The sequence below is a fragment of the Sphingomonas sp. genome (genome assembly GCF_019746015.1).
GTDB lineage: Bacteria > Pseudomonadota > Alphaproteobacteria > Sphingomonadales > Sphingomonadaceae > Sphingomonas.
The window spans coordinates 1-56,393 of the sequence record NZ_JAIESM010000039.1 but is presented as its reverse complement, the minus strand read 5'-3'; the positions used below and the strand labels follow the sequence as shown (position 1 = coordinate 56,393).

Below are 56,393 nucleotides of genomic sequence, written 5' to 3'. Positions count from 1 at the left end.
GTGATCCGGTTCTGGAATGCCGAGGTCGCGCAAAACCCTGAGGGCGTGGCTGAAGCCATTTTGGCGATGGTCGCGGACATCCTCGGGCCGACCCACCCCCGGCCCCTCCCTGCCAGGGAGGGGAGAATCCGCAACGCGCGAAGCCGGCCTCGGGGACCCTAAGGCAGCCGCGCCATCCGCTCCAGTGCGGCGTCAATCGTCGCGTCCACCTTCGCAAAGCACAGCCGCACCACGTTCGTCACCGCGTCCTGCGCGTAAAAGGCGCTGACCGGGATGGCGGCGACGCCGCGTTCCTCGACCAGCCATTCGCAGAACGCCACGTCGCCCATCGCGATGCCGCTGGCGGCCAGATCGATCGACAGGAAATAGGTGCCGGCACTCGGCAGCACATGATAGCCGCTGGCCGCCAGCCCCGCCGCCAGCCGGTCGCGCGAGCGGGCAAAGCCGGCGCGCATGTCCTGAAAATAGGCCATGTCCTTGCCCAGGCCATAAGCGGCGGCGGCCTGCAGATTGGGCGGGGTGGTGAAGGTGAGGAACTGGTGCGCCTTGGCCAGCACCGCCGCGAGCGCGGGCGCAGCGCACATCCAGCCCACCTTCCAGCCGGTGAGCGAGAAGATTTTGCCCGCCGAGCCGATCTTGACGGTGCGTTCGCGCATCCCCGGCTCGGCCATCAGCGAACGGTGGGCGTGGCCGTCAAACACGACATGCTCCCACACCTCGTCGCAGATCGCGATCAGGTCGCGCTCGACGCAGAACTGGGCGAGCAGCGCGCGCTCCTCCGCGCTGGCGACGGTCGCGGTGGGGTTGAGCGGGTCGTTGAAGATCACCAGCCGGGTGCGCGGCCCCGCCACTCTTTCCAGCGCCTCGCGCGTAATCCGCCACTCGGGCGGCTCCAGCCGGACGAAGCGCGCAACGCCCCCTGCCCGCTCGACCAGCGGCAGATAGGCGTCATACATCGGCTGGAACAGGATCACTTCGTCGCCGGGCGAGACGAGCGCGAGGATCGCCGCCGCCAGTGCCTCGGTCGCGCCGGACGTGACGATCACCTCGCCCGCGTCGAGATCGAGCCCCTGATGGGCGGCATAATGCGCGGCAATGGCGGCGCGCAGTTCGGGCAGGCCCGCCATCGGCGGATATTGGTTGGGGCCAGCGAGCAGCGCGCGCGCCGCCGCCTGCAGCACGTCGGGCGGGCCGTTACCGTCGGGGAAGCCCTGCCCCAGATTGACCGCGCCCGTCGCCCGCGCGCGCGCCGACATCGCCTCGAAAATGGTGGTGCCAAGCTTGGCGTAAACGGGGTTCATGGCCCCCGCGCTAGCAGGGCGGCGACGCGGATAAAAGAGCGCGCATCGGCGCTTGCGCACGCGCAGCGCCCGCCGCACCATGGGCCATGGCGGCGCGGAATCGATCAGGCCTTGGCCAATGGCTGCGCGCGCTCGGCCCGGGCCTCGTCACCGGGGCGGCCGATGACGACCCCAGCGGCATTGGCACGCACAGCCAGGTCGGCGCCGAATTCGGCTATGCCCTGTCCTGGACCTTCGTGCTCAGCTTTCCACTGATGGTGGCGATCCAGCTGGTCGCGGCCGAAATCGGGCGGGTGACGGGCGCCGGCATCGCGCGCAACCTGCGCCGGCATTACCCGCGCGCCGTGCTGGTGGCGATGGTCGCGCTGCTGCTGGTCGCCAACATCGTCAATCTGGGGGCGGATCTCGCCGCGATGGGCGCCGCGCTCGCGCTGATCGCGGGGGGCAATGCGGCGCTCTATACGCTGCTGTTCGGTATCGTCTGCGTCATCGCCGAAGTGGCGCTCAGCTATCGCCGCTATGCCGAACTGCTCAAATGGACGACGCTGTCACTGTTCACCTATGTCGCGGTGGTGATGGTGGCGGGCGTGCCCTGGGGGCAGGCGCTGGCCTCGCTGGTGGTGCCCGATATCCGCTGGAACGCGGCCTATGCGACCGCGCTCGTCGCCATCCTGGGTACCACGATCAGCCCCTATCTGTTTTTCTGGCAGGCAGCGCAGGAGATTGAGGAGCAGCACCGCCACCATGCCAAGCCCTTGTGCGTCACCCCCGCCGACGCGCCGGCGGAGATGCGCCGCATCCGCACGGACACGCTGGTCGGCATGGGGTTCAGCACCCTGGTGTCGCTGGCGATCGTGTTCGCCACCGCCGCGACACTCCATGCGCACGGCATCCGCGATATCGCGACCTCGGCCGATGCCGCGCAGGCGCTGCGGCCGATTGCGGGCGATCTGGCCTTCGCGTTGTTTGCGCTTGGCATCATCGGCACCGGGCTGCTGGCGGTGCCGGTGCTGGCGGGATCGGCGGCCTATGCGATGGTGGAGATGGTCGGGCTGTCGGGCAGCCTTGACGCGCGGCTGCGCGATGCGCGGCTCTTCTATGGCACCATCGCCGCGACGACGCTGGCCGGGGCCGCGCTGCAGACGGTGGGCGTGGACCCGGCGCGCGCGCTTTACTGGGCAGCGGTCGTCAACGGGGTGCTCGCCGCACCGCTGATGGCGATGATGATGCTGATCGCGCGCAACCCGCGGGCGATGGGCCGGCTGACGCTGGGGCCATGGCAGACCGCGCTCGGCTGGGCCGCGACGCTGGTGATGGCAGCGGCGTCCGCGCTGTTTTTGTATATGGTGATTTAGAAAATCGCCCGGCGGAGCGATGGTGGAAGGGGCTGGATTCGAACCAGCGTACGCTCACGCGGGCAGATTTACAGTCTGCTGCCTTTAACCACTCGGCCACCCTTCCACGGCGCCGCTTGCAAAAGCGAGGCGGCTCCATGCCGAGCGATCACGCGCCTGTCAACCACGCACCCCCTGCCAGGCACTCCATGCCAGTGCTTGCCAGCCGCGCCGCCGCCGCTTAACGCACAGGCAAAATAAGGGAGAGTTGCCATATGCGCCTGTTACTCACCGCCGCTGCGATCGTCATTGCCGCGCCTGCGCTCGCCCAGAGCGACCGGACCGCGACGGTGAAGATCATCGACGAAGGCATCAACCACAGCCAGGTGATGCCGATCGTCGAGCATCTGAGCGACGTGATCGGCCCGCGCATGACCAACTCGCCGGCAATGCGCAAGGCCGAGGACTGGACCCAGGCCAAGTTCCGCGAATGGGGCCTGAGCGCGGTGCACAAGGAAGGGTTCGAGTTTGGCCGCGGCTGGTGGATCGAGCGGTCGAGCGTGCGGATGGTCTCGCCGCGCCCGGTGCAGCTGACCGCGATTCCGGTGGCGTGGACGCCGGCCACCAACGGCCCGCTGAGCGCGCCCGTCATCGTCGCGCCGATCGCCAAACTGGCTGATTTCGACAAGTGGCGCGGCAAGCTGAAGGGCAAGATCGTGATGATCACGCGGCCCGGCACCGGCTCTGAACCTGGCCGCGCGCCCTTTCAGCGGCTGACCGGCGAAGACATCGCCAAGCTCGACCAGTTCCAGCAGCCGGTCTATGACCCCGAGGGCACCGACCGGCGGATGAAGCGGCTGGACTTTGCCAAGAAGCTCGACGCCTTTCTGAAGGCCGAGGGTGCGCTGGCCTGGGTCCAGCAAAGCTATCGCGACGGCAAGCTGGTGCATGGCGAGGGCTATCTGTTCGGCGTCGGCGAGACCCCCTCGCTGCCCGGCATCGATCTGGCGGCCGAGGATTATCGCCGCCTTGCCCGCCTGGCCAAGGCAGGGGCGGCGCCCACCATCGAGATCGACAGCGTCGTCCGTTTCGACGATTCGGATACCAAGGCCTATAACATCATTGCCGAAATTCCCGGCACCGACCCCAAGGCCGGCTATGTGATGGCCGGCGCGCATCTGGACAGCTGGGTGGCGGGTGACGGTGCGGCCGACAATGGCGCCGGCACCGCGATGGTGATGGAGGCGGCACGGATTCTGGCCGCGTCGGGCTTCAAGCCCAAGCGCACCATCCGCTTTGCGCTGTGGGCGGGTGAGGAGCAGGGCCTGCTCGGCAGCCTGGCCTATATCGAACAGCATATCGCCACGCGCGGCTCGGCGAGCGACCCGGTGCAGACGGGCCTGGCGCGCTTCTATGGCTGGGGCCAGCGCTGGCCGATCACGCCCAAGCCCGGCTGGGGCGAGCTGGCCGCCTATTTCAATCTCGACAATGGCTCGGGCAAGGTGCGCGGCATCTATGCGGAGAACAACCCGGCAGTGGTGCCGATCTTCCGCGAATGGCTCGCGCCATTTGGCCCGATGGGGGCAAGCGCGGTCGTCATCCAGAAGACCGGCGGCACCGACCATTATTTCCTGCAGGCGGTCGGCGTGCCGGGCTTCCAGTTCATTCAGGACCCGCTCGACTATAACAGCCGCGTCCACCACAGCAGCGCCGACACGTTCGACCATCTGAAGGGCGACGACATGCGCCAGGGCGCGACCATTCTCGCCTCGTTCCTGCTGAACGCCGCCAATGCCGAAAAAGCGCTGCCGCGCCCGCCGCTGCCCACCAAGCCGGCCGTCACCGATCCCTATGCCTATGGCGATGATGAGGACTGAGGCGGGCACCCCGCACGCCGGGGGCGGGCATGGCGCGTAAGGGCCACCGCCCCTCTGCCGGATCGCCGCAGCGGCCGCGCTTCTGGGGGCGCCACGCAGTCTATGCCGCGCTCGACAATCCCGAGCGGCGGGTGAGGAAGCTGTGGATCACGCGCGAGGCCGCCGCGCTGATCGTGATGCCGGACGATGTGCCCACGGTCTATGCCGATGTCGCCGATCTGGCCCGGCTGGTGCCCGCCGACGCGCCGCATCAGGGGCTGGTGGCGGAGGTTGATCCGCTGGAGGATATCTGGCTGGGCGATCTGCTGCGTCACGGCACCGATGACGCGCGCCCGCTGCTGGTGCTCGATCAGGTGACCGACCCGCACAATGTCGGCGCGATCCTGCGCTCGGCCGCCGCGTTCGACGCGCTGGGCATCGTGACGCAGGACCGGCACAGCCCACCCGAATCGGGCACGGTCGCCCGCGCGGCTTCGGGCGCGCTGGAGGTGGTGCCCTGGGTCCGCGTGGTCAATCTCGCCCGCGCGCTCGACGAGATTGCCGAGGCGCAGTTCTGGCGCATCGGCCTGGCCGGCGAGGGCAAGGTAACGCTGGCCGAGGCAGTGAAGGGCGGCGGCAAGACCTGCCTGGTGCTGGGCGCGGAAGGCGAAGGCATGCGCCAGAACACCGCCGCGCATTGCGACGTGGTGGCCCGCCTGCCGATTTCGGCGCAGATCGAAAGCCTGAACGTGTCGAACGCGGCCGCCATTGCGCTATATGCGGTGGCGACGCGCTGAAATTCAGCCCGAAGGGAGCATCGCCGATGATTGCCCGCCCCGCCCGATACATCGCCAGAGCCGTCGCGCTGCTGCTGTTGCCGCTGGTGCTTGCGTCATGCGCGCTCACGCCGGGCAAGTTCACCTCCACGCTCACCATCAACGCCGATCGCAGCTTCGCCTTCACTTATGTGGGCGAAGTGATCGCGCTTGACCTGGGCAAGCAGCTGAAGCCGGTTGACGACAAGGACGGCAAGCGCCCGGCCGACGACAGCCCCCGTGCCGAGCGCACCAGCGCGCAGGCCGACGATCCCGGCGCCGATGCCGATCAGGAACGCCAGAATGCCGCGATTGCCACCGCATTGTCGCGCGAGCCGGGCTATCGCAAGGTGCAGTATCTGGGCGCCGGCCGCTTCCTGATCGATTATGCGGTGCGCGGCCGGCTCGATCACGCCTTTGTCTGGCCTTACAACATCGACGCCGAGGTCATTTTTCCGTTCCTCGCCGTCGAATTGCGGCCCGGCGGCGCGGTGCGCGTGAAGGCGCCCGCCTTTGCCGCCGAGGGATCAAAGCAGGTAAGCCAGATGGGGCCGATGGCCGGCGCCGACGCCGCGAGCAAGCTGGACGGCGTCTTCACGCTCGATACCGATGCCGAGATCGTCAGCCAGAATGAGGAAGGCGGCGTGCAGACCGCAGCCGGACGCAAGCGCATGGTGTGGCGCGCCACCCCCGCGCTCAAAAGCGCGCCGAGCGCGGTGCTGCGCCTCAATCCGCTGCCAGCGTTCTAGCCGCTCAGTCTTCTTCGGCGATCCGCACGCGCAGGCCATCGAGCGCGTCGGTGAAGGGGATCTGGCACGACAGGCGGCTGGTGCCGTCGCGGCCGGCGGTGCTGTCGAGCAGGTCGTTCTCGTCCAGGCTGATCGCCGGCAATTTGGCCGCAAACGCCGGATCGACATGGACATGGCAGGTCGCGCAGCTGCAGCAGCCGCCGCACAGCGCCAGAATCTCGTCGATCCCGGCGTCGCGGATGACTTCCATCACCGAAAGGCCAGCTTCGCCCGTGACAGTCCGTTCTTCCCCGTTGCGCATCACGACGATAAGCTGCGGCATGAAAATCTCCCTAAATGGCGCGGCCGCCATAGCCCGGCGCCGCCCGCTTGATCAAGGAAGCTTGCAATGGGCCTGAGCGCGGAGAAGCTGCGCGCCGGGGTGGATGCGCTGGCCGCGTGCGAGCCGGCCTTTGCCCGTGCGCTCGACCGGGCGGGCTATCCCGAGCCGCGCCTGCGCGACCGCGGCTATGAAACGCTGCTGCGCACGATCGTCGGCCAGCAGGTGAGCGTGGCCGCCGCCGCCTCGATCTGGCGCAAGCTGGAGGCGGTGGGCGACCTGACCGATCCGGCCACCATTGCCGCCGCGAGCGACGACGCGCTGCGCGCCGCCGGGCTGTCGCGACAGAAAGCGGGCTATGCCAAAAGCCTGGCCGATGAAGTGGTGAGCGGCGCGCTGAACCTGGCCGCGCTGCCCGCCGATGACGAGGACGCCATTGCCGCGCTCACCCGGGTGAAGGGCATCGGGCGCTGGTCGGCCGAAATCTATCTGCTGTTCGCCGAAGGGCGCGCGGACATCTGGCCGGCGGGCGACCTGGCGGTGCAGATCGAGGTGGGCCGCATCCTGGGGCTCGACGCGCGCCCGACGGAGAAAGCCACCCGCCTGCTCGCCGAACCGTGGCGCCCGCACCGCGGCGCCGCCGCCATCTTCGCCTGGCACCATTACAAGATCGCGGTGATCTGAACGGCGTTTCGCAGCACCTTTTCCGCCACGCCTGGGCATGGTGATCTCACTCCTCCTCCCCTTCAGGGGAGGAGGTTGGGAGGTGGGGCCTATATCGAGGGCGCAACACCGGCAGAGACGCCCCACCCCAACCCCTCCCCTGAAGGGGAGGGGCTTTGGTTGGGGACCACACGCTATCCCCCCGCCCTGAGCGCGAGCGCGGTGCAAACCACGGCCGCCAGCACCGCGAGCACCTGCACCAGGCCCCAGTCGATCGGGCCGACCGCGTCGGGATCGTGCCGGCGCACGCGGCGCCAGTCGCGCCAGCCGGCGATCAGCCCGACCGCAAGGCTCCCCGCCGCCGCTGCCCACAGCCCCGCTTGCATCGCCTGCCACCTCCCGCCACAACGTGCGCCGGTTACTGCCGTGCCGCAAAGGAGTCGTCATGCGTTATCTGTCTGCCCTTCGGGTCGCCGCGCCGGTGGCGCTCGCCGCTGCTGCCGCTTCGGGGCTGGTGATTGCCGCCACCACGCCCGCGCCCAAGCCCGGCGCGGCGCTGATCGCCGCCGTCAAGGCGCCCAGCCGCACCCCTGCCAACCTGGCCCGCGACGCCTATCGCCACCCGGCCGAAACGCTTGCCTTTTTCGGGGTGAAGCCGACCGACACGGTGGTGGAAATCTGGCCGGCCGGCGGCTGGTACACCGAAATTCTGGCGCCCTATCTGCACGCCAAGGGCACCTATTATGCCGCCGCCCCCAGCGAGCGGGCGCGCGCCGGCGTCAACAAGCTGGTCGCCGCCAAGCCCGATGTCTATGGCAAGGTCAAATGGGCCACCTTTCCCTCGGCCGATGCGCCCGACCGGGTGCCGGCCGGCACCGCCGATGTCGTGCTGACCTTCCGCAACGTGCACAACTGGAGCTTCGGCGCGACCGACCAGACCCAGGCCGCATTCGACCAGATGTTCGCCATGCTGAAGCCCGGCGGCACGCTGGGCGTGGTCGAACATCACCTGCCCGAGAACGCCACCGGCATCACCGAGGCGAAGAGCGGCTATATGAAGCGCTCCAGCGTCATCGCGCACGCGGAGAAGGCCGGGTTCAAGCTGGCCGGCGAAAGCAATGTAAACGCCAACCCCAAGGACACGCATGACTATCCCAAGGGGGTGTGGACGCTGCCGCCCAACTATGCCGAAGGCGACAAGGACCGCGCCAAATATGCCGCGATCGGCGAAAGCGACCGGATGACGCTGAAGTTCGTCAAGCCGAAGAAATAGGCGCGCACCGACCAGACGATAAGCCCCTCCCGCCTGCGGGAGGGGTTTGGGGTGGGCCTGTTCTCGGCCACCCGGCTCAGCCCACCCCCGGCCCCTCCCGCAAGCGGGAGGGGAGCGCAGCACGAGCCACACACCCGCACCGTCACCCCGGACTTGATCCGGGGTCCCGCTTTTTCCACGCTCGCAAAGGCAGCGGGACCCCGGGTCAAGCCCGGGGTGACGGACGGGTCTGATCGCGAACCAAGCTGGCGTCTTTTTCGGCTTTTTTGACGCGGCACCAGCCCGCTCCCCCACCCGGCCACCCAACGGCAGTATTCTATGGGTGGCCGGGTGGGGGAGTGGGCCGGCGCCGCCACCGTTTCCGTGAAACTGAAACCAACCCTAACGCAGCAGCACCAGCTCTTCCGCCATGGTCGGGTGGAGCGCCACGGTCTGGTCGAACGCTTCCTTGGTCAGCCCCGCCTTCACCGCGACCGCCGCTGCCTGAAGGATTTCGGCGGAGTCCGGCCCGATCATGTGGATGCCCAGAATCCGCCCGGTCGAGGCGTCGCATACCATCTTGTACAGCGCGCGCTCGTTGCGGCCGGCCAGCACATTCTTCATCGGGCGGAAGTCTGAGGTATAGACCTTCACCGTCCCGTAACGCTGCTTGGCCTGGCTTTCGGTCAAGCCGACGCCGGCCAGTGGCGGGTGGCTGAACACGGCGTTGGGGATGCAGCTATGGTCGACGCGCCACGGCTTGCCGCCGAACACGGTGTCGGCAAAGGCATGGCCTTCACGGATCGCGACCGGGGTCAGCTGCACCCGGTTGGTCACGTCGCCCACCGCATAGATGCTGGGGCAGCTGGTGCGGCTGTCGGCATCGACTGCGATCGCGCCATCGTCGTTGAGGGTGACGCCGGCTGCCTCCAGCCCCAGGGCGGCCGTGTTGGGCACGCGGCCGGTGGCGAACAGCACGCAATCCACCTCGATCGCGTCATGGTTGGTCATCTCCACCCGCAACGTCCCGCTCGCCAGCTTCTCGATGCCCAGCAGCCGCGCGTTGAAGCGGAAGTTGATGCCCTTGGTCATCGAAATCTGCAGCAGCCGGTCACGGATCTGCTCGTCATAGCCGCGCAAAATCTGGTCGGACCGGTTGATCAGCGTCACCTTGCTGCCGAATTCGTGGAAGATGCCGGCAAATTCATTGGCGATATAGCCCGCACCGGCAATCAGCACGCGGGCGGGCAGTTCGGGCAGGTGGAACACCTCGTTGGAGGTGATGCCATGCGCGTTGCCCGGAAAATCGGGCACCTGCGGGTGCGCGCCGGTCGCCACCAGCAGCACGCGCGCGCTGATGTCGCGGCCGCCGGCCAGCCGCACCGACTGGGGGCCGGTGATGGTCGCGCGCTCGTGGAAAATCTCCACATCATGGCTGTCGAGCGTGTTGGTATAGGCCTGGTTCAGCCGGTCGACCTCGGCCAGCACATTGTCGCGCAGCTTGGCCCAGTCGAACCGGGTTTCGGGCACGTCCCAGCCGAAACAGCGCGCGTCGGCCAGATCCTCGGCAAAATGCGCGCCATAGACGAGCAGCTTTTTGGGCACGCAGCCGCGGATGACGCAGGTGCCGCCGACGCGATATTCCTCGGCAATCGCCACGCGGGCGCCGTGCGCGGCGGCAATGCGCGCGGCACGCACCCCGCCCGAGCCCGCGCCGATGACGAACAGGTCATAATCAAAATCGCTCATCAGAAATCCTTGATCGCAAAGGCGCGTGCCATCAGGTCGGTGGTGGAGGGGTCGAAATCCAGCCCCCCCATGGCGGCGGCGCGTGCCATTTCCTTGCCCAGCTCGACGCCGAACTGGTCGAACGGGTTGATTCCCAGCAGCACCGCATTGGCAAAGGTGCGGTGCTCGTAAAAGGCGATCAGCGCACCCAGGCTGCGCGGCTCCAGCGCGTCGATCAGGATGGTCGCCGACGGCCGGTCGCCGGCATAGGCGCGCGCCGGATCGTCGGCCCTGCGCCCCTTCATCAGCGCAGCCCCTTGCGCGAAACAGTTGAGCAGCAGCTGGCGGTGATGTTCGGGGTTCAGCATGTCGCCGGGCTCGGCGACCGCGACGAACTCGACCGGCACCAGCTGCGTGCCCTGGTGGAGCAGCTGGAACACCGCGTGCTGCGCATCGGTGCCCACCCCGCCCCACGTCACCGGCGCGCTGGGGCGGGCAAGCGGCGTGCCATCGGCCGACACCGATTTGCCGTTCGATTCCATTTCCAGCTGCTGCAGATAGGCCGGCAGCAGCCGCAGCCGCTCGTCATAGGCGAACACCGCGCGGGTGGCGGCGCGCTTGACCTGCGCATAGGCAAGGTCGGCCACCGCCGCCAGCACCGGCGCGTTTTCGTGGAAGGCGGCCAGGCGGAAATGCCGGTCCATCTCGGCCGCACCGTCGAGCAGCGCCTCGAACGCTTCCCAGCCCAGCGCCAGCGCCGCCGGAAAGCCGATCGACGACCACAGCGAATAGCGCCCGCCCACCGACTCGGCAAAGGGCAGCACGCGGGTGTCGTCTACCCCCCAGCCGACCGCGCGTTCGGGCGCGGCGGTCAGCGCGACGACGCGGCCATGCGGATCGGCGACGCCCCCTTCCGCCAGCCAGGCCATCGCGCTGTCGGCGTTCAGCAGGGTCTCGGTTGTGGTGAAGGTTTTCGACGCCACCACCACCAGCGTCGCTGCCGGATCGAACCGGCGGAACGCCTCTTCCAGCGCGAGCGCGTCGATGTTGGAGACGACCGCCACTTCGTACCGGCTGTCGTCGCGGCCCAGCGCATCGACCAGCAGCGCCGGCCCCAGCGCCGATCCGCCAATGCCGATGTGCAGCACATGGCGAATGGGGCCGAGCGCGCCCGCCTCGATCGCGTCGATCAGCGCGCGCATCCGGGCGTGGAGCATTGCCGCGCGCGCCACCGCTTCGTCGCTGCCCTCGCCGCGTTCGGCGCCGTGTTCGGCGGCGCGACCCTCGCTGCGGTTGATCGGGTCGCCGGCAAACAGCGCGGCGCGCTTGCCCGCCAGATCCTGCGTGCGGGCCAGCCCCTCGAACGCAGCCACCATGTCCGCCGTCAGATGGGTTTTGGACCAGTCGAAATGGAGCCCGGCCACGTCGAGCGTAAAGCGCTTCAGCCGGTCCGGGTCACTGGCGAACAGCGCCTCCAGCCGGGGCCAGGCCAGCTGCTCGATCGATTCCCAGGCATGTTCCGGCGTCGCCATCGCGTTCCTCTTCGCAGGTCGGTGGAGCCGCGCTCTACCCGTTGGCGCGCGCCCTCGCCACCCCCGGCGTCGCGGGCGCCCGGCTTGACGGGCAGCGCGGCACTGGCGCAAAGGCGGCGCGATGGACGACCCCGCCACCGCCACCCCCACGCCCGCCGGCACGCCCGCACCGGCCGCCGCGCGCCCCGGCTTTTTTGCCGAAGTGCGCGACCTGCTCTGGTTCCTGGTCCGGCTGGTGGTGATTGTCGTGCTGTTCCGCAGCTTCTTGCTGTCGCCGTTCGTCATCCCGTCCGAATCGATGCTGCCCCGGCTGCTGGTGGGGGACTATCTGTTCGTGTCGAAATGGAATTACGGCTATTCGCGGCACAGCCTGCCGTTCAGCTGGCCGTTGATCCCCGGGCGCGTGCTGCCGGGCATGCCGACGCGCGGCGACATCGCCGTGTTCAAGGCGCCGCCCGGCAACCGCGACGATTATATCAAGCGCGTCATCGGCCTGCCCGGTGACAGCATCCAGATGGTCAGCGGCCAGATCATCCTGAACGGCCGCCCGGTGCCGCAGGTGCCGATGGCCGATTTCGTGCTGCCGCTGACGCCCAATTATTCGGAGAAGGACTGCCCCGCAGCGTTTCAGGAGCAGGTGAAGGGCAAGGCCTATTGCCGCTATCGCCAGTATCGCGAAACGCTGCCCAACGGCGTCAGCTATGCGGTGCTCGACCGGGGGCCGAGTCTGGCCGACAACACCCCCGTCTTCCATGTGCCGGGGGGCCATGTGTTCATGATGGGCGACAATCGTGACGACAGCGCCGACAGCCGCTTCCCCCCCGTCGCCGGGCAGGGCATCGGCTATGTCCCGCTGGAAAATCTGGAAGGGCGCGCGCTCTTCATGTTCTATTCGACCGATGGCAGCGCCAGCCTGTTGCTGCCCTGGACCTGGTTCAGCGCCACGCGCTGGCAGCGGCTGGGCAGGGGCTTTTGAGCACGCTTGCCGACTGGCTCGGCGATCTGCTGGGCACCGCCCCCGCCGCGCTGCCGGGCTATGAGCGCGCGCTGACGCATGGCAGCCATGCGCCCGACCATTATGAGCGGCTGGAATTTCTGGGCGACCGGGTGCTGGGGCTGGTGATGGCCGAGTGGCTGTATGAGCGCTGGCCGGCGGAAAGCGAGGGCGCGCTGTCCAAGCGGCTGAACGCGCTCGTCACCGGCAGCGTGTGCGCCGAGATTGCCCGCGCGCACGGCGTTGCCGCCTGGCTGAAGCTGGGCAAGCAGGCGCGCGACGATGGCGCCGCCGACAGCGACAATGTGCTGGGCGACGTGATGGAGGCGCTGATCGGCGCGCTTTATCTGGACCATGGCCTGCCGGCCGCGCGCGATGCGGTGCGGCGGCTGTGGGGCGACCGGGTCGAGGCGGCGGTGCGCGCGCCGCAGCACCCCAAGTCCGCGCTGCAGGAATGGGCCGCCGCGCACAACCGCCGCCTGCCCGATTATGCGGTGATCGAACGCGCCGGCCCACCCCACGCGCCGCGCTTCACGGTGCAGGTGACGATCGGCAAGCTGGCCGACGCGGTCGCCACCGGCAGCTCCAAGCAGGAGGCCGAAACCGCTGCCGCCGCCGCGCTGCTGGCCCGGCTGGAGGCCGGCGCATGAGCCAGCATTGCGGCCTGGTCGCGGTGGTCGGCGCGCCCAATGCCGGCAAGTCCACGCTCGTCAACGCGCTGGTCGGCCAGAAAGTGGCGATCGTCAGCCCCAAGGCGCAGACCACGCGCACCCGGCTGATGGGCGTCGCGCTGGAGGGGGAGACGCAGATCCTGCTGGTCGACACGCCCGGCATTTTCGATCCGCGCCGCCGGCTCGACCGGGCAATGGTGGCGGCGGCCTGGGGCGGCACCGAAGGGGCGGACGTGATCGCGCTGGTGGTGGATGCCAAGGGCGGCCTTGGCCCCAAGGTGATGCCGATTGCCGAGGGGCTGGCCGGGCGGCGCGAACGCAAGTTCCTGATCCTGAACAAGGTCGACCTGGCCGACAAGGCGCGCCTGCTCGTCCATGCCGAGCGGCTGAACGCGGCCACGCCCTTTGCCGAAACCTTCTTCGTCAGCGCCGGCACCGGCGACGGCGTGGCCGAGCTGAAGGCAGCGCTTGCCGCCGCAATGCCGGCGGGGCCATGGCATTTCCCCGCCGATCAGGCCTCCGACGCGCCCGAGCGGCTGATGGCGGCCGAGGTGACGCGCGAGCAGCTCTATCTCCAGCTCCATGCCGAGCTGCCCTATGCCAGCACGGTCGAGACCGAGAAATATAGCGAGCGCGAGGATGGCTCGGTGGAAATCCACCAGCAGATTCTGGTCGCCCGCGCCACCCAGCGCGCGATCATGCTGGGCAAGGGCGGCGCGCGGATCAGGGAAATCGGCGCCCGCGCGCGGGCAGAACTTGCCGCGCTGCTTGGCCACCCGGTGCACCTCTATCTTCACGTCAAGGTGAAGGAGGATTGGGACGAGGATCGCGGCGTCTATCGCGACATGGGACTGGATTGGGTGGAATGACACAGATCAACGCAGCGATTGTTCAGGCCGCCCCCGTGCCGCTGGCCATCAGCCATGGCATCACCCGCATGGCCGGGCAGCTGCGCGCGGCACTCGACACCGGCGCGCAGCTGGTGGCGTTCGGCGAGACGTTTCTGGGCGGCTATCCGCTGTGGCTGGACGAGGCCCCCGGCGCGGCGCTGTGGAACCAGCCCGGCACGCAGGCGCTGCACGCGATCCTGCTCGACCAGGCACTGCGCGGTGACGATCCCCGGCTGGAGGTGCTGCAGGCACTGGTCGATGCGAGCGGCGCGTGCGTGTCGTTCGGCGGCTATGAACGGGTGCGCGCCACGCTCAAGAACACGCAATATCTGCTGCGCCCGCACCAGCCGCCGATGAAGCACCGCAAGCTGGTGCCCACCCATGGCGAACGGCTGATCTGGGGGCGTGGCGACGGCGCGACGCTGACCGTCCACGATGCCGGCTGGGGCAGCATCGGCCAGGCGATCTGCTGGGAACATTGGATGCCGCTGTTGCGCGCAACGCTCCACCATGCCGGCGAGAGCGTGCATGTCGCCGCCTGGCCGACGGTGCGCGACATTCACCTGCTCGCCAGCCGGCATTATGCGTTTGAGGGGCGCTGCTTCGTGGTCGCCGCCGGCACCATTCAGGACCGGGCCGAGGTGCTGGAGGGGCTGGCGCTGGCCGGCGGCAATGCCGAGGCGGAGGCGCTGATCATGGGCATGCCCGAGGGGCAGCTGCAGACCGGCGGCAGCGCGATCATCGCGCCCGACGCCAGCATTCTGGCGCTGGCCGATGCCGAGGAAACAATCCTGACCGCGTCACTCGACCTGACCGCCATCGGCCGCGCGCTCGCCGCGTTCGACGGCGACGGCCATTATTCGCGCCCCGACATTTTTGAGCTGCGCGTCGACCGGCGCGTGCAGGACGGGGTTATCGACGCGGCCTGAGCCGGGCGCGGATCGCGTCACCCTGTTCGTCCAGCACCGGCGGCGGGCCGGGCGCGGCGGGCGGGACGGCGGCAAAGCGCACCGGCTGGCGCATTTCGACATAGTCGCCTTCGCTCGGGTGGGTGCGGCGCTGGAAAAAGCCGGTCGCGGCCAGATGCGCATCGTCCATGATCGTGGCGATGTCGCGCGCCTCCTGCGCCGGAATGCCCGCCGCCGCGCAGCGCGCCAGCAGATCGGCAGTGGTCAGCCCGGCCGCCAGCCGCGCCGCCGCCGCATAGAGCAGCGCCAGGTTGCGGAACCGGTCGGCCGGCGTCGCCAGGCGCGGGTCGTCCAGCACGCTGGCATCGCCCAGCGCCTGGAACAGCGCGGGCCAGTCGCGGTCGGTATAGGCGGCGATGCTGACATAGCCGTCGGTGGTCGCCACCGGCTGGCGGTTGGGGTCGATCTGGCGGGCATAGCAGGCCGGGCCATTGGGCGGATCGAAGGTCAGCCCGCCCAGATGCTCGACCAGCATGAAGCTGGTGAACGCCTCCAGCATCGGCACTTCCACCCGCTGCCCCTCGCCCGTGCGCAGCCGGTGGACGAGCGCGGCCATCGCCGCATAGGCGGCGTGCAGCCCCGATACCTTGTCGGCGATCAGCGACGGGATGTAGCGCGGGCGCGGATCGCCATCGACGCGGGGCAGCAGGCTGGTCGCCCCGCTCGCCGCCTGGATGACATCGTCATAGGCGGGCAGATCGGCATAGGGGCCATCCTGCCCGAAGCCGACACAGTGGAGATAGATGATGTCGGGGCGGATCGCGCGGACGCTGTCATAATCCAGCCCCAGCCGCGCCGCCGCCTTGCCGCGCACGTTAAGCACGAAGATGTCGGCCTCCGCCAGCAGCGCGCGCATCACCGCCTGATCATCCTCGGTCTTGAGGTCGAGCACTACCGATTGCTTGCCGCGGTTGATCGCGAAAAAGCCCGGCCCCATGCCGCGCGTGGCAGCCGACTTGCCGGCATAGCGAAAGCCGTCGCCCGCCGGTGGCGCCTCCACCTTCACCACCTCAGCGCCCAGATCGGCCAGAATCTGCGTGCAATAGGGGCCAAAGACGATGCTGGTCAGATCAACGACCTTGACCCCGCGCAGCATCGGCTGGCCGTCGCCCGCAATCACGCCGCGTCCCCCAGCCGGCGCACGATGTTGCGCCCCTCGACACGGGCGATGCTGACCGGCGCGCCCAGCGGATCGTGCGCCAGCAGCGCCTGCAGCATCACCGCATCATCGCGCGCGACCCGGGCGAGCGCGCGGCCGCCATCGCCGGTGCGCGCCAGCACATAGCCGCGCGCCGGCACGCCCCGGTCAAAGCCGACCGAATAGCTTTCCACCCGCCCGGTGCAATCGGCGCTCACCAGCGGCGGGCCGGGCTCGGCGTTGATCGCGGCCGCCAGCGCCGCGCTCGACTGCGGCACCCAGCCGGCGGGCGGGCTGGTCGAATAGACGCCGGCCGCCTGTTTCGACAGGAAGCCGCCATTGGCCAGTACCAGGCCAAAGCTGCCCGGCGCCGCGCGCAGCCGCGCCGCCATGGTGGCAATCGCATGCAGCGAATAGCTGTTCCCGGGGCCGCCGAAAAAGGGCAGCCCGCCAGTCACCGTGGTCGGCACGGCAAGCGGATCGATGCCCAGCGCCTCCGCCGCGATCAGCACCGCGCAAGGGAAGCAGCTGTACAGGTCGATCGCCGCCATCTCCTCCGCGCGCCTGCCCGAAGCCGCCAGCGCCTGTTCGAGCACCAGCGCCATCGCGCGGGAGCGGGACGGGTCGGGCCGCGCGGTGGGGGTTGCGTCCGCCACCTCGGCATGGCCGTGGAGATAGACGCGGGCCGCGTGCGCGATGCCCAGCCGGTCGGCCTCGGCCGTCGACACCAGCACCAGCGCGGCGGCCTGGTTCACCGCATCCTGCGCGACGTGCCATTTCAGATAGGGGTCGGCGACCGGGTAATTCTCCGCCGATGGCGTCATCAGGAAATCGGCGCCGCGCTCGGTGGGAAACTGGCTGTCGGGGTTGGCGGCGGCAATCCGCGAATAGCCCGCCCACAGCGCCGCCATCCGCGCGGCATGGCCCCCGCGCGACAGCCCCCAGCGCCCGCGCAGGGCCTGCTCGAACAGCGGATAGGTGAGCACCGGCGCGCCCAGCCCGTTTGCGCGCTCATAATCGGACAAGAGCGGCGCGCCCAGCCCGCGATCCTCCAGCGCGCCATCGGCACCGCGCGACCAGTCGAGCGCCTGCCCCCGCTTGAGCGCCGTCTTCAGTGCCGCCGTCGCCTCGCCGCCGGCGATCAGCACGCCGCGCGCGTCGCCGGCATGGATGGCGGCCGCCGCCTCGTTCACCAGCGCCTGGGGCTGATCGCCGCCGACCGCCGAATGGACCAGGTGCGCCGCGCCGAGCGACAGATCGGCGGCCAGCGTCGCCGGCGGGTTGGCGCAGCGGCCAAAGGGCTGCGGCGCGCCGGGCACCGAATCGGCCATGGTGCGCACCGTCACCACCCGGTCGATGATCGCGGCGACGCCCGGACCCGCATCGGCCAGCGCGGCCCGCGCCGCCTGTGCGCGCAGGCCCGCCGGATCGGGCGCGTCGCCTTCCCCGTTCCAGTGCACCGTCACCTGCCCGGCGCCGACCAGCACCGGCGTGCGCGGATCGATCACGCCCCCCTCCCCAGCATTTCCTCTACCCAGGCCGGCACCAGCTGGCTGGCCGGGCCCAGGCGGTTTTCATCAAAAGAGCGGCTGCCCTCCGACGGGTCAAGGTTCAGCTCCAGCGTGCGCGCGCCGTGCCACGCCGCCATCCGCACGAAACCGGCCGCCGGATAGACCGCGCCCGACGTGCCGATCGACACGAACAGGTCGCACCCGGCAATCGCCGCCTCGATCACGTCCATCTGATAGGGAATTTCGCCGAAGAACACGATGTCGGGGCGCAGCGCCGGCGCGTGGCAGGCGCCGCACACGCTCCCCGGCGGCAGCGCGGCGTGCCAGGCGTGGCGCGCGCCGCACGCCGCGCACAGCGCCGATTGCAGCGCGCCATGCATGTGGCACAGCCGCCGCGCGCCGGCGCGCTCGTGCAGATCATCGACATTCTGCGTCACGATCAGCAACTCGCCCGGCCATGCCGCGTCCAGCCGGGCGAGTGCTGCATGTGCCGCATTTGGCGCCACCCCGGTCAGCGCCGCGCGCCGCAGATCATAGAAACGGTGCACCAGCGCCGGGTCGCGCGCCAGCGCTTCGGGCGTGCAAACATCCTCCACCCTATGCCCCTCCCACAGCCCGCCGGGGCCACGGAACGTGGCAATGCCGCTCTCGGCGGAAATGCCGGCGCCGGTCAGGATGACGATCGATGGATGGTCGGCCATGGCCAGGGTGCTAGCCGATTGCCCGCGCGGCCGCCATCTGCCATGCGGCGCGGGGAGGAGAGGGTGATGACCGCGATCGGGATTCTGGGCTGTGCCGGGCGCATGGGGCAGGCAATTGCCGACGCGCTGATCGACCATGGCGCGCGGCTGGCCGGCGGCATCGATGCCGGCGGCGATCCGGGGCCGCTGGCCCGCGCGGCCGATGTGCTGGTTGATTTCACCGTGCCCGCCGCGCTCCCCGCCAATCTCGCCGCCGCGCGCGCCGCCGGCACGCCGATCCTGATCGGCACCACCGGGCTGTCCGCTGCCGACCATGCGATGATCGACGATGCCGCGCGCGAGATTGCCGTGCTGCAGACCGGCAATACGTCGCTCGGCGTCACCCTGCTCGCGCGGCTGGTGCGCGAGGCGGCGGCGCGGCTGGGGCCGGCCTGGGACATCGAGATTGTCGAGATGCACCACCGCGCCAAGGTGGACGCCCCCTCGGGCACCGCGCTGCTGCTGGGCGAGGCGGCCGCCGCCGGGCGGGGGATGACGCTGGCCGATGCCTCGGTCATCGGCCGGGCCGGGCTGTCGGGAGATCGGGCGGAGGGGACGATCGGCATCGCCTCGCTGCGCGGCGGCTCGGTCGCGGGCGATCATCAGGTGGTGTTTGCCGGCCCCGGCGAGCGGCTGGAGCTGGGCCACCGCGCCGAAAGCCGCGCGATCTTCGCCCACGGCGCCATCACCGCTGCGCTGTGGCTGGCGGGGAAACCGGCCGGGCGATACACCATGGGGGCGGTGCTCGACCTGTGAAAAAGGCTGAGATCGTCGAGTTTTACGCGCGCCTGGCCGCCGCCAATCCGCACCCCGAAACCGAGCTTGCCTATGGCAATGTCTATCAGCTGCTGGTCGCGGTGGTGCTGTCGGCACAGGCGACCGACATTGGCGTGAACAAGGCGACCCGGGCGCTGTTCCAGCAGGTGTGGACGCCCCAGGCGATGCTGGCGCTGGGCGAGGCGGGGCTGAAGGAGCATATCAAGACGATCGGCCTGTTCAACGCCAAGGCGAAGAACGTGATTGCGCTCAGCCAGGCGCTGATCGACGCGCATGGCGGCGACGTGCCGGCCGACCGCGACGCGCTGGAGCAGCTGCCCGGCGTCGGCCGCAAGACCGCCAATGTGGTGATGAACGTCGCGTTCGGCGCGGAAACCTTTGCCGTCGACACGCATTTGTTCCGCGTGTGCAACCGCACGGGGCTGGCACGCGGCAAGACGCCGCTGGCCGTGGAGCTGCGGCTCGACAAGGCCACGCCCCAGCCCTTCCGGCTGCACGCGCACCATTGGCTGATCCTGCACGGGCGCTATATCTGCAAGGCGCGCACGCCCGAATGCTGGCGCTGCCCGGTGGCCGATCTGTGCGGCTTCAAGGTGAAGACGCCTGCCCCGGCCGAGCGGCCCCGCGCCAAAAAGGAAACGCGCGCGAAGGAGGTTGAATGATCCGCCTGCCCATCCGCCCGCACCACGCTTTGCTCGCCGCCGCGCTGCTCGCCCCGGTTGTGGCCGCCGCCGACCGGCCGATCCCGGAGGCCACCCCGGTCGGCAAGCCGCAACTGTGCATCAGCCGCGTGGCCATCGCCAATTCGGTGGTGCGCAGCGACCAGGTGATCGATTTCGTGATGCGCGACCGGCGCGTGTTCCGCGCCACGCTGGCCCGGCCCTGCCCGGATCTTGGCTATCAGCGCGGCTTTTCCTATGCGACCTCGCTCGACCGGCTGTGCGCCAGCGACCTGATTACCGTGTTCTACAACAGCCCCGGCCCGCAAGGCGCGACCTGCGCGCTCGCCCCGTTCCAGCAGGTGACGCTGGCCGGCGGCTGGAAGGCGGCGCGCTAGGTTTGGCTAAAGCCGTGCGGTGCCAGCCCGCTCCCCCACCCGGGGCACCCCAAAAAGTATTACTTTGTGGGGACCCCGACGTCCTCCCAACGGCAGTATCTTGTGGGAGGCCGGGTGGGGGAGCGGGCCGGTGCCGCCTGAACGAACACCCCCGGCCCGCAAAAGGGGTGGCGCCCCGCCTCATGCTTTGCTAGGCGCGGTGGCCTGAAACGCACCGGCACCCGTAGCTCAGCTGGATAGAGCGCTGCCCTCCGAAGGCAGAGGTCACAGGTTCGAATCCTGTCGGGTGCGCCAGATTCTTCAAGTAAGATCAGGGAGTTGGCCGTTTGCGCCGACTCGGGAAAATCGGCTCGGTGCACAGTATGTGCACATAACGCGGATTTCCGACCCACCAGACCGATGGCGCAAACGAAAAACCGCCGGAAGGGCTGGCACCCTTCACAGCGGTCATATCGATAGCGGTTCGGCTATTTCTCACATTTACGCGACCAGCGAATCGGGCGCAAGGGCAAACCTTGCGGGAGGTGCTTCATGAGCATCTCCTTGGCACATAACGGGCTTCCGCCCGGCGTGACCCGCTTCAGCCTGGCTGACTTGATTGAGAAGATCGCGCTAGGGTCTCGCCGCGAGGAACGCCTGTCGGCGACCGCGGTACGCGTCCTGAAGCATTACCTGCTCGGCTGCCGGTCGTCCGACTTTGAGCCTGGCAAAATTTGCGGGGTGTGGGAGCAACCGCAAACCACGGCTCAGGCGCTGCGCATCTCGACAAAGGTTCTGCACAATGCCGAAGCCGAGCTGGAGCGCGGCGGGTTCATCGAGCGGACCCATATTCCGCATGCGCGCCGCACTGGTCAGCGCAGTGACGGCGTGATCGTCAGCCTTTCGGGGATAAGCCTCCGACCGCTCATCGATGGCTTTGGCCGGTGGAAAGCCCGGCTCGAGGCGATGGAGCTGCATGAGCGGGCGATGGCTTCACTGCGGCATGAGATTGTCATGCTCGGCCGGGAAATCCGCGCGACGCAGGCGGCTGCGTTGATCGAGGAAGCCGAACGGATTCTGCCTCGCGGGCGCGTGTCGCGCATCAGCTCTGCCGAGAAGCTGGAAGCTTTGAAGGCCATGCTCGAAGCGCTGTTGGTGCAGCCAGAACTTCCCTCTGGTGACACGAAATCTTCCCACCGGACGGAAGAAATCTTCGCACCCAATACACCTGTCAAAGACTCGTCCAAAAACCGTAAGCGCGCGACCGATGCTGATCGGTCGGACGAGGTCTCCCCGGGCTTGGCTGCAAGTCTTGCCAGCGAAGACTATCGAAGCCTTCTGCCGTCCAACAGGGCACCGGGCTGGCCAGACATTGTCGATGCATCGGCGATCGCCTGCCGCTGGCACAATGTGTCGCAGCCAGCCTGGGCAGAGGCCTGCGAAAGGCTGGGTCGCGAGCGCGCGGCACTCTGCCTCCTCGTCATCGACCGCAACGCCCGATTGCCAAGCGATCACCGCTACCGAGCGCGGTCAGGCAGGAAATGCCTGAGCGGGCTGCTGCGGAACGCCTCCAGCCTCTTGCCCATGATCAAGGCAGCCAAGGGCTATCCAGAAGGGATCTTGCCGGATCGCCAGTTCGAACCAGAGGTATCAGCCCCCAGAACTGGCCAAAGCTTTGCAGGAGCATGTCTGTCGGCCTTGGCGAAGCTCTCCGGGGAGGTGCAGCCATGACAGGAACGCGAACCACAAGCCTTTGGGCAGAGCTGGAGGCGGGCAACATCTGGTGGCCGTCCTACAAGCCCGGGCGAGACCCCGTTTTGAGCTGGCGTCATGCCGCCGCGATCCTGATGCGCGACATTGACCCGCAGCCGATCTTTGCTGCCCTGCCAGCGCTGTTCGAGGGGATGTACGATCTCACTGCCGATGTGGTCTGCGACCAACTTTCAGTTCCTGACGGCCAGGTCCTTTGGCCTGTGTGGCTGGAAAGCTGGGTTAGCCATTTCGACCATTGGCACGATCCGGTCAGGCAACTGGTCGGGCAGCATTGTACCACTCCAGACGCCCAGGTCATTGCTGGCATGCTGACGAGGCTGGACGGGGCCGCTTTCTGTGACTTCGTCCTTCACGCCTACGAGAGAACGGCCATTCTGCAGTCACTCCGTGGGGCACCCACCGGCGATGACCCGCTGCCAATAGCCCGGACGATCGCGAATGCGGCACCGTTCGAACGGCTCAGCTACGGCTTTTACCAGCGATTTTGCGCCGAACTGAACCGGGAGGCGGATCCTCCAGAGATCCCGATGTCGGGCCTGGATTTCGACCGGGCCGGGAACCCCAACATATTCGGCGGAGACATCACATGAACCCCGTACAGAACGCGATAATCGCTTTCCGGCTGTTCGGCCGGCGGCACCCGGCAGGAAAAGCCAAACCACGTCATGACTCCCCACCATCAGACCGTCAGTCACGAAGCAGCACATATAGAAGTGCACACTCCACGCTGAACTCGAGCGGTGGCAAGGGGTGCGCAAACCCGCAGAAATCAGCCATTCTAGGCCCTAGGCGAGGTTCTAGGGACGACCAAAAAGCACTTCAGAGCTGTAGCGCGCGGCAGCGAGGTCTTCTAGAACGAGCCTATATCAGTCACTTAGCCTCTAGGCCCGTCGATCTCCTCGCAATCCGGGGGAGGGGCTGATGGCACAGGTCAATGTCTCGGTTGAGGACCGTGTCCTTGCCGCCCTCGACAGAGTTGCGCAGGCAAAATCGCTCAGTCGGCCCGAGCTTCTGCGCAAGGCGATAAATGAGCTGATCGAGGCTCACGACGCGGGGCGGCCAACCTTCCAGACCGAAGCTGCGCCGAAACTCGATGCGACCGTCAGCGGGCTCGTGCACCAGCTACGCGAACTGGTGATGGAGCTCGACCGGGCGCAGGCGGACAATGCGCGGATGCTTGGCAAGCTGACCGAGAAGTGGAACGGCGGCGAAGAGGCCAATCGCATCGCCCAGGAAAAGCTTCTCGCCCATTTCCGGGAGCAGGATCAGGCCAGTCTCTCACCGTTCTACAAGAGGGCCGAGCAGCTCCTCACTGCTTTCGAAGACCTTTCGCCGAACCTTCTCGGCGCGCTCGAGCCGCACCTCGCGAAGATATCCGCTCAGCTCGACAAGTCGATCGCACTCGCCAGCGAGCCGAGGCAGATGCGATCCATCTACCTTGGCGACAACCGCTTTCTGTCGCTCAAGTTTCTGTCGGCATGCGGAGGCCTGGCACTCCTCATGGGCGCGCTCGTCGCTACGATCCTGCCTACCCAGTTCGATGGCTGGTCAGTCTGGCAGTCTGGCAAGCTGATCGACCACCCCGCGAAAATGTGTCGGCTGATCGCCCGCAAATACGGTGTTACCGATTGCAGGGTTCCCGAGCAGGAGCGCGATCTTGGCTTGCGCGTCATTGCCCATGAGGACCGGCGATGATTACGCTCGCCTCGGTCGGATCGGCCTCGTCGGCGGCGGAGTATTACTCGGCCGACAACTACTACACCGCCGACCAGACACAGGATGCAAGCGCGTGGTTCGGTAAGGGCGCGGAAGTGTTGGGTCTAACCGGCAAGGTCGAGGAACAGACCTTTGCAGCCGTGCTCGAAGGAAACTTGCCAGACGGATCGGCGATTGCCGGGAAGGACGGCGTGCACCGCCCCGGCGTTGACCTGACCTTCTCGGCGTCGAAGTCCGTGTCGCTGGTGGCGATGCTCGGCGGCGACAAGCGTCTGGTCGAGGCGTTGAAGGACTCTGTGACCGCGACATTGCGCTGGGCGGAGAAGAACATCGTCGAAGCGCGGGTGTGGGATGCAGCGCAAGGACGGCAGGTGCCGGAGCGCACCGGCAACCTAATCGCTGCGACATTCCTGCATGACGTGAACAGGAACGGCGAACCGCAGATGCACATCCATGCTGTCATCGCCAACGCGACGAAGGCCTCGGATGGCAAATGGCATGCGGTGCGCAATGACGAGCTCTACCGCGCCCAGCACGTCCTGTCGGCGGTGCACAATGCCGAACTGCGCAGCCGCGTCGAGGCTTTAGGCTACGAAACCGTGCCTGCTCGCAATGCCATTGATGGCGCATTCGAGATCAAGGGCGTGACCCGGGATGCGGTCGAAGCGTTCTCGACCCGCCGCGCCGAAATTCTTGCCGAACTGGCCAAGGAGGACCGGGGCAGTGCCCGCGAACGCGAATTGGCGGCGCTATCGACAAGGCGCGGGAAGGAGCTGGCGCCGGATGCGGCGCGGCAGGTCGCCGCTTGGAAAGAAACCGCTCGCGCAATCGGCTTCGATCCGGCTTGGCTGATCGAACACGCCATGGCCCGCGCGGCAGGCGAACAGACGGTTTGGTCGCGGGTCGTCGACGGCATTCGCGGGATCGGCGAGCGCGGCATGGCGATTGCCAGCGTCATGGGGCTGACCCCGAAGGATGGCGACCCGCTGGTTCCGGAGCGGCTCGGACGCCTCGAACCAAAAGCCTTTGCCGCAGCGCAGGCGGTGGCGTCGGCGGCGCGGGAGTTGGGCGAACGCGAGGCAGCCTTCTCCCGCAACGACCTGATCCGGACAGCGCTTGAACGGCAGGGACCGGTCACCGTCGACATGATCGAAGCGCGGATCGATCTGTTGCAGCAGCGCGGGCTGTTGGTCGGCAGCGCTTCTGCGGATCGTGACTGCATGCTGACCACCGAACAGGCGCTGGCCATGGAGACGAAGGTCATCGCCCTCGCGCAAGCGGGCAAGGACAGCGTGCAGCCGATTGCGGACAAGGACGGCATCGTCGCGCGATTGCAGGAACAGGCACGGGCCATCGGACTTCGCCGACTCAATGCCGGGCAGGAGCAGGCTGGCGTCGCGATCCTCACCTCCAAAGACCGCATTCATCTGGTTCAGGGCGGCGCGGGTGTGGGGAAGTCGGCGGCGCTGGCTCCGGTCGCAGCCATTGCGCGTGAGGAGGGGCGGCAGGTCGTCGCGCTGTCCCATGTGGGCCGGATCGCACGGGAGTTTGGGGAGAAGACGGCCAGTCCGGCATCGACCGTCGATGCCTTTCTGGCCCGGTATGCCCGTGTCATCGATGGCAGTGCCAGCGCGGATAAGGTGGCAGCGGCAAGGGCGGAGCTGTCCGGTGCGCTGGTGATGGTGGATGAGGCGAGTCAGATCGGCACGGATCGGCTCGCGCGGCTGATCACCCTCACCAACCAGATGGACGTGGGCAAGCTGGTGCTCGCCGGCGACGTGAAGCAACTGCCGGCCATCGAGTCGGGCAAGCCCTTTGCCCAGCTTCAACAGCAAGATCTCAGGCAAAGCCCGATCACCGAGAACCTGCGGGCGCAGACCCCGCAGATGCAGGCTATCAACCGCGCGCTCGAAAAGGGTGATGTCGCCCAAGCCTTCGCCGCACTCAAACCTGCGACCATCGAAGTTGCGCCGGGCAAGATCGCGGGCATCGCCGCCGATATGTGGGCCGACCTGCCCAAGGAGCAGCGCGACAACACAATCCTGCTCGCGGCCGGGCGTGCGATGCGTAGCGCGGGCAATGCCGCTGCGCAGGCCTCGCTGATCGAGCGCGGCCAGATTGGTGCGAGGGGGATCAAGCTCGAGGTGCTCGACCGGGTCACCGTCACCCGCGAAGGCGCGCGGCAGTTGAAGGGCTACCACGAGGGGCGCGTTGTTGCCTTCGAGACCAACCTGACCAGACAGGGCTTGGCCCGCGGTGAGCGGGGAACGGTCATCGGCATCAAGGACGGTAAGGTCGAGCTAGCCATGCCCAATGGCGAAGTGCGGCGCTTCGATCCGGACCGTCTGCCCCGCAACCTCAAACACGATGCGGTCACTATCTTCGAGCGCAAGGAGATTGACCTCCACCAGGGCGACCGCATCCGCTGGACCGCCAAGGATGGGGCGCGCGGGCTGCTCAATGGCGACATTGCCCATGTCGCGCGGATCGATGGCGATACCATCACTGTGACGGCGAGCGACGGCAAGCTGCACGATCTTCCGCGCGGCGATCCGATGCTCGAACGGCTCGACCTCGCCTACGCCATCAACGTCCACGTCGCGCAGGGGATGACCGCGCAGAACGGCATCATCATGATGTCCGAGCGCGAGCGGATGCTCAACACCTCGGCCTCGTTCCTGGTCGCCGTGACCCGGATCGCGGAGAACGCGACGCTCGTGACCGACAACCCCGACCGGGTCGAGCGGCAGGTCGAGGCACGCTCCGGCGCCAAGACCAGCGCGCTCGAGACCGCGCCAGATCAGCCGAAGCAGGACCGCCGCATGACGGATGAGCACCGCATGCTGGCCGCTATCGGTGGCCCCGCATTCGCTCGAATGGTGCTGGAGAACAAGGAGCGTGAGCTTGAACTGGTACCGAGCCGTGGCCGCGAAGTCGGGCTCGAGCGAGACATCGAGCCAGGCCGCGACCTCGAGCGGGGCCGCTGACCATGTCGACACCCGCACATCACCACAATCGCACAGCCTCACATGCCCACATGTGAACATGAGGACGCACCCACATGACCACGCCTTCACATCTCCACACCCGAACCGTCGCTATCATCAGTCAGAAAGGTGGCGCTGGAAAAACCACCCTCGCCATCCATCTCGCCGCCGCTGCTACACGTGCGGGGCGGATCAGCCTGTTGATCGATACGGACCCGCAGGCCAGCGCGTCGCAATGGGCCGAGTGGCGGCAGGGTGCACCTCCCGAGGTGATCGACAGCGCCCCGCCGCGCATCCCGGCCAAGATTGCTGCGGCGGCGGCGCAGGGTGCTGAGCTGATCGTGATCGACACGCCGCCGCACGCCGATCTTGCCGCCAGCAAGGCGGCCGAGTGCGCCGATCTGGTGCTGATACCCTGCCGCCCCAGCGCCTTCGACCTTGCGGCGATGCGCACGACGATCCGTTTGGTCGAGCTGCTGGCGCGTCCCGCTTTCGTCGTGTTCACAGCCGGGCCGCCCCATGCCCCGCACATCTATGCCGATGCCTGCGAACTGGTAACCGGGTTCGGCGGCCAGACCTGCCCCATCATCCTGCCGGACCGCGCTGCCTATCGTCATGCAGTCGCTGGCGGGCAGACCGTGTTCGAGCTCGATCCTGGCGGAAAGGCGGCGAGCGAGATCGAACAGCTTCACATGTGGGCATGTGAACAGCTCCACATGTCCGCATGCCCACAGACACCAATACAGCAGAGGAAGAGCGCATGAACCGCTTCGCCAATCTTGCCGATCGTCAGCCCGAGGGCGCGGCGGCGGACGAGACCGCATCGGTATCCCCGGTCACGCAGATCCCGACCGCGCCAAGTCGCGTCGGTCGCAAGGCGATCTCGGGCTACTTTGCACCCGAGCTATCGCTCGCCCTGCACACCTGTGCCCGCCGCCACGGTCTCAGCCTTCAGGACTTGATGGCCGAAGCCTTCGACGACGTCCTGCGCAAGTACGGCGAGAGCCCGATTGGGCGGTAGTCGATCCCTTGGCCGGGAGGGGAGAAAAAGGGGGTGTGGCGATGTGGGCATGTGTGAATGTGCGCATGTGAACGTGTGAACATGAGGGCAGCGCCAGCGCACTCGATCTGCCTAAGCCCCTCATTTGCAGGAGAAACCCGATGCGACTGTTCCAGTGGCTGACCGATCTATTCGCAGGATCTAGCGACCCTCCGCAGCCCTCCGTGGACGAGGGCGTGTCCATCAACCCTGCCACCGGGCTCCCCATGCCCGGGCCGGGCCTCGGCGGCGTAGATGTCGGAGGCAATCCCTTCGGCCAGAGTCTGGACCGCTGGGACGACCATCACCCCCATCATGGCCATGATTATCATGCGCAGGGTTCGACCGGCAGCAGGATGGATCCTTGGTAGGCACTGTAGCTCTGCTCTGGCGTCTCAAAGCTGACGAGGCCCGGAGTCATCGGTATTCGCAAGGCCCATTATGACCACCAACCAGCGCACTGCGTCCGGCCTGCCCTTGATCGCGCGTCCGGCGACTACCGTGATCGAGCGGGTCGCGTTTTCCATTATCCGCCATTGGCGCTGGACCGGAATTGTCGTGTCCAGCATGCTCACTGCCAGCTTGATGCTGTTGTCGATCACGTTGGAAGCAGGGCTTCACGCGGAAGAGCCAATCCGCTCCGGAACCATCGGTTTCCTGCTCGCGATCCTGCTTATCGCGGTGCCTGTCTGGCACGTGTCTCGCCTTGAGCTGGGGGCCGCCCCCACATGGATGATCCGTGCGGCACTGGCCACCGCCACCGACAACGAGCGTGCCTTCCTGTTTGAGCGCCTCCTGCAACTCGCCACATCAGAATGGCGCATCGATCCGATCAGCTGCGGCGCGCTGTTCTACTTGCACCGAGAAGCGAAGCTCAACTTTGGTGATCTCGTCTCGCAAGAAGGCGAACGGCTCATGTCGCAGCGAGAAGAGCAGGTTGCGGTGTTGAAAAAAGTGGCCATTGCAACAAAGAACTAGTCTAGTATATTCGCTTGCGCAGCATTGAAAAGCGGCGCGCAGGAGGTAACTTGGACGCTCTTCCGCAGTGGACGACCAAGATCGACAAGCGGGGTCTCGATCCGCTCGGAATGCAGAACGCAGGCGTGGGCTTGTATCAAGATCTGCTACCCGGAATCAGCAACATCACACTGCGGATGCGATACTACGGGTTTTTTTGCTGGCTCAGCGACGCCTACGCACGCCGCGGTGTGACGACTGATTTTGAGCTTTGGCGCAAGTGGGTACGGCGGGCCGAGGCCCTATTTGCCCTCGTTTGTGCGGACGCAAGCGGCCAGGGCGGAGTAGGAGGCATCGAGTGGGCCAGTGAAGCGCTTCAAAGCGGTGAGGCGGTTATCGATTTCGATGCGGCGGCGTCGACAGACGCGAATGTGAAGCGGTATCTGATCCAAAGTCTCGGCGTTTTCGGCGCGGCGTACTTCACGCAAATGCAGGAAATGGGGCTCTTCGAGCTCGGGCCAAATGGCATTCAGCGGGTCACCCCAAACGCTGGTCTTGAATTGGCGAATGCCTTTCGCGCATCGATTGGTCCGTATATCGAAACGATGTTCACCGCGGCAATCGATGCGGCCCAAGTCGATCGAGATACCCTGAAGGCACTACATCCGATTGTGCCGTCGGCGATTCCTGATTCATCAGACGAACGGGTGGTTTACGAGAAGGTATTGTTTGCTGGCGGACCGGCAGCGATAGCTGAAGACAAGAGCCGTCGTGACAGCCTCAGCCTGATCCTCGAGGTCGCAGGGCGTGAGGCTGAGCGGCCGACGCCGGAAAACTTTCGCTGGGCGCTGTTTGATCCCCTGTCGACCGCGCTTTCAGCTGATCTCGAAAGCCAACGTCTGCGCTGGGAGGCGTATCAATGCCAGGACCTGTTTCAGGTCGCTGCGGCAAGTCTGCTCGCTTGGTCTATCTCGATCATGGGAGAGACTGATGAAGGCGCCAGAATCCCTGAAATCCGGGATGCGGTCGAGGCGCGGCTAACACAGGCAGATACCGCGTCCGCGAGCGTTGCATGGTCGGATCTGCGGGACGCTATGGACATCGAAGGGTTTGCTTGGCGAGAGGTTTGGTCGAAGCTCACCGGCAGACGAGGATCACCGGAAGAAAAATCTTGGGACGCAGTCCGGCTGATCGCCTCGCTTCATCGCCGCGTCGCGATCCGCACTGATCTCGCAGACACGATGCGCAAGGCGCTGCCAATCAATGGGCAGGCTCGATCGATCGTTACAGAGTTGCGCTGGTTTGAGGGCCAGAATGCCCGGTCTGTTGCCGATGTCATCGGAGAATACGTCGTGCAGCGCGTGGTCCTCCGCCATAGCTGGGTCGCAATGCAGAAACTGAGGCGCCAGCGTGACTATACGTTCCTGTTCGAGGCGCGCGACGGCAGGCTAGTACGCCGGGCCGCATATCAACCCGTGCCGACCACACCGCGCTTGGCGCCGGCGATCCAGTTCCTCGAAGATGTCCACCTTGTGAGTGCGGACGGCCTGACAGCGCGAGGACGCGCACTGCTCGGAGCGAACCGTTGAAGCTGCCGGAGCGGCTAGCAAGGCGGAAGGGCAGAGGCTTCCACTCGGCGGTAGTGACAAGCTTCTCGCTCGAGTTTGCCGCGTTCGAAGAAGTGATGCTTCCGCAGATATCGGCGTCGGGCGCGACAAATGTGCTTCTGATTGCAGACGGCCGCATGGCGACAATGGCGCTGAGTGACGGATCCGCCCTGCCGGAAGCTTTGGGCAGAGAGTACGTGCTGCATTCGCCTCCGGTCTCAGACGGGATATTCCACCCAAAAGTTGTCTTGCAGGTGGGGCGCGAGGGCGGTCGATGCTTCGTCAGTTCAGCGAATGTCACGGGCGCAGGTCTAGGCGGCAATGTCGAAGTTGCGGTCGAAATCGAATGCGGCATTGAACCCGGTCCCGAGAAGGAGATTGTGCAAGCGGCGTGGCGTTATGTCGATGCTCTGGTGCCCGCCGACGCGGGCGCTGCACGCGAGGCAATTGCCTGGGCTCGTGATCGTGCACCCTGGCTGGACGGAGGCGGGAAGGAAGAAGGTCTTCACCATTTGGGCGATGGCACAGCAATCGCGTTCCTTGCGAGGCCAGGCGGCGAGGGAATTGGCACGCGATTCTGCGGCATGATTGGCGATGAAGCAGTCGAACAGTTGCTCATCGTCAGCCCGTACTGGGACCAAAATCTGGAGGCCGTTCAGGACCTGACCCGCTTGCTCGTCCCTGAGCGCACAAAGATCCTGCTGGATGTAGCTCGGCACGAATTCCCAACGGGCACAGTGATGCCGCCAAGGTGTGACATCATCGACATTTCAGGCTGGCAAGCTAGCCGATTCAAGCATGCGAAGGTCATCATTGCGGTGACGCAGACGCACGACCATGTCCTCAGTGGCAGCGCGAATTGCACTGTCGCGGCGTTAGGGCGGGAGGGCTTCCCCGGCACTAACACTGAGGCGTGCATCTATCGACGACTGCCGAGGGGCGCAGCCACCGCAGCGCTCGAGATGGACAAATGGTTGGAAGCGCACCCATTTCCCTTCACCGACCTTCCTGAACCTGTGGAGACGTCAGCCATACCGCTCGACGAAATGAATGCGGGAGGAGCTGGCGCATTTGAGACGGAGGGTGGCAGGCTCAGTTGGCGCAGACCGCCGGATCGTTGGAACGATGGTATCGTCATCCTGTCGAGTGCGTCCGGCGACATCGTGGCCGAGATCGAAGTGGCGAGCTTCGCAGAAGCGGGTGACCGATTGACGGCGTGGGTGGGCGAAGGCGTGCTCGAACTCGCTGCGTTCGCGCAGGTTCGTTCGAGCACCAGCGAGTCATTGCGCGGCTTCGTAGTTCATCGATCGGCACTGCGCGCGCGGCGGCGGGAGTCTGTCAGCGGACGCGTCAGCAATGCGCTGGCTACCTTCGACGATGCATCGGAGATGCAGCTCCGGATGCTTCAGATGTTCGACGAGTTAGCCAGAGCCGACGTAGAGGAAGAGGGCACCGAAGAGGTCGCCAGTCGCAAAACTGCGCGCGCAAAGGCTGCTGCTTCAACCGAACCTCCGGAGGTCAGTTTCATGACCTACGAGGAATTCATGGCCGCCCGCCCAACGCGAAAGGGAAGGGGTGGCCGCAGCGATAGTTCTGTTGCCGGCACGCACTTTGACAGCGTTCGTGCACTCTTGAACCGCCTGTCCGGCGTTGAGCACAAGCAAGCGGGTGGTCGCGGCCCTCAGGACGATGGATCATGGATGGATCTCGGTGATGAGACTGGTGAGCTCGCGGACAACAGCGAACCGTCAGAGGTGGCAGAAGCCGTCGAGCCGAAAACTCGGCCCGCTCCCGATATGGCGGCCTACGACCGTGCTGTTAAAGCTTACGTGGAGGGGGTCACCGCAGAAGGTAGAACTATCGGTCCACGCGAGGTGCTACGCCTGCGACTCTGGATTGCGCTCGTGCTGTGGGAAGCAAGATGTGAGGCAGCCCCGAAGGGGATGCCCGCGGTGGCAGATGACAAGGGTTGGCCACGGTTGATTGTCAGGCTCGTTGCCGCTTTTTTTATGGGCAAGAATGCCCCGATCGGAAGACTGGTGATGTCGAGCGATTATGACGACATGCCGGTCGACTTCTTCGAATGCTGGACCACTATCTTGTGGGCGCTGGACGCCATCGTTGCACTGGTGCGCGATCAACCGAGAACACGTGATTTCAAGAAGTTGATACCTACTCTCCGCGCCCGGGTCGTGACAGCTCTTGGCCTGACGCAAGCGGAATTGCTGGGCGAACCGATGAAGTCGCAGCGCCTGGGGCTCAATGCTGAGTTGGGAAATCGCCTAGGTGTACTGCTGGACGAGAGTGCGTCGTAATGCGATGTCTATCTGCCACGAACGTCCGGAAGCACGCGACCTGAGTAGGTCGTTCAGGTGAGCCAGCTTAGACGTCTGCTTCTGACCGAAGCCGACTATCGCGCGCGCTGCAGCGGTCCGATAGCAAAGCGTCCCATGCGATCAGCGCTCACGCTAACCATCGCCGTTAGCGGCGAGCGAGCATCCTGCCATATGCAACTGCAATGTTGAAGGCATCGGCCAAGTGAGCCGCCCGCCAGCCCGTTCCATCACTGCTGAAGCAATGGCAAGCCCAAGGCCTGAGCCGGACGAGTGCTCCCCTTTGGCGAAGCGACTGCGCATCCGGTTCCGCTCGGCTTCTGTGACACCGGCCCCTTCATCATGCACGGTGATGACAAGCTCCTTACCGTCCGCGAATACCGACAGGGAAACGGTTCCCTGCCCATGGTGCAACGCGTTACTGACGAGATTGCGCAAAGCTTCATCGAGGTCCGGCACATTCACCGGAGCCGCGAACTCGGCATCAACGGTGACTGTGCGCCCCATCTTGTCAGCCAGCGGCAGAAACTCGGCGGCAATCTGCCGGGCCAGACGGGACGCATCGACAAGCGGCCTGCAATCATCAGGCTGGCCGGGTGTATCCAGCCGGGCCATGGCGAGCACCTGGGCGATGGACCGTTGCATGCGGTCCAGATCGCCAGCCAGACCCGCCACATCGATGCTGGCACCGTCTTGCCACTGGTCTATCCGCAGCTTCGCAAGCGCCAGTGGGGTGCGAAGCGCATGGGCTGCGTCGGCCGCCAACCGCCGCTCGTTCAGATAGGCACCGGCGAGGCGATCAAGCGCCTGGTTTGTGGCGGCTACGAAGGGCTGGATTTCCTTCGGCAGTCCTTCCTCGCAAAGTCTCCTGTCCGGTTGGTCAGGCCCGATCTCTTGCAATGCGGAAACGGCAGTGGAGAGCGGCTTGAGGCTCCAGCCGGCCACCAGCACGCCCACCAGCGGAGCAATCACGGCGAACGGCAGGAGAACGAGCAGCAGTTCGGCATACTCAATATGGGCTGGATCGACGTTTCCGCCCTGTTCAAGTTCATTCAATTCAAGGGCAACGAAACCGAGTGTAGTCACGGCCGCCACGACGATAATGGCCGCGATAGAGAAACCGATGCGGCTCCTGAGCGAGGCCATCACGCCCCCTTACCCAGCACCAGACGCCAACCGATGCCGCGCCGGCTTTCGATCCCACAGCCACCAGCCGCAAGCCGCCGACGCAGCCGTGAGACGATAGCCTCCAGCGCATTTGGGCTCACAGCTTCATCAAGCGTGTAGAGCCGGTCCTGCACCATATCGCGCACGACGACATTGGGCGCGGATTCCATAAGAAGCTGAAGGAGGGCGAACTCGCGTCGTCCAAGATCGAGTGGTGCATCGCCGAGCCAGGCCTGCCTGCTTGCTGGGTCCAGCCGCAACAGGCCGTGCACCAGGACCGGGGGCACGCGCTGACCGGGGCGGCGCAGCAGTGCGCGCAGCCGCGCGGCCAATTCATCGAGATCATAGGGTTTCACGATGTAGTCATCAGCGCCGGCATCAAGGCCGGCAATGCGGTCCTCGACATCGCCATAGGCCGTGGCGACCAAGGATGGCACACCGTGCCGTGCCAGCTCCGGGAGCAAAGAAAGACCCTCGCCATCTGGCAGGCGGCGATCAACGATGGCTGCATCGAGGCGCACGACGCCCAGACAATCGCGCGCAGTAGCCAGCGAGCCAGCCGAATCGACGACGAAACCGCGTCGCCGCAAGCCCTCTGCGGCCATCACGCGCAAATCCGTTTCATCTTCGATCAGCAGGATATGCATGGATGCAGCGATACCAGTTGATGGGCACTGCGCCCAGCACGTCAGTGTCATGTCAGTCTTGTTTGCTAGGCGGTGCAAATGCCCCTTCGTCCACACGCTTCGCTGTCTGCGTTCATCCTTGCCTGCGGCTTATCGGCGTGCGGGGCCGCGCCTGCGGACAAACCGAAACCACCCGCCACAGTGGAAGCTATTGGCCACGAAACCGAACTCATGCGCGTGACACTGACGGCAGAGGCTGTGCAGCGGCTTGGTTTGGCAACCGAAGCCACTGGCACCGGCCAGCAGGCCACTCTCTCTCGCACCGTGCCCGGCGAGATCGTTGCCGCGCCGCGTGGCGGCGGTCTGCCTGTGGCAGCCGGAACCGATCTGGCAGCGCTGGCGGGATTGCAGGCGCGCGCTGATGCCGATGCGCAGCGCGCGGTGGCCGATCTGAAGCTGGCCGAGGCCAATCTGCGGCGTGCCAGCGGCCTTGTGGACGCAGAAGCGGGCAGCATCCGGGCACGCGATGAGGCGACCCAACAGGTCGCCGCCGCCAAGGCTGCTCTGGCCGGCGCAACCGGGCAGAGGCGGGCGCTGGGGCCAGCCGTTGCAGCCATGGCCGATGGCGGGGCACTATGGGTGCGCGCGCAGGTGCCCGCTGCTGATTTGGCGCGGCTTGATCGCGGGGCCTCCGTTTCCGTCAGGCCGGTGGGCGGCACTGGCGGCATCATGGCAAGGCCCGTGCGTGGGCCAGCCACGGCCACGCCCGGCGCGGCCACCGTTGATCTCTACTATGCTCCGGCAATGCGGGCCGACCTCAGGGTGGGCGAACGGGTGCTCGTCGATCTGCCTGAGCAGACTGGTTCCGGAGCGGCTGCGCTGGATGTGCCCGCCTCTGCGATTCTTACCGACATCAACGGCGGCGAATGGGTCTATGTCGAGACTGCGCCGCGCCAGTATGAACGACGGCGAGTGGAAGTTGCCCGCATCATAGGCGGGCGGGCCACGCTGGCGCGGGGCCTTGCTTCTGGCGTTCGGGTCGTAACGGCCGGGGCTGCGGAACTGTTCGGCACCGAGTTCGGCACCAAGTGATGCTGGCGGCGCTGATCGGATCGTCGCTGCGCCAGCGAGCGCTGGTGCTGGCACTGGCGGCAGTGCTAACGGTGCTGGGCGTGCGCTCCGCCATGAGCGCCAAGTTCGATGTCTTTCCGGAGTTCGCGCCGCCCATCGTCGAGGTGCAAACCGAGGCACCGGGGCTGGCGACCGAGGACGTAGAGGCGCTGGTCACCGTGCCCATTGAAACGGCGGTGAACGGTGTGCCGGGCCTTGCCACGCTGCGCTCCAAATCGGTGCTAGGCCTCTCGTCGGTGGTGCTGGTGATGGACCGCGGCGCTGATCCGGTCCGCACCCGCCAGATGGTGCAGGAACGGTTGGCGACCGTCATTCCGCGCTTACCCGCAGCTGTGCGCCCACCGGTCATGCTCGCGCCGCTATCCGCCACCAGCCGCGCGATGAAGATCGGCCTGTGGTCCGACAAACTCGATCAGATGACGATGACCGAAATGGCGCGCTGGACGATCCGCCCGCGCCTCATGGCCGTTCCCGGCGTTGCCAATGTCGCGATGTGGGGCGCGCGCGACCGGCAGTTGCAGGTTCTGGTCGATCCTGTGCGGCTTGCGGCTGCCGGGGTGACGGTGGCCGATGTGCAGCGCGCAGCGGGCGATGCCGTGGTGATTGCAGGCGGCGGTTTTGTCGACAGCCCCAACCAGCGGCTGGCTGTGCGGCAGGTGGTCGGCGTCAAGACCGGTAGCGATTTGGCGAGCGCCGTCATCCGCACGGTTGGCGGCACGCCGGTACGCATCGGGGATGTCGCCAAGGTCACCGAAGGCTTTGCCCAGCCCATCGGCGATGCGATCATCAATGGCCGCCCCGGCCTGCTGCTGATCGTGGAGAAGCAGCTCGGTGCCAACACGCTGGAAGTGACGCGCGGCATCGACAAGGCATTGGCCGAACTGCGGCCCGGCCTCAAGGGCATGAACGTAGACGGCACCATTTTCCGCCCTGCGACCTTCATCGAACGCGCGCTGGCCAATCTGGGTGAGGCGATGGGCATCGGCATCGTACTTGTGGCGGCGGTGCTGATCCTGTTCACCCGCAATTGGCGCACTGCGCTGATCAGCATGACCGCGATCCCCCTATCGCTGGTGGGGGCCGTGCTGGCGCTCACTGCCTTCGGTGTCGGCATGAACACCATGGTGATCGCCGGGCTGGTGATCGCGCTGGGCGAAATCGTCGACGATGCGATTATCGATGTCGAGAACATCGGGCGGCGGCTCCGGCTCGAAGCAGCGCGAGAACAGCCGCGCTCGCCGTTCGCCGTGGTGCTGGCGGCCAGCCTGGAAGTGCGCAGCGCGGTGGTGTTTGCCAGCGCCATTGTCATGCTGGTGTTCCTGCCGGTGTTCTTCCTTGGCGGAGTCTCGGGCAGCTTCTTCCGCCCGCTCGCATTGGCCTATATCGCAGCTATCGCAGCCTCGCTTCTGGTGGCTTTGACGGTCACCCCGGCGATGTGCCTCATGCTGCTGCCGGGCGCGGCGGAGCTGGCCGAACCGCGCTGGGTCATCGGCCTGCGCGCGCGCTATGCCCGCGTGCTCGAACGGTTGGCCCCTCGGAGCGGCATCGCAGTCGCCGTTGTCGCGGGTGGTATTCTCCTGTCGGTCGCCGGAATGGGCCTGCTGCGCCAGCAGTTTCTGCCCGATTTCCGCGAAACCGATTTCCTGATGCACTTCGTCGAAAAGCCCGGCACGTCAATCGAAGCGATGGACCGGATCACCATCCGCGCGTCGAAGGAACTCACCGCGATCCCCGGCGTGCGCAACTTCGGCTCGCACATCGGCCGGGCCGAGCAGGGCGATGAAGTCTACGGCCCCAACTTCACCGAACTGTGGATCAGCCTCGATGAAACCGCCGATCACGATGCAGCGGTAAAGCGCATCGAAACCGCCATCGCCGGATACCCCGGCCTGCAGCGCGATGTGCTGACGTACTTGCGCGAACGCATCAAGGAAGTGCTGACTGGCGCGGGCGCGACCGTGGTGGTGCGGCTTTATGGTCCCGATCTGGCCGAGCTGCGCAGCCTTGCCGAAAAGGTGCGCGGCGCGCTCGATGGCACCGAGGGCATCAAGGACCTGAAAGTGGAGCAGCAAAGCCTGATCCCGCAGATCCAGATTGCGCCGAGGCCGGATGTTCTGGCGCTGGCCGGTGTGACCGCAGGCGATGTGCGCCGCACGGCGGCCACGCTGATCGGCGGTACGAGGGTCGGCGAGATCTACCGCGACCAGAAGAGCTTCGATGTCGCGGTCTGGGCCGTGCCGGAGGCCCGCAGCGATCTTGGCGCGCTCCGGCGGCTAATCGTTCCCAGCCAGACGGGATCGGCACTTCGTCTCGGCGATCTGGCGCGCGTCGGCGTGGCTCCAGCGGCGGGCGAAATCAAGCGCGAGGCAGGTTCGCGGCGCATCGATGTGACCCTCAATATCAAGGACGGAGCCGATCTCGCCAGCGTAGCGCAGGCCGTCGAGCGCAAGGTGAAAGCCATGCCCATGCCCGCCGGATACTATCCCCAGTTTCTCGGCGAGTGGAAGACATTGCAGGAATCGAAGGCGCAGCTGGGCTGGCTCTCGCTTGTTTGCCTCGTCGGCATTCTGTTCCTCGTCTGGCTGGAGTTCCGTTCAGGGCGAATTGTCGCGCTCGTCGCGCTCAGCCTGCCCTTCGCGCTGGTCGGCGGCGTCGCGGCAGCGGCGCTGGGAGGCGGGGTGCTCTCGATGGGCGCATTGGTCGGGTTCGTTACCGTGCTGGGTATCTCTGCACGCAACGGCATCATGCTGCTCAGCCATTTCCGCCATCTGGAGCGCGAGGAGGATCAGCCCTTCGGCCTTGCGCTGGTGCAGCGGGGCGCCGCCGAACGGCTGGTGCCGATCCTGATGACCGCAGGCACGGCGGCGCTGGCGCTGCTCCCGCTGGTGGTGCGCGGCAACGTGCCCGGCCACGAGATCGAATACCCCATGGCGCTCGTGATCCTGGGCGGGCTGGTAAGCTCCACCGTGCTCAACCTCATCTGGATGCCCGCACTTTATCTGCGCTTCGGCAAGGGGCAGCAGGCATGAAGCGCGCGCTGGTCATGACGCTGATCCTGGCAGGATGCATGGCGAAATCACCGCCGCCCGCAGCCCCGTCACCGCCGCCTGCCGCAACCGCGCCGTTTGTGGGTGCGGCAAACGCTGCGCCGCTGCCGGGCGAATGGTGGCGGCTCTACGGCGATGCGGCGCTGAACGAGCACGTCGCCCGCGCCCTTGCCGCCAACCCCGATGTGCGCCTGGCGGTTGCAAACCTCGATGCAGCGCGCGCCAATTCCCGGCTGGCCGGCGCGGCCCGCACGCCGGACGTGGTGCTGGAAAGCGGAGCCAGCCCGACGACACGCGGAGCCAACCAGCCGAGCACCACCGGCGTACCCAAATCGAGCTACGAACTCGGCGCGGAAGCAGTCTGGGAGGCCGATCTTTTCGGCCGCCTCCGCAATCAATCGTCAGCCGCCAGTGCCGATGCCGAGGCGGCAGCGGCAGCTCGTGATGGCGTGCGTCTGGCGGTAGCGGCCGATGTGGTCGGGGCATGGCTCGATCTTTGCTGGGCCGGGGAACTTTCCCGTGTAGCGACGCGCCAGATTGCGACCCAGCGCGCGCTGGCGGATACCGTATCGCGCCAGATGAAGGTCGGCGAGGTGTCCCCGTTGGAACTGGCACAGGCCCGCCAATTGCTGGGCAGGCTGGAGGCTGGCCTGCCCACCTTCGAGGCTGACGCACAGCGCGCCCGCTATCTCCTCGCCAATCTGGAGGGCCTGCCGCCTGCCGAAGCTGAAAAGTTCCAGTGTGAGCACCCCCCTTCACTGGAGGCCGTTTTGCCCGTCGGCGATGGCGCAGGCCTGCTCGCCCGCCGCCCTGATATCCGCGAGGCAGAGCGACGGCTCGCGGCCGCTGGCGCGCGGGTGAAAGTTGCGAAAGCCGAGATGTATCCCCGCGTGACGCTCGGCGCATCGGGCGGCCTCATCCGCGGCTCGCTGGATGCTTTCATCACGCCGCTGATCAGCTGGTCGTTCATCAATCCTGCCCGCATCAAGGCCCGAATCGCACTGGCCGAGGCCAATCAGGAAGGCGCGCTCGCCCAATACGACGCCGCATGGCTCAGGGCCTTGCGCGAAGTGGAAACGGCACTGGCAGATGCGGATGCCGAACGTCGCGCCAACCAGTCGTTTGCAGCCGCCTTGGTGGACGCACAGACCGCCGCGCGCCGAGCCGAAGCGCGCGTCAGCCTCGGCGATGCAAATCCGCTTGTTGCTCTTGACGCCCGCCGCACGGCTTACGAGACCGAACTCCTCGGCACACTCGCGGGCCGCCGCCTTGCCCAACGGCAAGTCTTCCTGTTTCGCAGTCTCGGCGGTGGTTGGGAGGACGCAGCAGCCTCTCGTTGAGCGGGCGACCTTGAAGACTTGAGCCTGCGGAGTAGCTACAAGGCATGTGAAAACCGGCTGCTGCGGGGAATCCATGCCGGTCGAAAGCAAGATGGCTGTCGGCTTTTGGCAAATGCAGACATTCGAAATGGCGGTACGGAAGGGCGGCTTTGTCCCAGGTCTGGCCACCGAGCCGATTCAACTCTTTGTGTTGTTTGGGGCTATCGCCCGTCCAACTGTGACGACCGTGATGAGAGGGAAATGTGCGATTGATCGGCACGGGAGCCGACGGCAGGCCTCTATCATCTCATTCCTGCGGCGTAGGCGTGGCGACCGTCCCGATCGACTCGATCTCCGCAATCCGCTGAAACTCAGACAGATATTCCTGCCGATGGTTCGAGAGCCAGCGAACGACGCGGGCGTTGCTGAGCAGCTTCGCGACATAGCCGCGCGCGAACGTCAGGTGGAGATTGTCGATGCCGTAGCTGTCCTCGACTGATTTCACCTGCGTCTGGAGAGTGGCAAGCTCCCGCTCCATCCGGGAAATCTGTTGGCTGGTCGGGCCCGTGAGGTCATTCTTCCGCGTCTTCTTTGCTGGCGCGGCCAGCTGATCCTCTGGCGTGGCCGCGAGGAGCGCGCGTGCGAAGATCAGTGAGTAATTGTTCTGGCCGATCATCAGGTCCGCCGCCTCGATCTGGCGCATCGGCGACATGCGGCGCAGCATGTCGAAGACCCGCATCGAACAATTGGTGTCCTTGAGCATGTCCGCAGTCTCTTCGCAGATGCCATCGAGGAGGCGGAACCTCGCACGGATCGAACCCACCTCCAGGCCGAGCGCGTCGGCGATCACCGCCTCGGTGACACCGCGCTCGATGGCGCGCACGATCATCCGGTGTTCCTGGATCGGCGGCAGGCGATTGACGCGTTTGTTGTAGGTGTAGGTCTCGTCATCATTGGCGACGAGACACTCGACCCTTTCTATGCCGAGCTGCTTGAGCACCTCGATGCGCAAATGGCCGTCGAGGAGGAAATACTGCTCTGAATTTTTCGGGTTCGGGACGACGGCAGGGGCTTCGACCAAGCCAATCGCTTTGATCGAGCTCACGATTTGGGCATATTTCCGGCTTTCCCGAACGCCCTCGCGCAATGTTTTCAGCGGTACGATCTGGTCGATGCTCACTGTGACAGACTGGCGCTCGAAACCTAGCCGGACTCGATTGTCGGAGCCGGGATCTGCGGGCGGGCGCTCTGCTGATGGCCAGTCAGTCATCGACTTCGCCCGCGATCCGCATGGCCAGCGCCCGGGGCATTGTTTCAAGCCCTTCCGCCCTCAGCAAGGTCAGAAACCCGTCGTCCGTGAGCAAATCCTTGATTGCCTCGACGATAAAGAGAAGGCGGGTCTGGGTGAAATCCGATTTCTTCACGAGCAGGCGCTGCTTTTCGGCCTCGCGCTGATAGACTTGCATCAGGTCGCTGGCGGTCAGCTTGCGGGTGGAGCCCTTCCGCCCAAACTTCCCCACCGTTATCGACTTGCTGCGCCCGCGCATGCGGAGGTCGAGGAGCCGGCGAACCGAAGCCAGCTTCTTCCCTCTCAACTTGCCGGTTTCGTAGGCTTCGAGCAGCAGATTTTGCGCCTCTTCGCTTTCGGCGCGCGAGATTTCCATCGCAAGGCTGATGGGGATCAGCCCCGTCTCGACCGCTGACAGCAGCCTTTCCTCGCCACGCTCGAGCAGGGTCACGATCATGCTGACCCACCCACTGGTGATGCCGATTTTGCGGGAGATTTCGGCTTCGGTGTAACCGCGTTTCCGCAGGGCACCGATCTCGTTCATGACGTCGATCGGGCGCTGCACCCTGCGGGCAATGTTCTCCACGAGGCTCATGACGAGGCATTCGCTCTCGCTGGCTTCGATCACCACCGCCGGTATCTCGGTCTGACCCAGCATCTGGAAAGCCTCGAGCCGCCCCTCACCGCAGACCAAATCGTAGCGCGTGCCGCCCGGACCATCATGCTTGCTTACCGTGATGGGGCGCTTCAGGCCGATGGTCTCGATATTGTTGACGATCTCGCGGTGCTGACGCTTGTTGCGCGCCCGGGGGTTGAGCACTGTGATCCGGGAAATCGGGATCATCTCGATAGTCTGGGGTCGGGCGACGGTCATCAGGCAGCCTCCGCAACTCGGACGGGCGCTGCGATTTCGTAGAAGAAATCGAGGGCGTCGAACCGGTAGGCATCAAGCAGTAGATCGTTGTCCTCGGCTAGTCGCACCCGTTCGGCCGCAACATCTAGCCTTGGGAAGAGATAGTAGTCGAAGGGCTGCCGGTTGCCGGCGTCCATGCGGACCACGGGGGTGATGTCGGGCATCTTGGAGGTGTCGAAGCGGATCTTCCAGCGCAGCAGACCCGTCGGTGTGGGCGTGCAACGGACGATGACGACGGACAGGCTGAACTCATCGTTCACGATGACCCGGTCAGTCTCCAGATCCTGCCATGCTTCACTGCCCTGGGCCTTCAGGCCTTCAAGGACCTCGCGAAGAATGTCCGGGTGCAGTCGGCGCAGCGCACGATTGACCGCGAGGTAGCGGTAGTCGCGATCCGGCGAATAGCCGACCAGGCTGTAGGCCCGCAGCAAGCTGCCAAACCGCGACGAATAGGCGCTGCTGGAGGGCAGACCCTCACATTCGTCGATGATGATCCCCGAGAGCAGGCCTTTGCTTTCATAAACCGTGCGCAGCGCATCGATCATTTCGGCATCGGACAGCCTGAAGGACCGCGCGCCGATGAGCGCCTGGGCGGCATCGAACAGGTCGCGCTCGACGATGGCTTCGAACGCGCCGGGGCTGCGTATCCACATTTCGGGGTCGTTGCGGACCCGCTTCTTCTTCAGCTTGAACGACTGCCGGTTCCACACATTGTCGCCGACGTACTTGCCGTTGATAAGGAGCTGATGGACCGTGCCGCGCGTCCATGGCCGCCCGAGATCAGTTGGAATGCCACGGCTGTTGAGGTCATCGGCGATTTCGCGCTCGCTTAGCCCGTCATGGACGAAAGCGGCGTAGACGCTGCGGACGATGGCGATTTCCTCATCCGGGCCGGGCGTCAAAATCACCCGGTCGGTCTGGATGCTCTTGTGCTCGCCCCGGGTGAGCACGCCTTTGGTTGTGCCGGTTTCGTCGATCAAGGTCCGGCGAAGCCCGAACCCGGCAGGTCCGCCTTGGCGGTATCCCTTTTCGATCAGCCGCCCCTGCCCGGCGAAGACCTTGGTCGACAGCTCCCGGCTGTACTCCCCGGCCATCGCGCGCTTGACGCCCTTCACAATGGTCGAGACCGGGCTCCCGTCATTCTCGAACTGCTCCGCGCAGTATTGGACGGCGATCCCGGCGCGCTTGCAGATGTACTCGTAATAGGCGCTTTCGTCGGCGTCCTGGAACCGGCCCCAGCGGCTGATGTCATAGACCAGGACCATGGTGTAATCGGCGGCGCCACTCTGAACATCGTCGATCAGCTGCTTGAGTGCGTCGCGCCCTTCGATCTTCAGCCCGCTTTTGCCGGCGTCGGCATAAGTTCGCACGATCTCGATCCCGCGCGCCGCAGCATAATGCCGAATCGCATCGGCCTGGTTCTCGGTCGAGTATTTCTGATGGTCAGTCGACATACGAACATATTCGGCCGCGCGCACGAGCCGCGGCGCCTGTTCTCTGCCGTCACTGTCGTCGTAGCCCCAATCCTTCAATTTCCGCCCTTTCAATGACGATGCTGCCGTGGCCAGGGCGACCAACCGCTGCAGCGCGAACCACGGACACTCCGCCATCCCCGCACTTTCACCAGTGTAGGCCGGAGAGGAGCGGAAGATGTTGCCGAAAAAGGGCAGGAAGTTGCCGAAGTGGGAAGGAGTCCTGGCTGGAAGACAGGTCTATGCCGAAACCATCGCCCAGTTATTAGAGCGCGAGCACGGCGGAACGCACCGTGCTGTCAAACAATTGATGACGCTAACGGATGCCAGCGAGCGTACCGTCAAGCACTGGCTCTCCGGTCAACATGGTCCCGATACTGTGTTCTTTCTGCGCCTGGTCACCAGCTCGCCAGTGATCAGGGCATTCGTGATCGGGCTCATCGAAAGCTCGCAGGGGGCGGGCGATGGTCGGCTCGGAGTGGACCAAAAAGCTTCTCGCCGACCATCAAAAACGTCCGATATGCAGCCGCCAAGGCAGGATCGTCGCCAGAATGACCGTATAAATGACCCTAAAACTGACCCTATAAATGACCCAATAACCGATGCGCTGAACGAGCGGCAGCGCTGGTTTCTCGGCCGAGTCGCAGCAGGCCATCGGTGCCGTGCAGCGGACATTTGTGGCCACTGGAAGGTCAGTGCGAAAACCGCGCGACGGGACATTGCCGCGCTTAGCGCTTCAGGCTTGATCTGCTTCACAGGTGCCCGCCGCAACGGACGCTATCGACCTGCTTCTGGAGCGGGATAGTCCGGCCTGATTTCAAACCGGTCGTTGACGCCGAGACCCAAAGAAAGTGGAGAGAGAGGGGGGTGTCGAACTCAGCAAAGGAGATCGACATGCCCCTCTATCCCATCGATATCGAAAAGCGCCTCAAGGCCTTGCAGCGACAGGCACGGTACGAAGCGGAAGGCGCGCCTTACGTCGTCTATGCCCTTCTCGATCCTGGTGAGCCCGGCCTGCAGTTTGCAGAAGGTCCGTTCAACGGCATCCCGTTCTATGTCGGGCAGAGCTGCGAAATCGAGCGTCGATTGCGCCGGCATTTCCGAAAATCGCAGAAACTCAACCCGGACTCCCAAATGGTACATCGGCACATCGCCGGGTTGTTCGCGATCGGCAGATTGCCGCGGCTTGCCATTCTCGAGACGGCACAGACGCGCAGTCAAAGCCTGATGGCCGAATTGCGGTGGGGGCAGAGCCTGATGCGCGACGGGTACGAACTGGCGAACACCAGCCCTGATATTGGCCGGATCATGGGCGTCGAAGAACTGACTACCTGGCTGGATTTCCGGCGCTCCTCGATGCTCGCCAGCGAGGCAGCACGGGAGGGTGTCGTCATTGTTCACACCTGCACATGTGGACATGTGAACAGGTGGATCGATCCGGCGGACTATGCGGCGTGCTGGCCCAAGCGGTTGCGGGTCTCGAAGATCGCCAATCGAACACAGCAATGCCCCGGCTGCGGCGAGGACTGCGAGTGGTGGCTGGATGATCGCGAATTGCTCGCGTCGATGCCTGGCCCGAGCTACGTGAATACCTGTTCCAGCTTGGCCTTGCGCCGCGCATGATCGGGCATCAGCTTCCCTAATAGGTGAGCAAATTCCGGTCCGTGATTTGGGTGCGGGAGATGACACAGCTCATGGGTAATCACATAGTCGATCAGCGGCACCGGCACCTGCACCAGGACGTGATTTAGCACTAGGCTATGCGACGCTGGAACATAGCTTCCCCAACGACGCTCCATCTCAACGATTTTCAGCTTGGGGCGCTTGAAGTCGGGGCCAAATGGCCGAATGCAAGCCGATAATCGTTCAGAAAATATGCGATAACCCTGAACCTCATACCATCGTACCAAGCGATTTCGGATCCTGTTCGGCTCATCTGCAGCCACGCCGCCTACAATGATCCGATCGTCCTCACGGCGGGTGCCTCGCGCCTCAGGATCAACCCGCAATCGGTATTGGCGGCCGAGAAAATAATGGGTTTCACCCGGGATGAATCGGCGAGGGGGCAAGGGCGGCGTGCGCAAGACAGCCTCATCGACCTTGTTGAGGATCCATGAGGCTCGCTTGCGCAGAATGGCTTCGATCTGGCTTGCTTCGGCTGTCTCAGGCGCTGTGACCACGACGCTGCCGTCCGGCTTTACAGAGATTCCCAAGGTCTTTCGCGCAGATCTGCGAAGCGTGTAGTCGAACGCTTCCGTGCCGATCTCCAATCGTCCGGCCACCTCGGTCATTGGGCCGCGAGCTTCCTGGCGCGGGCAATGGCCTGATCGAGCATCTCGTCGATCAGATCGAAATCGAGCCCGTACTGACCGCGCTTGTTCTTGATTTCATCGATCAGGAAATCATCCATGTCCTGCCGCATCAGCTTTTCGATGTCTGCATCGTTGGTCCAGCCCACGCGGGCATGCCGACTGATGATGTTCGCGAACTCGAGAGCGATGAGCGATGCAATATCTTCGGTCTGGGCGCCCGAGATTTCACGCATGGACGCGGCAGCCTGCCGGTACAGCGCGCTGGTCAACGGAGTGCCGCGAACCGCTTCGGGCAGGTCACCGCCGCCCTGTCCCTGAGACTCGCGCACGACAGTGGCGCGCACCTCCTGCGCCTGGTTCAGGTATTCGGCCTCACTCAGGCGCCCCTCACGGAAAGCATCGATGATTTCCTGAACCATGCGCGAGAAGCGCGCATAGAGCGCGGGGTCTTCCTCCATTCGTTCGTTGATGGTGCGGGTTGCTGCGGAAAGAATGGTGTCGGCGACGGAGGCTGGGCTTCCGCTCTGTCCTTCCACCACCTGCCGGAAGCTCTGATCGTCGAAGATATCGACGGGGGGAACCACGGACATCAGTTCGCTGGCATCGATATGCTTGTCGAGCAGCGCGCGGATGGCCGCCTGATAGCGGCGATAGTCGTAATCCTCGTCAGCGTCGCTGTACCGAAGGCGGACCGCCCGGCGCAGCTCCTCGAAGCGCTTCAGGTCCGCCTTGTAGTTGGCAATGACCCGCTCTTCGGTCTCCTCGATCCATTGCTGGCATGAGAACGCAGTCTGCAACGTGCGGGCGAACGCGCTCAGCCTTTCATAGAAGCGCCTGCGGGTCAGTTCCTCCCGCAGGTGGAGCTGGTAGGCTTCCATGTCGAACGCGTTGCTGATGCCCTTGAACATGTCGAGCAGCGCGGCATGCCGGTCTGGCAACAGCTCTGCCTCATCATGGAGCGAAAGCATGGCGTGGGCGACGTCACTTTCGTCATAGCCTGCGAACTCGCGGTAGCTGGTCAGCGCCTGATCGAGGTTCCCGAGGCTCCCGACATAATCGACGATCCGGCCATGTTCCTTCTCGTGCAGCGGGCGGCCCAGCTCGTCCTCCTCGCTTGACGAGAACAGCCGGTTCACCCGCGCAATCGCCTGCAGCAGCTTATGCTCTCGCAGTTCCTTGGCGAGATAGAGCGTCTGGTTGCGGGGCGCGTCGAAGCCGGTGAGCAGCTTGTCGACCACGATCAGCACATCAACCCCGGTGCCGGCGATGAACGCCCGGATCGTGTCCTTTTCAAAGGTCTTGAGCGGCTGCAACGCAGTCACTTGCTTGAGGTATGCCTTCACGACATCGTCCTCATCCTCGGCCCCAACCGCTTCGTGGCCCTGCCGGTCGTCCTCTTCGGAGATGATGACCGCGCTGGTCACGAGCCCGGTTTCGTCGAGCAGCTTCTTGAGCAGCACCGCCTCCCGCTTGAACGGTGCGACCAGCTGCGCCTTGTACGGCGTGCCGCGCAGGTTGCGGTCAAAATCATTGGCGACGTCCCAGGCCACTTCCTGAAGCCAGGGCTTTACACCCTGCACCACCTGCGCCCGGGCCATGCGCTTCTTGAGATCGGCGCACTGGTCGGCAGAAAGCTCGCGCGTCACCCGGTCGAACCATTTGTCGAGCGGGGCCTGCTGCACCGTCATGTCCACATGGCGGCCCTCGTAAAGCAGCCGGACCACGGCCTTGTCCTCAACGGCGCGATCAATCTTGTAGTCGTGGATCAGCCCGCCAAAGCGGTCGAAGGTGCTCTTCTCCGACTTGAGCAGAGGCGTGCCGGTAAAGCCGATATAGGCGGCGCGGGGCAGCACCTTGCGCATCTGAGCGTGCAGGCTGTCGATATCGGTCACGGCCTGACTGCGATGGCTTTCGTCGACCAGCACGAAAATGTCCTGATCATCGTCAACGAACTGACCGGCAGCGGCGAGGCCAGAGCGGAACTTGTGGATCAGTGTCGTGACCACCGCGCGCTTTTCGCGGAGCAGCCGGATCAGCTCTTTGCCCGTCGCGGCCTGTTCGGGCGATTTGCCGGTGTCGCGGAAGGTGCCGGTTAGCTGGTCGTCGAGATCGACCCGGTCGGTCACCAGGATCAGCCGCGCACGCGGATAGGCCCGCTCGATCGCACCCGCCAGCATCACCATAGTGAGCGATTTGCCGGACCCCTGCGTGTGCCAGATGACGCCCCCGGCACGCTTGCCAGCCTTGTCGACCTGCGCCACGCGCTCCAGCGTGCGTTCCACGCCGAAGAACTGCTGGTAGCGGGCGACCTTCTTCTTGCCATTGTCGAACAGGGTGAAGCCGCGCACGATCTTGAGCAGGCGCTCCGGTGTGCAGAGGCCGATCAGCGTGCGATCGAGTTCGGTGGGCAGGCGCCCGCCGCTGCCTGCGTCCATCAGCTTGTCATGGGCGCGGCGGAACGGACTGAAATCGGTCCAGATCCGCGCTGCCTCTTCCGGGTCGAGCCCGCGGTTGACGCGCGTGTGCAGTTCGCCCTCGCCAAAGCCTTCCTCGCGCCAGTGTGCCCAGAACGGGGCTGGGGTGCCGGTGGTGGCATAGCGCGGGGCGCTGTCGTTGGCGGCGATCAGCAGCTGGGCAGGCACAAACAGCCGGGGGATTTCACCATCCGGGTTCTGGTTGCGGATCATCTGGCTAACGCCTTCGGCAGTCGCGACGGCGCTCTTCTTCACCTCGATCACCACCAGCGGCACGCCGTTGACGAACAGCACGATGTCGGGCCGCCGGGTATCGTCCCGCCGTTCACGCCGCACGGCGAATTCGCAGGTCATGTGGAAGCGGTTGTTGGCGGGGTTGTCCCAATCGATGAAGCGCAGCTGGCGGCCCTTGGTCTCCCCCTCGATCGTCATATCGACCGACGTGCCGAGCCGCAGCATGTCGCTCGCCTTGCCGTTGGCGGTGAGCAGCCCTTCGGAGAGGTTGGCGGCAAGACCCTTGAGCCGGTCCACCGCCTCACGCGCGGCGCTTTCGGTCACAGGATGGCTGCGACCGCGTTGGCGCACCGTGTTGAGTGCGAGGATACGTTCGGCCAGCACATCTTCCAGCACAATGCCATCAAGCCGCCCACGCCGCTCGGCATCGACCTCGGCGCGGGGCATATAGCGCCAGCCATTGCGCGCCAGCGTCATCACGGCGGCAAGCTGGACACCGCCCATTTCGGAGGTCGTGAAGCGGGGCGCGCTCACTCGTCCACATCCTGTGCGCGGGGATCACCCCCAGCGATGCACTGCCATTCGCCGGGGCGACGCTGGACGTAGAGCTGGCCGGAGCCCCACCCTACGGCAACGCCGTCCCTCGAAAAGCATGCGAAGCACATGTTGGCCCAGGCGCCGATCTGCCGGGTGACACCGTCAGGGTCAGACACCGACGTGCTGTCGAGGCGGGTCTCGCCATCGATGAACACCACTTCCTGCGTCAGATCAGCGGAGCACAGGTCGCAGTGCGCAGGCGGATCGACGTGCATCGGATTGGCACCGATCATGCCGACTTCATCGAGGCAGACCAGCATCTGCGCCAGCAGGGTCGCGTGGCGCGCTCGGAACGCCTTACGATCGTCGAAGCTGGCATAGGGATTGGCTGCCGCGCGCAGCTCGGCCACGAAGGTGCCGAAATCGGTCATGCTGCAACCTCGCTTGCCCCGGGAAGCAGAGTGTCTATGCTCTTGGGGACCGGCAACCTACCGGTGAGGAGCCTCTGCATGAGGCCACGCTTCTGGTTACGGAGGAGAGTAGTCAGAGCCTCCAGTTGGCATACCTCATCCGAAGCACTTGTTAGGGTCTGCCCGATCCGCATCCTTTGGTCTTTTGGGATTTTGGGGATCTTTATAGCCTTAAGATCCGACGCCGAAATGGCTGGGTAGCCCGACCCCGTAACGCGAGCATGAACCTGCCGCTCGATGGTTGCGGAAGTCATCAGGTGGAAGATGAAGGCGCTATCGCCACGTTCCTTTGGACTAAGAATGGCGTAGCCCGTCGAGAACACCGCGCTTGGGTGCTCCGTTACAACGAATAGCCGACGAAGGAGAGGCCGCACCGTAGAATATGCAACATCGCCGGGCCTCGCGAGCCGACGAGCGCGAGATGGGCTTTCGGCATATGTCATCCACCCCCCGGCCTCATCGTCATCGCCAATGGGGAAATACTCAAACCTGAAATCAGGCGCTGTGGCGTTTGGCAACGACGCTGCGTTAACGCGGACCAAAGTGCCGAGCTCTACGCCATCAGACCAGAGCTCCATTTGTTTATCTGCTGCGGAACTCAACAGCTTCTTCTTTGACCTCGCGAGCTTTTCAGATGCTGCGATCGCTTCATCCCATTCGTCAAGCACCGCCGCAATCCGCCTCTGTTCGGCAAGATCAGGCCATTGCACAGGAATTTGCAGGAATTCCTTGGGATACAGACGGAGACGGTCATCGGTCAGCCCATAGGAAAACGCCCAGAGCAGATAGAGTGCGCGATCCGATTTCAGCCAGTGCGCGGCAAAGCGAGGATCAAGTGTCGGCTTGGCCCGCATCACGACGTAGGCTGGGCTGACGTTGACCGGCGCGCTGGCGAGACCGAACGCGCCCTGCCACATCCGCATCATGTTGTAGGCGATGTCCCCGGGTTCGACGAGCGAATGGTCCTCGGCGGACAGGCTGGTATCCATCTTCCGGTCCATGTCTTCGCGCAACACAAGGCCGTCGTTCATGGTAACGGAAGCGAGCGGCAGTCCCGGCCTGCCCTTCCGCTTGCTGTGCGTGAAGTAGTGGGAGAGCTTTCGCGTCTGGGGATCAGACATCGTCCTTCCCCTTGCGCTTCGGCTTCTTCTTCTCTGCCGCGATCCGCTTGGCCGCCTGTGTCGCCTCCTGGAAATGCTGCTCGACCGCGCTGGGGGCATTGATGCGGCGCTGGTTCCAGATGGGGTATTCCGCCTCCACCTTGGCCATGGCGGCGGCATGGCTGATCCGCCCCGCGCCGGTCAGAATGTCGCGATCCGCCAGCTTCAGGAACTCGTCCAGCTTGGCGATCCAGTCCGCCATATGCATTGGGCGCCGCGCCTGTGCCTGCAATTCGGCAAATTCGAGATAGGCCGTGGTGACACGGTTGAGCGGCTCGATCTGCTCTTCACTCAGATAGTTCTTGGCGATCATCGCATCGGCCTTGCGCGGGGGCTTGCCCTGCTTTTGGCCATCCCAATGGGTCAGGCCCATATGGTCCTTGCTGGCATCGGCATGAGTGTAGATCACCTCGGCCGCTGTCTGCCCGTGCGCGGCGTAGTGCATCTTGTTCTGCACCGTCTTGAAGAACCGGGTCGAGCTTTCGGCCCGTGGATCATAGTCCACGCTGGTCGCGTAGATCTCGAGCACCTTTTGGTAGAACCGCTTTTCCGAACTGCGGATGTCGCGGATGCGCGCGAGCAGCTCCTCGAAATAGTCGGTATCGGGGTCCTTCAGGCGCTCGTCGTCCATGACGAAGCCCTTGACCAGATACTGGCTGAGGGCTTCCGCCGCCCAGCGCCGGAACTGCATGCCGCGCGGGGAGCGGACGCGAAAGCCGACGGCGAGGATCATCGGGAGGCTGTAGTGCGCGACCGTGCGCTCCACCTGTCGCTGCCCCTCGGATCGAACTATTGAGTAATCCTCAATGGTTGACTCGTCGAGCTCGCCATCGGCCAATATGCCCTTGATGTGCTTGTTGATGTTCGAGACCGTGGTCTGAAACAGTTCGGCCATGTCGGCCTGGCTGAGCCACGCATTGCCGTCTCGCGCCTGAAGGCGAATGACGGTGACGCCATCCTCGGTCTGGTACTGGATGAGGTCACTGGCCATCAGAGCGAGACCCCCAGTTCCTTCAGAAAGCCGTCCATGCGCTTGCGTGTCTCGGCAAGCTGCTTTTCGAGTGCCACGATCTCGGCCTGAACGGCGGCAATGTCGATTTCGGCTTCGGCCTCGAAGGTGTCGACGTAGCGGGGGATGTTGAGGTTGTAGCCGTTCTCCCGGATCTGGGCGCGCTCGATGAGAGCGGCATACCGCTCCACATCCTCGCGCGCCTGATAGGTCGCGACGATCTTGGCGATGTGGCCTTCCTCCAGCTCGTTCTGCTTCTTGCCGGGGGTGAATTCGCGGCTCGCATCGATGAACATCACATCATCCACGCCAGCACGCGCGCCGCCCTTTTCCCGCGAACGGTCGAAGATCACGATGCACACCGGGATGCCGGTGGAGGGGAACAGCTGCGCAGGCAGACCGATGACCGCGTCCAGCAGGTTCTCCTCGATCAGCTTCTGCCGGATCACGCCTTCGGCCGCGCCGCGGAACAGCACGCCATGCGGCGCGATCAGCGCAACCTTGCCCTCACGCGGACGGGCGCTTTCGATCATGTGACTGACGAAGGCATAGTCCCCGCGCGACTGCGGCGGCAGGCCGCGATGGTAGCGGTGGAAGCGGTCGTTCTTCGCCGTCTCGCTGCCCCACTTCTTGAGGCTGAAGGGCGGATTGGCGATCACCCGGTCAAACCGCATCAGCGCATCTTCGGTCAGGAACTTGGGGTTGGTCAGCGTGTCACCCCATTCGATGCGCGCGCTGTCCAGCCCGTGAAGGAACATGTTCATCCGCGCGAGCGCCGAGGTCTGGTTGGTGGCCTCCTGCCCGAACAGCGCGACGTTGGCTTCGCTGGCGTGGTGCTTGCCTTCCTTCTCCGCCACATACTCGGCAGCGCGGATCAGCAGCGTGGAAGAACCACAGGCAGGATCGCAGATGCGGTTGCCAGGCTGCGGATCAGCCAGCTTGACCAGCAGCTCGGACACCTTGCGCGGGGTGAAGAACTCGCCCGCCTTCTTGCCCGCATCACTGGCGAAGCGGGAAATCAGGTAGATGTAAGTTTCGCCGATCACGTCTTCGGCGGTATCCTTGCCCGAGAAGCGCGAGGGCGAGAAATCGAGCGCCGGCTTGTGGAAGGTGTCGAACAGATCCTTAACCCGCCGGTTGCGATCAGCCGTTTCACCAAGGTTGTTGCGGCTGTTGAAGTCCACTGCCGTGAGCACGTTCTCCAGCTTCGCAAGGTTCGCATCCTCGATCGCCTCAAGGGCGATGTTGACCAGCTCGCCGATGTTCTCGGCGTTGCGCTGTGGGTAAAGGTCATGGAAGCTGGTGCCATCGGGGAGCTGGAAGCGGAAGCGCGAAAGGCGCCGGGCGATCCGCGTTTCGTCACCGTCATACTGCTCGGCAGCCTGCTTGCGCTCGTCGGCCCAGATGTCGCTCAGGTACTTCCAGAACAGGAAGACAAGGATGTAGTCCTTGTAGTTGGCCGCATCGATGGTGCCACGGAACGTGTCGCAGGCATCCCATGCGGCCTTGTTGACGTCGGACTGCTTGACGGGGGTCATAGGGTGGCTTCCTTCATGGGCAGGGCGGCGGCCTCAGCCAGACAATGATTGATGAGTGTGGAGCGAAGACGGGCAAGCTGATCGGCCAGACGCCGTTCTTCGGCTGCTGCGCGTGCGAGGGAGACAATCGCCAACTGACGCTGCCAGTCGGGAATGGGAACCTGGAGGCTCTTCAACGGACCTAGCGGCAAGCGCTTGGCTGCCGACCCTTCCCGGCCATCGGCAAGGATTGCCTGCGTTGTCGGCAGATTCAGGTAGGTGGCTATGTAGTGCGGGCTGGCGCTTTCAGGATCGGCGAGCCTGACGACGGCGAGATCAAGGGTGGCGAACAATGGCGGTCCATCAAGATCGCTAAGCTCAATTGCCGCCGCGTTGTTGGTGTTACCGCGCAAGGAAATCACGATGTCACCCGCGCGCAAGGTCCCCGAGCTCCCAGAAGGCGGGGCGCCGACCTTGGTGAGTAGCCGCGGAAGAACGCCGCTGCCATCAAGGTCGCCGACCATCACCGCGCGCGAGTCGCTCAGCCCCCTGACAACGGCGGAACCGCTGAATATGCTGGCACAAGCCTCAAGGTCGATAATCTTCATGGAAACCGTTTCTAGTGAGAAATATGAAAATGTCAATGGAACGGGATTCCATGGCGAAATATGAGGAGCCGTATGTGGGTGGTTTGACCGGTAGCCCCCGCAGCTTGCGCCTCGTTTTCAAAACTGGGGCAGACGGAGCAGTCGCGCCCGCACCTTCGGAGGCCACAGTCGTATCGACCCTTGGCCCACGGCGCATCAAGGTGGCCGATTCGGTGGGGGTGGTCTGATTTTTGATACCACCCGGTCATGTATTTGATGCCACCTGGGTCGAAAATCATGACCACCCGGTTCGAAATTCAACACCACCTGGGTCTGGATTCATGACCACGCAGAGCGGCGAATGCGGGATCCGAGCGCCAAAACGCTGCAGGGATCGCAAAAAGTCGCCAAAATTCAGCACTCACTTGAGCCAAAGCTTCCGGCTCGTGTCACGTGACAATACACCAGAATCAACACCCACGCTTCGATGACGGAGATTGGACCTGCATCATGTCTACCACAATAAAGCCACCATCAGGCAAAAGCATGTTGAGCCCCAAAGAACTGGCAGAGCAGTCAGGATGGCCAGAAGGACGAATTCGTCGCATGATCAAGGCGCGCATGCTGCGCCACGTTCGTGCAGGTGGCCTGATCTTGTTGCCATCGGATGCTATTGTCGAATTTTGTAAGACCTTCGAGGTGCCGCCGTGCCAAGACAATCCATCGGCCCCAGACTCGTCCGCCGGAGCGGTAAGCCCAATTTCTACGTCCGCTACATCGACCCAGCCACCGGCCAACAGAAGGACATATCAACAAACACTCGAGACAGCGAAGAAGCGCAGGAGGTCCTCGAGGAATTCCTGAGGGATCGGCGCCTATCGAAGAGCAGCCGGGCTTTGCCACCCTATCGGGTCAAGATCGCAGACGTTCTCGATGCCCATCACGCGCGCCTTTCAAAGACTGGTCGCGGAGACAGGTTCTTCTCGTCGATGCAGCACATTCTCGAGTTCTGGAAGGACGCGTGTCTCGATGCGATTACGCCTGACGCCGTGCTGGACTACGAGAAAGCCAACGTCCGGAGCGCCAAGAAGCCCGGTCGATCGCGCGCGACAATCCGCCGTGAGCTGAGCGACCTCAGGGCTGCCGTCAAGGCGGCGGCGGTCAACCACAAGGTGCACGCGATCGTGTTCCCGAAGCTTCCCCGCGATGGAGCACCCCGGAAGCGCTGGCTGAAGCGGCACGAGTTCGATCAGCTGTTCGCAGAGGCAGCCAAGGAATATCGTGCTGCCGAGCCACTCCAGCTGTTTCTGATGATCGCTTACTACACCGGCGCGCGCAGCGGTGCGATCATGGACCTGCGGTGGTCAAACATCGACTTCGACCGGAACGTGATTGATTACCGCCTGCCCGATCGCGGTGAACTGATCGTCGACCACAAGCCGCGCGCGGTAACGCCGATGGCGCCGCCACTGAGAGCCTATCTCTTGCAGCGATACGAAGCCTACGAGAAGGTCCCCGAGTTCGTGTTCCACCAGAAGCTCGATCACTCGCGACGCGTCAATTCGGTCGTGAAGGGCTTTCGCGCCACGGTGGAGCGATGCGGCTTCAAGGATGTCACCCCGCACACGCTTCGCCACACGAGGGTCACGGAGCTGCGGAACATGGGGATGCACAGCCACCAGGTCGATGCATTCCTGGCCATGACCGCCGAGACACAGGATCGGGTCTACACCCACGCCGACCACAGTGATCTTCAGGCATTGGCCATGCAGATTGCGTGAGGTGATCAACGTTTCGCGAACGAGCATGCTACACCCGGACGCGGCGGCTCCCTGTTCCGCAACTGAGCAGTATCGGCTATAGATACATGATCAGGAGACCGAGATGGCAACCCACACTTCGATGCTGCATGTCCGATTGGATGCTGAACTGAAAGCGCAGGCGATAGAAGCGCTGAGCGCGATGGGCCTGTCGACTTCTGATGCCGTGCGGTTGTTGTTTCACAGGATCGTTGCTGACCAGGCTTTCCCGCTGGAATTGCGGGTGCCGAGCGCAAATCGACCTGCCGAGCTGCAGCCTGTAGATAAATGACGCTACCCAGTGGTGGCCATTTGAGATACATCATGAGCCACCGGCAATTCCGGTGCACATGAGTTCACAGAACGTCTGAAAGGTTCCGTCAAAAAGCGCAGAAATCCGTCAAAGTTCACAAAACGACGTTAAGGAAAATATCAATGATTCCATATAGATATGGAATCTGGAAGCCCTCCGAAGGCAGAGGCCACAGGTTCGAATCCTGTCGGGTGCGCCAAACTATTTTCCTGCCCTGAAAAGTCATATAAAGTCTTGAAAGGAATAGATAAAATACTGTTTCGAATGCCCCCTTTGGGGTCATATACAAGCTGCTGAGGAAAAGTGAGTCTGAGGGCTAATTTCTTGTCCTC

At 65.1% G+C, this 56,393-nt stretch carries 50 protein-coding genes, 2 tRNA genes and 1 pseudogene (1 of these 53 running past the window's edge); 31 read left to right on the top strand and 22 right to left on the bottom strand.

Annotated elements, in window-relative coordinates; all coding sequences use genetic code 11:
- On the top strand, positions 1–162 hold the 3' portion of the coding sequence (locus K2Y03_RS06670; protein ID WP_294089447.1) for an endonuclease domain-containing protein. 255 nt of this gene lie to the left of the window's left edge; the window shows 162 of its 417 coding nt (coding positions 256–417); its start codon lies beyond the left edge, outside the window; it ends in the stop codon at positions 160–162.
- Here K2Y03_RS06670 and K2Y03_RS06665 read toward each other — a convergent pair.
- A complete protein-coding gene (locus K2Y03_RS06665) occupies positions 159–1,301 on the bottom strand; it encodes an aminotransferase (RefSeq protein WP_294089424.1) in 1,143 nt (380 codons plus the stop codon). The genes K2Y03_RS06670 and K2Y03_RS06665 overlap by 4 nt on opposite strands.
- Positions 1,302–1,387: 86 nt before the next feature.
- Between K2Y03_RS06665 and K2Y03_RS06660 the strand changes: the two genes are divergently transcribed.
- Complete coding sequence (locus tag K2Y03_RS06660) at positions 1,388–2,656, top strand: NRAMP family divalent metal transporter (RefSeq protein WP_294089421.1); 1,269 nt, start codon at positions 1,388–1,390, stop codon at positions 2,654–2,656.
- A 20-nt stretch (positions 2,657–2,676) separates the two neighbouring features.
- Here the strand turns inward: K2Y03_RS06660 and K2Y03_RS06655 are convergent.
- Positions 2,677–2,762, bottom strand: a tRNA-Tyr gene (locus tag K2Y03_RS06655).
- A 148-nt stretch (positions 2,763–2,910) separates the two neighbouring features.
- On the opposite strand from K2Y03_RS06655, the gene K2Y03_RS06650 reads away from it, so the two are divergent.
- From K2Y03_RS06650 to K2Y03_RS06640, 3 genes are read left to right on the top strand one after another with little or no spacing between them, the layout of a single operon-like run.
- Entirely contained in the window at positions 2,911–4,512 is a 1,602-nt protein-coding gene (locus K2Y03_RS06650) for a M20/M25/M40 family metallo-hydrolase (RefSeq protein ID WP_294089418.1), read from the top strand.
- Positions 4,513–4,541: 29 nt separating this feature from the next.
- The gene (gene rlmB / locus K2Y03_RS06645) at positions 4,542–5,288 is read left to right on the top strand and encodes a 23S rRNA (guanosine(2251)-2'-O)-methyltransferase RlmB (protein ID WP_294089415.1); all 747 of its coding nucleotides are present in this window, start codon (positions 4,542–4,544) and stop codon (positions 5,286–5,288) included.
- Positions 5,289–5,314: 26 nt separating this feature from the next.
- Positions 5,315–6,055: a hypothetical protein gene (locus K2Y03_RS06640; RefSeq protein WP_294089414.1), complete on the top strand. Its 741-nt coding sequence runs from the start codon at positions 5,315–5,317 to the stop codon at positions 6,053–6,055.
- A 4-nt stretch (positions 6,056–6,059) separates the two neighbouring features.
- Here the strand turns inward: K2Y03_RS06640 and K2Y03_RS06635 are convergent, their stop codons facing one another.
- Positions 6,060–6,377 (bottom strand): 2Fe-2S iron-sulfur cluster-binding protein, encoded by a 318-nt coding sequence (locus tag K2Y03_RS06635; protein ID WP_294089413.1) that lies wholly within the window; start codon positions 6,375–6,377, stop codon positions 6,060–6,062.
- Positions 6,378–6,443: 66 nt separating this feature from the next.
- Here K2Y03_RS06635 and K2Y03_RS06630 point away from each other — a divergent pair, with 66 nt between their 5' ends.
- Positions 6,444–7,058 carry a DNA-3-methyladenine glycosylase 2 family protein gene (locus K2Y03_RS06630; protein ID WP_294089411.1) on the top strand — a complete coding sequence of 205 codons (615 nt, stop codon included), beginning with the start codon at positions 6,444–6,446 and terminating at the stop codon, positions 7,056–7,058.
- Positions 7,059–7,231: 173 nt separating this feature from the next.
- Here K2Y03_RS06630 and K2Y03_RS06625 read toward each other — a convergent pair whose 3' ends face one another.
- Positions 7,232–7,423, bottom strand: a complete 192-nt coding sequence (locus K2Y03_RS06625) for a hypothetical protein (RefSeq protein WP_294089409.1) — start codon at positions 7,421–7,423, stop codon at positions 7,232–7,234.
- A gap of 59 nt (positions 7,424–7,482) precedes the next feature.
- Here K2Y03_RS06625 and K2Y03_RS06620 point away from each other — a divergent pair, with 59 nt between their 5' ends.
- On the top strand, positions 7,483–8,310 hold the full coding sequence (locus K2Y03_RS06620; protein WP_294089404.1) for a methyltransferase type 11: 828 nt from the start codon (positions 7,483–7,485) through the stop codon (positions 8,308–8,310).
- Between the two features lie 381 nt (positions 8,311–8,691).
- On the opposite strand, the gene gorA is transcribed toward K2Y03_RS06620, so the two are convergent.
- Together gorA and pgi are read right to left on the bottom strand one after the other, a co-directional pair.
- Complete coding sequence (gene gorA, locus K2Y03_RS06615; protein WP_294089401.1) at positions 8,692–10,038, bottom strand: glutathione-disulfide reductase; 1,347 nt, start codon at positions 10,036–10,038, stop codon at positions 8,692–8,694.
- On the bottom strand, positions 10,038–11,549 hold the full coding sequence (pgi, locus tag K2Y03_RS06610) for a glucose-6-phosphate isomerase (RefSeq protein ID WP_294089397.1): 1,512 nt from the start codon (positions 11,547–11,549) through the stop codon (positions 10,038–10,040). The genes gorA and pgi overlap by 1 nt, the downstream gene beginning before the upstream one ends.
- A 121-nt stretch (positions 11,550–11,670) precedes the next feature.
- Here pgi and lepB point away from each other — a divergent pair, with 121 nt between their 5' ends.
- The 4 genes from lepB to K2Y03_RS06590 are packed head-to-tail and all read left to right on the top strand — an operon-like array spanning position 11,671 to position 15,033.
- On the top strand, positions 11,671–12,525 hold the full coding sequence (lepB, locus tag K2Y03_RS06605) for a signal peptidase I (protein WP_294089393.1): 855 nt from the start codon (positions 11,671–11,673) through the stop codon (positions 12,523–12,525).
- 26 nt (positions 12,526–12,551) lie between these two features.
- A complete protein-coding gene (gene rnc, locus K2Y03_RS06600) occupies positions 12,552–13,193 on the top strand; it encodes a ribonuclease III (protein WP_294089445.1) in 642 nt (213 codons plus the stop codon).
- Complete coding sequence (era, locus tag K2Y03_RS06595) at positions 13,190–14,083, top strand: GTPase Era (RefSeq protein ID WP_294089391.1); 894 nt, start codon at positions 13,190–13,192, stop codon at positions 14,081–14,083. Before rnc ends, era begins: the two co-directional genes overlap by 4 nt.
- Positions 14,080–15,033: a carbon-nitrogen hydrolase family protein gene (locus tag K2Y03_RS06590; RefSeq protein ID WP_294089389.1), complete on the top strand. Its 954-nt coding sequence runs from the start codon at positions 14,080–14,082 to the stop codon at positions 15,031–15,033. The genes era and K2Y03_RS06590 overlap by 4 nt, the downstream gene beginning before the upstream one ends.
- On the opposite strand, the gene K2Y03_RS06585 is transcribed toward K2Y03_RS06590, so the two are convergent.
- The 3 genes from K2Y03_RS06585 to K2Y03_RS06575 are packed head-to-tail and all read right to left on the bottom strand — an operon-like array spanning position 15,017 to position 18,422.
- On the bottom strand, positions 15,017–16,192 hold the full coding sequence (locus K2Y03_RS06585; RefSeq protein WP_294089387.1) for a CoA transferase: 1,176 nt from the start codon (positions 16,190–16,192) through the stop codon (positions 15,017–15,019). The genes K2Y03_RS06590 and K2Y03_RS06585 overlap by 17 nt on opposite strands.
- Positions 16,189–17,718 (bottom strand): hypothetical protein, encoded by a 1,530-nt coding sequence (locus tag K2Y03_RS06580; RefSeq protein ID WP_294089385.1) that lies wholly within the window; start codon positions 17,716–17,718, stop codon positions 16,189–16,191. Before K2Y03_RS06580 ends, K2Y03_RS06585 begins: the two co-directional genes overlap by 4 nt.
- Entirely contained in the window at positions 17,715–18,422 is a 708-nt protein-coding gene (locus K2Y03_RS06575; protein WP_294089383.1) for an NAD-dependent deacylase, read from the bottom strand. Before K2Y03_RS06575 ends, K2Y03_RS06580 begins: the two co-directional genes overlap by 4 nt.
- A gap of 66 nt (positions 18,423–18,488) precedes the next feature.
- On the opposite strand from K2Y03_RS06575, the gene dapB reads away from it, so the two are divergent.
- From dapB to K2Y03_RS06510, 13 genes are all read left to right on the top strand, one after another.
- Positions 18,489–19,217 carry a 4-hydroxy-tetrahydrodipicolinate reductase gene (gene dapB / locus K2Y03_RS06570; protein WP_294089381.1) on the top strand — a complete coding sequence of 243 codons (729 nt, stop codon included), beginning with the start codon at positions 18,489–18,491 and terminating at the stop codon, positions 19,215–19,217.
- On the top strand, positions 19,214–19,900 hold the full coding sequence (gene nth, locus K2Y03_RS06565; RefSeq protein ID WP_294089377.1) for an endonuclease III: 687 nt from the start codon (positions 19,214–19,216) through the stop codon (positions 19,898–19,900). The genes dapB and nth overlap by 4 nt, the downstream gene beginning before the upstream one ends.
- On the top strand, positions 19,897–20,295 hold the full coding sequence (locus K2Y03_RS06560; protein ID WP_294089376.1) for a hypothetical protein: 399 nt from the start codon (positions 19,897–19,899) through the stop codon (positions 20,293–20,295). Before nth ends, K2Y03_RS06560 begins: the two co-directional genes overlap by 4 nt.
- Before the next feature lie 217 nt (positions 20,296–20,512).
- Positions 20,513–20,589, top strand: a tRNA-Arg gene (locus K2Y03_RS06555).
- A 237-nt stretch (positions 20,590–20,826) separates the two neighbouring features.
- Positions 20,827–22,005 carry a helix-turn-helix domain-containing protein gene (locus K2Y03_RS06550; protein WP_294089375.1) on the top strand — a complete coding sequence of 393 codons (1,179 nt, stop codon included), beginning with the start codon at positions 20,827–20,829 and terminating at the stop codon, positions 22,003–22,005.
- Entirely contained in the window at positions 22,002–22,637 is a 636-nt protein-coding gene (locus tag K2Y03_RS06545) for a hypothetical protein (RefSeq protein WP_294089373.1), read from the top strand. The genes K2Y03_RS06550 and K2Y03_RS06545 overlap by 4 nt, the downstream gene beginning before the upstream one ends.
- Positions 22,638–22,968: 331 nt before the next feature.
- On the top strand, positions 22,969–23,742 hold the full coding sequence (locus tag K2Y03_RS06540; RefSeq protein WP_294089371.1) for a ribbon-helix-helix protein, CopG family: 774 nt from the start codon (positions 22,969–22,971) through the stop codon (positions 23,740–23,742).
- Complete coding sequence (gene mobF, locus K2Y03_RS06535) at positions 23,739–26,750, top strand: MobF family relaxase (RefSeq protein WP_294089370.1); 3,012 nt, start codon at positions 23,739–23,741, stop codon at positions 26,748–26,750. The genes K2Y03_RS06540 and mobF overlap by 4 nt, the downstream gene beginning before the upstream one ends.
- 74 nt (positions 26,751–26,824) lie before the next feature.
- Positions 26,825–27,514, top strand: coding sequence for a ParA family partition ATPase (parA, locus tag K2Y03_RS06530; protein ID WP_294089368.1), 690 nt, complete (start codon positions 26,825–26,827; stop codon positions 27,512–27,514).
- Positions 27,511–27,771, top strand: coding sequence for a ribbon-helix-helix domain-containing protein (locus K2Y03_RS06525; RefSeq protein WP_294089366.1), 261 nt, complete (start codon positions 27,511–27,513; stop codon positions 27,769–27,771). The genes parA and K2Y03_RS06525 overlap by 4 nt, the downstream gene beginning before the upstream one ends.
- Positions 27,772–28,230: 459 nt before the next feature.
- Positions 28,231–28,767: a hypothetical protein gene (locus tag K2Y03_RS06520; RefSeq protein ID WP_294089364.1), complete on the top strand. Its 537-nt coding sequence runs from the start codon at positions 28,231–28,233 to the stop codon at positions 28,765–28,767.
- A gap of 14 nt (positions 28,768–28,781) precedes the next feature.
- Complete coding sequence (locus K2Y03_RS06515; protein ID WP_294089362.1) at positions 28,782–30,335, top strand: hypothetical protein; 1,554 nt, start codon at positions 28,782–28,784, stop codon at positions 30,333–30,335.
- 53 nt (positions 30,336–30,388) lie between these two features.
- Positions 30,389–32,668: a hypothetical protein gene (locus K2Y03_RS06510; protein ID WP_294089359.1), complete on the top strand. Its 2,280-nt coding sequence runs from the start codon at positions 30,389–30,391 to the stop codon at positions 32,666–32,668.
- A gap of 153 nt (positions 32,669–32,821) precedes the next feature.
- On the opposite strand, the gene K2Y03_RS06505 is transcribed toward K2Y03_RS06510, so the two are convergent.
- The gene (locus K2Y03_RS06505; RefSeq protein ID WP_294089358.1) at positions 32,822–33,832 is read right to left on the bottom strand and encodes a HAMP domain-containing sensor histidine kinase; all 1,011 of its coding nucleotides are present in this window, start codon (positions 33,830–33,832) and stop codon (positions 32,822–32,824) included.
- Entirely contained in the window at positions 33,832–34,500 is a 669-nt protein-coding gene (locus tag K2Y03_RS06500; RefSeq protein WP_072384427.1) for a response regulator transcription factor, read from the bottom strand. Before K2Y03_RS06500 ends, K2Y03_RS06505 begins: the two co-directional genes overlap by 1 nt.
- Before the next feature lie 78 nt (positions 34,501–34,578).
- Between K2Y03_RS06500 and K2Y03_RS06495 the strand changes: the two genes are divergently transcribed.
- Genes K2Y03_RS06495 through K2Y03_RS06485 form a run of 3 tightly spaced genes read left to right on the top strand, consistent with a single transcriptional unit; the run spans position 34,579 to position 39,997 of the window.
- The gene (locus K2Y03_RS06495; protein WP_294089353.1) at positions 34,579–35,571 is read left to right on the top strand and encodes an efflux RND transporter periplasmic adaptor subunit; all 993 of its coding nucleotides are present in this window, start codon (positions 34,579–34,581) and stop codon (positions 35,569–35,571) included.
- Complete coding sequence (locus K2Y03_RS06490; RefSeq protein ID WP_294089351.1) at positions 35,571–38,639, top strand: efflux RND transporter permease subunit; 3,069 nt, start codon at positions 35,571–35,573, stop codon at positions 38,637–38,639. The genes K2Y03_RS06495 and K2Y03_RS06490 overlap by 1 nt, the downstream gene beginning before the upstream one ends.
- Positions 38,636–39,997, top strand: coding sequence for an efflux transporter outer membrane subunit (locus K2Y03_RS06485; RefSeq protein WP_072384430.1), 1,362 nt, complete (start codon positions 38,636–38,638; stop codon positions 39,995–39,997). The genes K2Y03_RS06490 and K2Y03_RS06485 overlap by 4 nt, the downstream gene beginning before the upstream one ends.
- A gap of 286 nt (positions 39,998–40,283) precedes the next feature.
- On the opposite strand, the gene K2Y03_RS06480 is transcribed toward K2Y03_RS06485, so the two are convergent.
- The 3 genes from K2Y03_RS06480 to K2Y03_RS06470 form a co-directional block, all read right to left on the bottom strand.
- Positions 40,284–41,156: a plasmid partitioning protein RepB C-terminal domain-containing protein gene (locus tag K2Y03_RS06480; protein WP_294089345.1), complete on the bottom strand. Its 873-nt coding sequence runs from the start codon at positions 41,154–41,156 to the stop codon at positions 40,284–40,286.
- Positions 41,157–41,238: 82 nt separating this feature from the next.
- Entirely contained in the window at positions 41,239–42,138 is a 900-nt protein-coding gene (locus K2Y03_RS06475; protein ID WP_294089342.1) for a plasmid partitioning protein RepB C-terminal domain-containing protein, read from the bottom strand.
- On the bottom strand, positions 42,138–43,787 hold the full coding sequence (locus K2Y03_RS06470; protein WP_294089340.1) for a recombinase family protein: 1,650 nt from the start codon (positions 43,785–43,787) through the stop codon (positions 42,138–42,140). Before K2Y03_RS06470 ends, K2Y03_RS06475 begins: the two co-directional genes overlap by 1 nt.
- A gap of 40 nt (positions 43,788–43,827) precedes the next feature.
- Between K2Y03_RS06470 and K2Y03_RS06465 the strand changes: the two genes are divergently transcribed.
- Both K2Y03_RS06465 and K2Y03_RS06460 read left to right on the top strand, forming a co-directional pair.
- Positions 43,828–44,454 carry a DeoR family transcriptional regulator gene (locus tag K2Y03_RS06465; RefSeq protein WP_294089337.1) on the top strand — a complete coding sequence of 209 codons (627 nt, stop codon included), beginning with the start codon at positions 43,828–43,830 and terminating at the stop codon, positions 44,452–44,454.
- An 89-nt stretch (positions 44,455–44,543) separates the two neighbouring features.
- Positions 44,544–45,272: a GIY-YIG nuclease family protein gene (locus tag K2Y03_RS06460; protein ID WP_294089334.1), complete on the top strand. Its 729-nt coding sequence runs from the start codon at positions 44,544–44,546 to the stop codon at positions 45,270–45,272.
- Here the strand turns inward: K2Y03_RS06460 and K2Y03_RS06455 are convergent.
- From K2Y03_RS06455 to K2Y03_RS06425, 7 genes are read right to left on the bottom strand one after another with little or no spacing between them, the layout of a single operon-like run.
- Entirely contained in the window at positions 45,230–45,940 is a 711-nt protein-coding gene (locus K2Y03_RS06455; protein WP_294089331.1) for a M48 family metallopeptidase, read from the bottom strand. The two genes, K2Y03_RS06460 and K2Y03_RS06455, sit on opposite strands and share 43 nt — an antisense overlap.
- On the bottom strand, positions 45,937–49,203 hold the full coding sequence (locus K2Y03_RS06450) for an HsdR family type I site-specific deoxyribonuclease (protein WP_294089328.1): 3,267 nt from the start codon (positions 49,201–49,203) through the stop codon (positions 45,937–45,939). Before K2Y03_RS06450 ends, K2Y03_RS06455 begins: the two co-directional genes overlap by 4 nt.
- Positions 49,200–49,637, bottom strand: coding sequence for a hypothetical protein (locus K2Y03_RS06445; protein ID WP_294089325.1), 438 nt, complete (start codon positions 49,635–49,637; stop codon positions 49,200–49,202). The genes K2Y03_RS06450 and K2Y03_RS06445 overlap by 4 nt, the downstream gene beginning before the upstream one ends.
- The gene (locus tag K2Y03_RS06440) at positions 49,634–50,797 is read right to left on the bottom strand and encodes a hypothetical protein (protein ID WP_294089321.1); all 1,164 of its coding nucleotides are present in this window, start codon (positions 50,795–50,797) and stop codon (positions 49,634–49,636) included. Before K2Y03_RS06440 ends, K2Y03_RS06445 begins: the two co-directional genes overlap by 4 nt.
- Complete coding sequence (locus K2Y03_RS06435; RefSeq protein ID WP_294089319.1) at positions 50,790–51,827, bottom strand: virulence RhuM family protein; 1,038 nt, start codon at positions 51,825–51,827, stop codon at positions 50,790–50,792. The genes K2Y03_RS06440 and K2Y03_RS06435 overlap by 8 nt, the downstream gene beginning before the upstream one ends.
- Entirely contained in the window at positions 51,827–53,383 is a 1,557-nt protein-coding gene (locus K2Y03_RS06430; protein ID WP_294089317.1) for a type I restriction-modification system subunit M, read from the bottom strand. Before K2Y03_RS06430 ends, K2Y03_RS06435 begins: the two co-directional genes overlap by 1 nt.
- Positions 53,380–53,970, bottom strand: a complete 591-nt coding sequence (locus K2Y03_RS06425) for a hypothetical protein (RefSeq protein WP_294089314.1) — start codon at positions 53,968–53,970, stop codon at positions 53,380–53,382. The genes K2Y03_RS06430 and K2Y03_RS06425 overlap by 4 nt, the downstream gene beginning before the upstream one ends.
- Positions 53,971–54,938: 968 nt before the next feature.
- On the opposite strand from K2Y03_RS06425, the gene K2Y03_RS06420 reads away from it, so the two are divergent.
- Positions 54,939–55,730: a site-specific integrase gene (locus K2Y03_RS06420; protein WP_294089311.1), complete on the top strand. Its 792-nt coding sequence runs from the start codon at positions 54,939–54,941 to the stop codon at positions 55,728–55,730.
- A gap of 103 nt (positions 55,731–55,833) precedes the next feature.
- On the top strand, positions 55,834–56,040 hold the full coding sequence (locus K2Y03_RS06415; protein WP_109797214.1) for a type II toxin-antitoxin system RelB/DinJ family antitoxin: 207 nt from the start codon (positions 55,834–55,836) through the stop codon (positions 56,038–56,040).
- Positions 56,041–56,180: 140 nt separating this feature from the next.
- Here the strand turns inward: K2Y03_RS06415 and K2Y03_RS06410 are convergent.
- Positions 56,181–56,393 (bottom strand): annotated as a pseudogene (locus K2Y03_RS06410) (hypothetical protein); the annotation flags it as partial.

Excerpts from the sequence above, each read along its gene's own strand:
- K2Y03_RS06665 (WP_294089424.1), bottom strand. The coding sequence starts at position 1,301 with ATGAACCCCGTTTACGCCAAGCTTGGCACCACCATTTTCGAGGCGATG.
- K2Y03_RS06660 (WP_294089421.1), top strand. The coding sequence starts at position 1,388 with ATGGCGGCGCGGAATCGATCAGGCCTTGGCCAATGGCTGCGCGCGCTC.
- K2Y03_RS06650 (WP_294089418.1), top strand. The coding sequence starts at position 2,911 with ATGCGCCTGTTACTCACCGCCGCTGCGATCGTCATTGCCGCGCCTGCG.
- rlmB (WP_294089415.1), top strand. The coding sequence starts at position 4,542 with ATGGCGCGTAAGGGCCACCGCCCCTCTGCCGGATCGCCGCAGCGGCCG.
- K2Y03_RS06640 (WP_294089414.1), top strand. The coding sequence starts at position 5,315 with ATGATTGCCCGCCCCGCCCGATACATCGCCAGAGCCGTCGCGCTGCTG.
- K2Y03_RS06635 (WP_294089413.1), bottom strand. The coding sequence starts at position 6,377 with ATGCCGCAGCTTATCGTCGTGATGCGCAACGGGGAAGAACGGACTGTC.
- K2Y03_RS06630 (WP_294089411.1), top strand. The coding sequence starts at position 6,444 with ATGGGCCTGAGCGCGGAGAAGCTGCGCGCCGGGGTGGATGCGCTGGCC.
- K2Y03_RS06625 (WP_294089409.1), bottom strand. The coding sequence starts at position 7,423 with ATGCAAGCGGGGCTGTGGGCAGCGGCGGCGGGGAGCCTTGCGGTCGGG.
- K2Y03_RS06620 (WP_294089404.1), top strand. The coding sequence starts at position 7,483 with ATGCGTTATCTGTCTGCCCTTCGGGTCGCCGCGCCGGTGGCGCTCGCC.
- gorA (WP_294089401.1), bottom strand. The coding sequence starts at position 10,038 with ATGAGCGATTTTGATTATGACCTGTTCGTCATCGGCGCGGGCTCGGGC.
- pgi (WP_294089397.1), bottom strand. The coding sequence starts at position 11,549 with ATGGCGACGCCGGAACATGCCTGGGAATCGATCGAGCAGCTGGCCTGG.
- lepB (WP_294089393.1), top strand. The coding sequence starts at position 11,671 with ATGGACGACCCCGCCACCGCCACCCCCACGCCCGCCGGCACGCCCGCA.
- era (WP_294089391.1), top strand. The coding sequence starts at position 13,190 with ATGAGCCAGCATTGCGGCCTGGTCGCGGTGGTCGGCGCGCCCAATGCC.
- K2Y03_RS06590 (WP_294089389.1), top strand. The coding sequence starts at position 14,080 with ATGACACAGATCAACGCAGCGATTGTTCAGGCCGCCCCCGTGCCGCTG.
- K2Y03_RS06575 (WP_294089383.1), bottom strand. The coding sequence starts at position 18,422 with ATGGCCGACCATCCATCGATCGTCATCCTGACCGGCGCCGGCATTTCC.
- dapB (WP_294089381.1), top strand. The coding sequence starts at position 18,489 with ATGACCGCGATCGGGATTCTGGGCTGTGCCGGGCGCATGGGGCAGGCA.
- K2Y03_RS06560 (WP_294089376.1), top strand. The coding sequence starts at position 19,897 with ATGATCCGCCTGCCCATCCGCCCGCACCACGCTTTGCTCGCCGCCGCG.
- K2Y03_RS06550 (WP_294089375.1), top strand. The coding sequence starts at position 20,827 with ATGAGCATCTCCTTGGCACATAACGGGCTTCCGCCCGGCGTGACCCGC.
- K2Y03_RS06545 (WP_294089373.1), top strand. The coding sequence starts at position 22,002 with ATGACAGGAACGCGAACCACAAGCCTTTGGGCAGAGCTGGAGGCGGGC.
- K2Y03_RS06540 (WP_294089371.1), top strand. The coding sequence starts at position 22,969 with ATGGCACAGGTCAATGTCTCGGTTGAGGACCGTGTCCTTGCCGCCCTC.
- mobF (WP_294089370.1), top strand. The coding sequence starts at position 23,739 with ATGATTACGCTCGCCTCGGTCGGATCGGCCTCGTCGGCGGCGGAGTAT.
- parA (WP_294089368.1), top strand. The coding sequence starts at position 26,825 with ATGACCACGCCTTCACATCTCCACACCCGAACCGTCGCTATCATCAGT.
- K2Y03_RS06525 (WP_294089366.1), top strand. The coding sequence starts at position 27,511 with ATGAACCGCTTCGCCAATCTTGCCGATCGTCAGCCCGAGGGCGCGGCG.
- K2Y03_RS06520 (WP_294089364.1), top strand. The coding sequence starts at position 28,231 with ATGACCACCAACCAGCGCACTGCGTCCGGCCTGCCCTTGATCGCGCGT.
- K2Y03_RS06505 (WP_294089358.1), bottom strand. The coding sequence starts at position 33,832 with ATGGCCTCGCTCAGGAGCCGCATCGGTTTCTCTATCGCGGCCATTATC.
- K2Y03_RS06500 (WP_072384427.1), bottom strand. The coding sequence starts at position 34,500 with ATGCATATCCTGCTGATCGAAGATGAAACGGATTTGCGCGTGATGGCC.
- K2Y03_RS06495 (WP_294089353.1), top strand. The coding sequence starts at position 34,579 with ATGCCCCTTCGTCCACACGCTTCGCTGTCTGCGTTCATCCTTGCCTGC.
- K2Y03_RS06490 (WP_294089351.1), top strand. The coding sequence starts at position 35,571 with ATGCTGGCGGCGCTGATCGGATCGTCGCTGCGCCAGCGAGCGCTGGTG.
- K2Y03_RS06485 (WP_072384430.1), top strand. The coding sequence starts at position 38,636 with ATGAAGCGCGCGCTGGTCATGACGCTGATCCTGGCAGGATGCATGGCG.
- K2Y03_RS06475 (WP_294089342.1), bottom strand. The coding sequence starts at position 42,138 with ATGACCGTCGCCCGACCCCAGACTATCGAGATGATCCCGATTTCCCGG.
- K2Y03_RS06470 (WP_294089340.1), bottom strand. The coding sequence starts at position 43,787 with ATGGCGGAGTGTCCGTGGTTCGCGCTGCAGCGGTTGGTCGCCCTGGCC.
- K2Y03_RS06465 (WP_294089337.1), top strand. The coding sequence starts at position 43,828 with ATGTTGCCGAAAAAGGGCAGGAAGTTGCCGAAGTGGGAAGGAGTCCTG.
- K2Y03_RS06460 (WP_294089334.1), top strand. The coding sequence starts at position 44,544 with ATGCCCCTCTATCCCATCGATATCGAAAAGCGCCTCAAGGCCTTGCAG.
- K2Y03_RS06455 (WP_294089331.1), bottom strand. The coding sequence starts at position 45,940 with ATGACCGAGGTGGCCGGACGATTGGAGATCGGCACGGAAGCGTTCGAC.
- K2Y03_RS06445 (WP_294089325.1), bottom strand. The coding sequence starts at position 49,637 with ATGACCGATTTCGGCACCTTCGTGGCCGAGCTGCGCGCGGCAGCCAAT.
- K2Y03_RS06440 (WP_294089321.1), bottom strand. The coding sequence starts at position 50,797 with ATGTCTGATCCCCAGACGCGAAAGCTCTCCCACTACTTCACGCACAGC.
- K2Y03_RS06435 (WP_294089319.1), bottom strand. The coding sequence starts at position 51,827 with ATGGCCAGTGACCTCATCCAGTACCAGACCGAGGATGGCGTCACCGTC.
- K2Y03_RS06430 (WP_294089317.1), bottom strand. The coding sequence starts at position 53,383 with ATGACCCCCGTCAAGCAGTCCGACGTCAACAAGGCCGCATGGGATGCC.
- K2Y03_RS06425 (WP_294089314.1), bottom strand. The coding sequence starts at position 53,970 with ATGAAGATTATCGACCTTGAGGCTTGTGCCAGCATATTCAGCGGTTCC.
- K2Y03_RS06420 (WP_294089311.1), top strand. The coding sequence starts at position 54,939 with ATGCAGCACATTCTCGAGTTCTGGAAGGACGCGTGTCTCGATGCGATT.
- K2Y03_RS06415 (WP_109797214.1), top strand. The coding sequence starts at position 55,834 with ATGGCAACCCACACTTCGATGCTGCATGTCCGATTGGATGCTGAACTG.